At 62.0% G+C, this 56,405-nt stretch carries 56 protein-coding genes and 3 pseudogenes (2 of these 59 only partly in view); 19 read left to right on the top strand and 40 right to left on the bottom strand.

The features are described from left to right. The 5 genes from AC5P60_RS02555 to AC5P60_RS02575 all read right to left on the bottom strand — a co-directional run. Positions 1 to 121: the beginning of a hypothetical protein gene (locus tag AC5P60_RS02555; RefSeq protein ID WP_224119380.1), read on the bottom strand. 248 nt of this gene lie to the left of the window's left edge; the window shows 121 of its 369 coding nt (coding positions 1–121); it begins with the start codon at positions 119 to 121; its stop codon lies beyond the left edge, outside the window. Continuing rightward, a complete protein-coding gene (locus tag AC5P60_RS02560) occupies positions 118 to 342 on the bottom strand; it encodes a hypothetical protein (RefSeq protein WP_224119379.1) in 225 nt (74 codons plus the stop codon). The genes AC5P60_RS02555 and AC5P60_RS02560 overlap by 4 nt, the downstream gene beginning before the upstream one ends. A gap of 777 nt (positions 343 to 1,119) precedes the next feature. Then, on the bottom strand, positions 1,120 to 1,506 hold the full coding sequence (locus AC5P60_RS02565; RefSeq protein WP_099470344.1) for an H-NS family nucleoid-associated regulatory protein: 387 nt from the start codon (positions 1,504 to 1,506) through the stop codon (positions 1,120 to 1,122). Between the two features lie 256 nt (positions 1,507 to 1,762). Further along, a complete protein-coding gene (locus tag AC5P60_RS02570; RefSeq protein WP_099470345.1) occupies positions 1,763 to 2,470 on the bottom strand; it encodes a hypothetical protein in 708 nt (235 codons plus the stop codon). Between the two features lie 132 nt (positions 2,471 to 2,602). Then, positions 2,603 to 2,845: a hypothetical protein gene (locus AC5P60_RS02575; RefSeq protein WP_130519095.1), complete on the bottom strand. Its 243-nt coding sequence runs from the start codon at positions 2,843 to 2,845 to the stop codon at positions 2,603 to 2,605. A 337-nt stretch (positions 2,846 to 3,182) separates the two neighbouring features. Between AC5P60_RS02575 and AC5P60_RS02580 the strand changes: the two are divergent. The 9 genes and pseudogenes from AC5P60_RS02580 to AC5P60_RS02620 all read left to right on the top strand — a co-directional run. After that, positions 3,183 to 3,284, top strand: a pseudogene (locus AC5P60_RS02580) (transposase); the annotation flags it as partial. A gap of 490 nt (positions 3,285 to 3,774) precedes the next feature. After that, a complete protein-coding gene (locus AC5P60_RS02585; RefSeq protein ID WP_070470375.1) occupies positions 3,775 to 4,866 on the top strand; it encodes a catalase family protein in 1,092 nt (363 codons plus the stop codon). Positions 4,867 to 4,890: 24 nt separating this feature from the next. Further along, a complete protein-coding gene (locus AC5P60_RS02590) occupies positions 4,891 to 5,586 on the top strand; it encodes a hypothetical protein (protein WP_049452914.1) in 696 nt (231 codons plus the stop codon). 1 nt (position 5,587) lies between these two features. After that, positions 5,588 to 6,964: a Dyp-type peroxidase gene (locus AC5P60_RS02595; RefSeq protein WP_049452916.1), complete on the top strand. Its 1,377-nt coding sequence runs from the start codon at positions 5,588 to 5,590 to the stop codon at positions 6,962 to 6,964. Between the two features lie 90 nt (positions 6,965 to 7,054). Further along, positions 7,055 to 7,198, top strand: a pseudogene (locus tag AC5P60_RS02600) (UBP-type zinc finger domain-containing protein); the annotation flags it as partial. Positions 7,199 to 7,267: 69 nt separating this feature from the next. Then, positions 7,268 to 8,247 (top strand): IS5 family transposase gene (locus AC5P60_RS02605; protein WP_143565989.1). Its coding sequence is split into 2 segments (ribosomal slippage): positions 7,268 to 7,538 and positions 7,538 to 8,247, totalling 981 coding nucleotides; the frame shifts between segments, so codons are not numbered across the junction. 520 nt (positions 8,248 to 8,767) lie between these two features. Next, positions 8,768 to 8,911: pseudogene (locus AC5P60_RS02610) on the top strand (integrase core domain-containing protein); the annotation flags it as partial. Then, entirely contained in the window at positions 8,844 to 9,413 is a 570-nt protein-coding gene (locus AC5P60_RS02615; RefSeq protein WP_099470349.1) for a LysR substrate-binding domain-containing protein, read from the top strand. The pseudogene AC5P60_RS02610 and the gene AC5P60_RS02615, both read left to right, overlap by 68 nt. Then, positions 9,401 to 9,928 carry a hypothetical protein gene (locus tag AC5P60_RS02620; protein WP_143565990.1) on the top strand — a complete coding sequence of 176 codons (528 nt, stop codon included), beginning with the start codon at positions 9,401 to 9,403 and terminating at the stop codon, positions 9,926 to 9,928. Before AC5P60_RS02615 ends, AC5P60_RS02620 begins: the two co-directional genes overlap by 13 nt. Positions 9,929 to 10,309: 381 nt before the next feature. On the opposite strand, the gene AC5P60_RS02625 is transcribed toward AC5P60_RS02620, so the two are convergent. Together AC5P60_RS02625 and AC5P60_RS02630 are read right to left on the bottom strand one after the other, a co-directional pair. Then, positions 10,310 to 10,936, bottom strand: a complete 627-nt coding sequence (locus AC5P60_RS02625) for a TetR/AcrR family transcriptional regulator (RefSeq protein WP_080353445.1) — start codon at positions 10,934 to 10,936, stop codon at positions 10,310 to 10,312. Positions 10,937 to 11,142: 206 nt separating this feature from the next. Continuing rightward, positions 11,143 to 12,561 (bottom strand): aldehyde dehydrogenase family protein, encoded by a 1,419-nt coding sequence (locus tag AC5P60_RS02630; protein WP_224119378.1) that lies wholly within the window; start codon positions 12,559 to 12,561, stop codon positions 11,143 to 11,145. A gap of 857 nt (positions 12,562 to 13,418) precedes the next feature. Here AC5P60_RS02630 and AC5P60_RS02635 point away from each other — a divergent pair. Together AC5P60_RS02635 and AC5P60_RS02640 are read left to right on the top strand one after the other, a co-directional pair. Continuing rightward, positions 13,419 to 13,661 carry a cyclase gene (locus tag AC5P60_RS02635; RefSeq protein WP_224119377.1) on the top strand — a complete coding sequence of 81 codons (243 nt, stop codon included), beginning with the start codon at positions 13,419 to 13,421 and terminating at the stop codon, positions 13,659 to 13,661. A gap of 6 nt (positions 13,662 to 13,667) precedes the next feature. Next, complete coding sequence (locus AC5P60_RS02640) at positions 13,668 to 13,946, top strand: membrane protein (protein WP_024957542.1); 279 nt, start codon at positions 13,668 to 13,670, stop codon at positions 13,944 to 13,946. Between the two features lie 654 nt (positions 13,947 to 14,600). On the opposite strand, the gene AC5P60_RS02645 is transcribed toward AC5P60_RS02640, so the two are convergent. The 5 genes from AC5P60_RS02645 to AC5P60_RS02665 form a co-directional block, all read right to left on the bottom strand. Continuing rightward, positions 14,601 to 15,170 carry a DUF488 domain-containing protein gene (locus AC5P60_RS02645; protein WP_224119376.1) on the bottom strand — a complete coding sequence of 190 codons (570 nt, stop codon included), beginning with the start codon at positions 15,168 to 15,170 and terminating at the stop codon, positions 14,601 to 14,603. 106 nt (positions 15,171 to 15,276) lie between these two features. After that, on the bottom strand, positions 15,277 to 17,820 hold the full coding sequence (ligD, locus tag AC5P60_RS02650; protein ID WP_224119375.1) for a DNA ligase D: 2,544 nt from the start codon (positions 17,818 to 17,820) through the stop codon (positions 15,277 to 15,279). 12 nt (positions 17,821 to 17,832) lie between these two features. Beyond that, positions 17,833 to 18,009: a DUF3606 domain-containing protein gene (locus AC5P60_RS02655; protein WP_064485349.1), complete on the bottom strand. Its 177-nt coding sequence runs from the start codon at positions 18,007 to 18,009 to the stop codon at positions 17,833 to 17,835. A gap of 18 nt (positions 18,010 to 18,027) precedes the next feature. Beyond that, entirely contained in the window at positions 18,028 to 18,972 is a 945-nt protein-coding gene (gene ku / locus AC5P60_RS02660) for a non-homologous end joining protein Ku (RefSeq protein WP_024957538.1), read from the bottom strand. A gap of 84 nt (positions 18,973 to 19,056) precedes the next feature. Continuing rightward, positions 19,057 to 19,566, bottom strand: coding sequence for a ferritin-like domain-containing protein (locus AC5P60_RS02665; protein ID WP_111007977.1), 510 nt, complete (start codon positions 19,564 to 19,566; stop codon positions 19,057 to 19,059). Here AC5P60_RS02665 and AC5P60_RS02670 point away from each other — a divergent pair. Beyond that, positions 19,565 to 21,562 (top strand): YbhB/YbcL family Raf kinase inhibitor-like protein, encoded by a 1,998-nt coding sequence (locus AC5P60_RS02670; protein WP_224119374.1) that lies wholly within the window; start codon positions 19,565 to 19,567, stop codon positions 21,560 to 21,562. The two genes, AC5P60_RS02665 and AC5P60_RS02670, sit on opposite strands and share 2 nt — an antisense overlap. Before the next feature lie 45 nt (positions 21,563 to 21,607). On the opposite strand, the gene AC5P60_RS02675 is transcribed toward AC5P60_RS02670, so the two are convergent. Further along, on the bottom strand, positions 21,608 to 21,985 hold the full coding sequence (locus AC5P60_RS02675) for a response regulator (RefSeq protein WP_033833396.1): 378 nt from the start codon (positions 21,983 to 21,985) through the stop codon (positions 21,608 to 21,610). 161 nt (positions 21,986 to 22,146) lie between these two features. Here AC5P60_RS02675 and AC5P60_RS02680 point away from each other — a divergent pair, with 161 nt between their 5' ends. Together AC5P60_RS02680 and AC5P60_RS02685 are read left to right on the top strand one after the other, a co-directional pair. Next, entirely contained in the window at positions 22,147 to 23,289 is a 1,143-nt protein-coding gene (locus AC5P60_RS02680; RefSeq protein ID WP_224119373.1) for a two-component system sensor histidine kinase NtrB, read from the top strand. Position 23,290: 1 nt separating this feature from the next. After that, complete coding sequence (locus AC5P60_RS02685; protein ID WP_224119372.1) at positions 23,291 to 23,653, top strand: response regulator; 363 nt, start codon at positions 23,291 to 23,293, stop codon at positions 23,651 to 23,653. Between the two features lie 39 nt (positions 23,654 to 23,692). Here the strand turns inward: AC5P60_RS02685 and AC5P60_RS02690 are convergent, their stop codons facing one another. From AC5P60_RS02690 to AC5P60_RS02705, 4 genes are all read right to left on the bottom strand, one after another. After that, positions 23,693 to 24,145, bottom strand: a complete 453-nt coding sequence (locus tag AC5P60_RS02690; protein ID WP_224119371.1) for a BLUF domain-containing protein — start codon at positions 24,143 to 24,145, stop codon at positions 23,693 to 23,695. Positions 24,146 to 24,310: 165 nt separating this feature from the next. Beyond that, positions 24,311 to 26,428: a fimbria/pilus outer membrane usher protein gene (locus AC5P60_RS02695; protein ID WP_224119370.1), complete on the bottom strand. Its 2,118-nt coding sequence runs from the start codon at positions 26,426 to 26,428 to the stop codon at positions 24,311 to 24,313. Between the two features lie 93 nt (positions 26,429 to 26,521). After that, positions 26,522 to 27,178, bottom strand: coding sequence for a fimbrial biogenesis chaperone (locus AC5P60_RS02700; protein WP_024957530.1), 657 nt, complete (start codon positions 27,176 to 27,178; stop codon positions 26,522 to 26,524). 116 nt (positions 27,179 to 27,294) lie between these two features. Then, positions 27,295 to 27,792, bottom strand: a complete 498-nt coding sequence (locus AC5P60_RS02705; RefSeq protein WP_077684466.1) for a Csu type fimbrial protein — start codon at positions 27,790 to 27,792, stop codon at positions 27,295 to 27,297. 350 nt (positions 27,793 to 28,142) lie between these two features. Between AC5P60_RS02705 and AC5P60_RS02710 the strand changes: the two genes are divergently transcribed. Beyond that, positions 28,143 to 28,415, top strand: coding sequence for an HNH endonuclease (locus AC5P60_RS02710; protein ID WP_322888679.1), 273 nt, complete (start codon positions 28,143 to 28,145; stop codon positions 28,413 to 28,415). Positions 28,416 to 28,796: 381 nt separating this feature from the next. Here the strand turns inward: AC5P60_RS02710 and AC5P60_RS02715 are convergent, their stop codons facing one another. After that, positions 28,797 to 29,300: an H-NS family nucleoid-associated regulatory protein gene (locus tag AC5P60_RS02715; protein ID WP_024957527.1), complete on the bottom strand. Its 504-nt coding sequence runs from the start codon at positions 29,298 to 29,300 to the stop codon at positions 28,797 to 28,799. Between the two features lie 510 nt (positions 29,301 to 29,810). Here AC5P60_RS02715 and AC5P60_RS02720 point away from each other — a divergent pair. After that, on the top strand, positions 29,811 to 30,539 hold the full coding sequence (locus AC5P60_RS02720; RefSeq protein ID WP_024957526.1) for a VRR-NUC domain-containing protein: 729 nt from the start codon (positions 29,811 to 29,813) through the stop codon (positions 30,537 to 30,539). Positions 30,540 to 30,739: 200 nt separating this feature from the next. After that, positions 30,740 to 31,468: a hypothetical protein gene (locus AC5P60_RS02725; protein ID WP_024957525.1), complete on the top strand. Its 729-nt coding sequence runs from the start codon at positions 30,740 to 30,742 to the stop codon at positions 31,466 to 31,468. Between the two features lie 107 nt (positions 31,469 to 31,575). Here the strand turns inward: AC5P60_RS02725 and AC5P60_RS02730 are convergent, their stop codons facing one another. From AC5P60_RS02730 to AC5P60_RS02835, 22 genes are all read right to left on the bottom strand, one after another. Continuing rightward, entirely contained in the window at positions 31,576 to 33,327 is a 1,752-nt protein-coding gene (locus tag AC5P60_RS02730; RefSeq protein ID WP_024957524.1) for an ATP-dependent nuclease, read from the bottom strand. 21 nt (positions 33,328 to 33,348) lie between these two features. After that, positions 33,349 to 35,994: a DEAD/DEAH box helicase gene (locus tag AC5P60_RS02735; protein ID WP_224119369.1), complete on the bottom strand. Its 2,646-nt coding sequence runs from the start codon at positions 35,992 to 35,994 to the stop codon at positions 33,349 to 33,351. Between the two features lie 2 nt (positions 35,995 to 35,996). Next, positions 35,997 to 37,562: a site-specific DNA-methyltransferase gene (locus AC5P60_RS02740; RefSeq protein WP_224119368.1), complete on the bottom strand. Its 1,566-nt coding sequence runs from the start codon at positions 37,560 to 37,562 to the stop codon at positions 35,997 to 35,999. A gap of 127 nt (positions 37,563 to 37,689) precedes the next feature. Continuing rightward, positions 37,690 to 38,172, bottom strand: coding sequence for a hypothetical protein (locus tag AC5P60_RS02745; protein WP_224119367.1), 483 nt, complete (start codon positions 38,170 to 38,172; stop codon positions 37,690 to 37,692). Continuing rightward, complete coding sequence (locus AC5P60_RS02750) at positions 38,169 to 39,212, bottom strand: hypothetical protein (protein WP_224119366.1); 1,044 nt, start codon at positions 39,210 to 39,212, stop codon at positions 38,169 to 38,171. Before AC5P60_RS02750 ends, AC5P60_RS02745 begins: the two co-directional genes overlap by 4 nt. 68 nt (positions 39,213 to 39,280) lie before the next feature. Continuing rightward, positions 39,281 to 39,595, bottom strand: a complete 315-nt coding sequence (locus AC5P60_RS02755; RefSeq protein WP_224119365.1) for a hypothetical protein — start codon at positions 39,593 to 39,595, stop codon at positions 39,281 to 39,283. Next, entirely contained in the window at positions 39,592 to 39,912 is a 321-nt protein-coding gene (locus tag AC5P60_RS02760) for a hypothetical protein (protein WP_224119364.1), read from the bottom strand. The genes AC5P60_RS02755 and AC5P60_RS02760 overlap by 4 nt, the downstream gene beginning before the upstream one ends. 187 nt (positions 39,913 to 40,099) lie before the next feature. Then, complete coding sequence (locus tag AC5P60_RS02765) at positions 40,100 to 40,309, bottom strand: hypothetical protein (protein WP_224119363.1); 210 nt, start codon at positions 40,307 to 40,309, stop codon at positions 40,100 to 40,102. Next, positions 40,309 to 40,893 (bottom strand): hypothetical protein, encoded by a 585-nt coding sequence (locus AC5P60_RS02770; RefSeq protein WP_224119362.1) that lies wholly within the window; start codon positions 40,891 to 40,893, stop codon positions 40,309 to 40,311. Before AC5P60_RS02770 ends, AC5P60_RS02765 begins: the two co-directional genes overlap by 1 nt. A 106-nt stretch (positions 40,894 to 40,999) precedes the next feature. Beyond that, positions 41,000 to 41,575: a hypothetical protein gene (locus AC5P60_RS02775; protein ID WP_111007983.1), complete on the bottom strand. Its 576-nt coding sequence runs from the start codon at positions 41,573 to 41,575 to the stop codon at positions 41,000 to 41,002. Positions 41,576 to 41,741: 166 nt separating this feature from the next. Then, positions 41,742 to 42,755 carry an ArdC family protein gene (locus AC5P60_RS02780; protein ID WP_224119361.1) on the bottom strand — a complete coding sequence of 338 codons (1,014 nt, stop codon included), beginning with the start codon at positions 42,753 to 42,755 and terminating at the stop codon, positions 41,742 to 41,744. A gap of 66 nt (positions 42,756 to 42,821) precedes the next feature. Beyond that, positions 42,822 to 43,067 (bottom strand): hypothetical protein, encoded by a 246-nt coding sequence (locus AC5P60_RS02785; protein WP_099595987.1) that lies wholly within the window; start codon positions 43,065 to 43,067, stop codon positions 42,822 to 42,824. A gap of 62 nt (positions 43,068 to 43,129) precedes the next feature. After that, positions 43,130 to 44,779, bottom strand: coding sequence for a DNA primase family protein (locus tag AC5P60_RS02790; protein ID WP_224119360.1), 1,650 nt, complete (start codon positions 44,777 to 44,779; stop codon positions 43,130 to 43,132). Between the two features lie 46 nt (positions 44,780 to 44,825). After that, complete coding sequence (locus AC5P60_RS02795) at positions 44,826 to 44,996, bottom strand: ribbon-helix-helix protein, CopG family (RefSeq protein WP_140222693.1); 171 nt, start codon at positions 44,994 to 44,996, stop codon at positions 44,826 to 44,828. Positions 44,997 to 45,496: 500 nt separating this feature from the next. Continuing rightward, the gene (locus AC5P60_RS02800) at positions 45,497 to 46,159 is read right to left on the bottom strand and encodes an N-6 DNA methylase (protein ID WP_031421652.1); all 663 of its coding nucleotides are present in this window, start codon (positions 46,157 to 46,159) and stop codon (positions 45,497 to 45,499) included. Further along, positions 46,152 to 46,940 carry a DNA methyltransferase family protein gene (locus AC5P60_RS02805; protein WP_197581593.1) on the bottom strand — a complete coding sequence of 263 codons (789 nt, stop codon included), beginning with the start codon at positions 46,938 to 46,940 and terminating at the stop codon, positions 46,152 to 46,154. Before AC5P60_RS02805 ends, AC5P60_RS02800 begins: the two co-directional genes overlap by 8 nt. Continuing rightward, entirely contained in the window at positions 46,933 to 47,622 is a 690-nt protein-coding gene (locus tag AC5P60_RS02810) for a phage N-6-adenine-methyltransferase (RefSeq protein WP_224119359.1), read from the bottom strand. The genes AC5P60_RS02805 and AC5P60_RS02810 overlap by 8 nt, the downstream gene beginning before the upstream one ends. A 110-nt stretch (positions 47,623 to 47,732) precedes the next feature. Continuing rightward, complete coding sequence (locus tag AC5P60_RS02815; RefSeq protein WP_224119358.1) at positions 47,733 to 48,269, bottom strand: hypothetical protein; 537 nt, start codon at positions 48,267 to 48,269, stop codon at positions 47,733 to 47,735. 113 nt (positions 48,270 to 48,382) lie between these two features. Beyond that, entirely contained in the window at positions 48,383 to 48,631 is a 249-nt protein-coding gene (locus AC5P60_RS02820) for a hypothetical protein (RefSeq protein ID WP_224119357.1), read from the bottom strand. 210 nt (positions 48,632 to 48,841) lie between these two features. Next, a complete protein-coding gene (locus tag AC5P60_RS02825) occupies positions 48,842 to 49,813 on the bottom strand; it encodes a hypothetical protein (RefSeq protein ID WP_224119356.1) in 972 nt (323 codons plus the stop codon). A 38-nt stretch (positions 49,814 to 49,851) separates the two neighbouring features. Continuing rightward, complete coding sequence (locus AC5P60_RS02830; RefSeq protein WP_224119355.1) at positions 49,852 to 50,508, bottom strand: nucleotide-binding protein; 657 nt, start codon at positions 50,506 to 50,508, stop codon at positions 49,852 to 49,854. A gap of 91 nt (positions 50,509 to 50,599) precedes the next feature. Further along, positions 50,600 to 52,456 (bottom strand): integrase arm-type DNA-binding domain-containing protein, encoded by a 1,857-nt coding sequence (locus tag AC5P60_RS02835; RefSeq protein ID WP_224119354.1) that lies wholly within the window; start codon positions 52,454 to 52,456, stop codon positions 50,600 to 50,602. A 294-nt stretch (positions 52,457 to 52,750) separates the two neighbouring features. Here AC5P60_RS02835 and mutS point away from each other — a divergent pair, with 294 nt between their 5' ends. After that, positions 52,751 to 55,306, top strand: a complete 2,556-nt coding sequence (mutS, locus tag AC5P60_RS02840) for a DNA mismatch repair protein MutS (RefSeq protein WP_495201680.1) — start codon at positions 52,751 to 52,753, stop codon at positions 55,304 to 55,306. Between the two features lie 199 nt (positions 55,307 to 55,505). After that, a protein-coding gene (locus tag AC5P60_RS02845; protein WP_033833382.1) for a hypothetical protein crosses the window boundary here: on the top strand, positions 55,506 to 56,405 show its 5' portion. 858 nt of this gene lie beyond the right edge of the window; the window shows 900 of its 1,758 coding nt (coding positions 1–900); its start codon is at positions 55,506 to 55,508; the stop codon falls past the right edge of the window.

The following is a 56,405-nucleotide window of genomic DNA, read 5'->3' on the forward strand; positions in this document are numbered from 1 at the left end:
TGCTCAGGCCTTGCGCGGCGGCCAGGGCTTGAAACGCGGCTTTGCTAGGCGCGTCAATCCACGTCTCGTGGATGGTTTCGACCAAGCGTTCTGGGGGGCGGAGAATGTAGCGTTTGGTCATGCAGGGCTCCCGTGCGGCTTGGCCATCCATCCTTGGGCGGCCGCTTCTTCAGCGGTCAGCAACGCGGAAGTGCCCAGGAAGCGCGTGAGCTGGTAATGGCCGATGGTGTGGGGATACCGCTGGAGGTGGGCGTGCATGTTCTTATCGAAGTAGCACTGACCACCCGAGCGGCGCTCGTAGGCAAAGTAGCGGCGACGGCGACTCGTTGTCGGGATTTTCATGCCGAACACCCGCAATCATCGCAACGCTGCATCGCTGCCGGATACGTTGAGAAGGGGTAGGCCCCTTTCTGCCCCACTTCCCCGCAGCACCCACACTGCATGAGCCCGCGAGCGGTTTGGTGAATCGCGGCCTCCGGGCCTTGCCAAACCACGCCGACAACGACGGCTTCCCAGGAGCTGCCGCTCCCGGCAACCACAGTGAGCCTTTCGCCGTTCCGAACGTTCGGGGCGGGCACCCGGGCGCCCCACTCGCCCGTCTTGAGTTGAATGGGGCTGGCGTGGTGGTGAGCCATTAGAAGACCCCCCGATAACCAAGGGCAACAAAGCCTGACTGGTCAATAACGCAAGCAATCATGCGAAAACCTTTGAAGAGGGGGCATCCCTCGCTACCCACTCAAACTAAGCTGCCTCCAAAAAATCGCAATACTTTCACCCTACGTTTTATCGACTAAATATCAAAACTGCCGGAAGGGCCGCGAATCGTTGAAAAACCCTGAAACGCCTGACATTTTCCAGCCAAGCACCGGGCCCGGCGGAAGCCGAGGCCCCACCTGCCTTTTTCCCGGAGCGCTCTTGCTCCATGCTGCTTTTGCCGTTGCTTTTTGTCTTCAAGAGCTCCAAAGAACGCGGCCAGGGCCGCGCCTGAAGAGCCCCCTTCGGGGAAGAAAGGCTCGGGGCCGGGGCTTGCGCCCCAGCCTGAGCGTGGCTGTCTTTGGTTCAACGCCCCAAAAAAAAGCCCCGGTTTCCCAGGGCTCTGTCTGCAACGCTCAATGGCAATCAGGCCTTGAACGGGTGCGCCGGCCATTCCTGGTCTGGGTGTTTCTTTTTCCACGCCTTGCCTTCAGCGGTTTCGGCCCACGCAAGGAATGCCTTCGGCTGACGTCCAGTGCCAGCCCACGTGGTCCCGTCCGGGATCTGGAACTTCGGGGCGCGACTGATGCCGGCGCTCGCGGAAACCACCTTGCGTGGCTCAAGCAGCGCCTTCAGATCGTTCCTCTGCTTCGTCGTGTAATGCTGCCCAAACTGCTGCAAGGTCTCGTAGACTCCTGCAAAGCTGGCCCCGGCTTCGGCGGCCACAGCTTCTTGCTCTGCCTTTTCCAGCGCGGCCACTTGGGCCTCAGCGTCAGCCTTCTTTTTCCTGATTTCTTCGAGCGACAATGCCACGTTATTTCCCTATGGTTAACAAACCCCGATCGTGCCGATTCACAAGGCTGCTGTAAACCCTCAACGACCAGGCCTTGCTTTTATTGAGTTTTTGACAGGCGTCTAAGGGCTTCGCCTTGGAAGTCACTAATCCCCCGTCCGTGTCCGCGGTGATCAACCGCGGGCAGCACTGCGTATGGCCTATTTCGGGCGCGGGCTAGGGCCGGATCATGTCTCCATAGCTGCCATTGCCTCGCCAAGCCCGGGATGGGGATCCTTAAGACCCATCTCGACCATCGCCAACTTCAAGGGCCTTTCGTTCTCCTTCCTCATGGTATCCGAGTGCCAGCGACACCAAGTCCAACAGGTTGTCAGTCCACATTTGAAAGCCCTCGGCGTTCTGCACCTCAATGACTGTAAATGCCCACTCCGACGCGATTTCGGCGTAGCTGGGCCCCACTTTGAGCCGGAGGTAAGCGAGGTGCTTGGGGTAGCGAAGCGCCAACGTCTCATGGGTGACCAAGGCGTAGTGCCCGTTGCCCATGCGCAGCTCCCCCGTCCAGTTCGCCTCGTTCACCAGGGTCTCCGCATCCCGCGCCGTGGTGGGCCAAGAAGCGCCCGACACTTCGGTGACAGTGCAGCCTTCGATGCAATAGCCGTGCAACTCAGTGAAGTCGTCCAGTGCCTCGTACTCCATCTCCTCATCATCAAACTCAGCGCAGTCTTCGACCGTGACTTCCCCCGAGCGCGGAAGCCTCTCCACCACCTCCTCATCGGTGTCCCAATCAATGTTGTCAAAGCGGAACGTGCGAGGCGGCAGAATCGGATCGATCCCCGCATCGGTGAGCACCTCGCACACGATGGACGTGTGTACCTCCAACCCAGCAGCGATGGCCCGAGCGTGGGTGCCATGGCAGGCCAAGCCAAGGATGGCCAGGTCCCGGTGTTCGGGGGACAGGGGGAACATCGGCGTTGCGTTCGTCATGAGTTGTTGCCTCGGCAGTTGGTGACTGAAAGGCTACGGACCACCAGAGGCGGACTCTACGCGCTAAGAGGGAGCCCCCTCTTAGGCCTGAACGGCGCTTCAGAAATACCCCCCCATGCTCGCCCAACGGCTTCAGCAGTTGCCGGTCTCGTGCCTTACCCGGAACCCTTTAGAAATCGGCGTGTCATCGGGCGCAGCGTCCTGCTGCGTGGCGCGATTGGTCTTCATGGCCATCGTCTCGGCCCACACCCGCAATCCGATGTCCTGCAGCAGGATATCTTCCCTCTTTCGCGCGGTCGATTCGATGATCCAGTGGCGGCCATACGCGCCATGCAACAACGGCCCCTCAGGCCATCCTTTCCGGGCGACGGTCATGGCCAGTCCGGCGATCAACCGAACGTCAAAGCATCGCCTCGTTTCTTCCTCGGATAGTTCCAAGCGCGGAGCAAGCAATGCTTCTCGGGCCTTCGTATCGGCCTGTATGACCCGCTCAAGCTCTGCTGGGGTTGGAGCCTCCATGCGCGTCCACACTTGCGCTGGCAAGCATGCCTTGACCCAGTTCCAAGCGCTTGCGGTGTCGTCAGACGGATCAGCCGGGTGCAGGATGAGCCGACTTTCAAACAACGCCTGGAGGGTTTCCGGATGCTGACCTGCCCCCACTGAGCCGTACCAGCCGAAACTAGGTAGAGTCCGTCATCCAGAGAGGACGGACATGCGCAAGAGTCGCTTCACCACGGAACAGATCATTGGCTTCATCAAGCAGGCCGAGGCCGGCATGGCGGTATCGGAGTTGGGCCGGCAGCACGGCTTCAGCCCGTCCTGCCCCTCCCCCCCGAGGAAAGCCATGCGCCCGCGCTGCACGCATGAAGACCAGATTGTCGATGTCACGCCAAGCGCGCTGGGCTACGAGTAATGCTCGGCCATCCGATCATCGAAGGCTACGAGCCGCCCGAAGGCTGGGGCTAGTGCTATGTCGACGAAGTGGAAGTCGAATGCCGGACCAGACCCCGCAGCTGATCCCGCGCTACTTCTCAGCTTCGTGCCGTCCTTGACCCGGCGGGTCATCGGTTGAGCAGACCAACGCTTCCCACCGGAAAGTCTCGGCACGCACCGCTCATGCGTGGACCGACGCGGCGAGGCCAGGGCGTGCCGAAAGCGAGCCAACCTTCTGCAACCCGAGGCCATGAAGCGAGCGGCTTCATGGCCTCATCACGCTTGCATGTCCAGTATCGTAATCCCCAATACCCTGTCGTATGGCGGCGTGCCGGACAACCGCATGCCATGCCTATCGACGCAGGAGATCCATGGTCGATCAACCCGTTCTTTACAGCGAAGCACTGGAAAACGTCGACGAAGACGAGGATCGTCTGATCGAGGAGATCGTCACGCAGATGGCCGAAGGTAACCGTGCTGCCTATGAGCGCCATCGGCATGCCATTCGCGATGCGCATGCAAAATCGCACGCGGTCCTCAAAGGGGAGTTGTCCGTCCATTCGGACCTCCCGCCAGCACTTGCGCAGGGGATATTCCGCAGGCCCGCGACCTACGGCGTGGTGGCGCGCCTGTCCTCGGCGCCCGGCGATATCCACTCCGATGCGATCCCGGCGCCGCGCGGGTTCGCAATCAAGCTGATCGGTGTGGACGGCGAACGTCTGTCACCGCAGATCGGAGGCCGCAATCAGGATTTCCTGATGGTGAACTTCCCCGTGCTCGCCTTTGGCACCATCCCCAAGTACAAGACACTGCTGGGCGTGCTGGAGAAGAACGCACACGCGCCGGACATCTTCCAGCGGATCGTCGCCGGGCTCGCACGCGGTACCAAGGAAGCAGTCGAAGCGCTGGGCGGGACGCCCGGTGCGACGCTCGAGGGCCTGGGGCGCGACAACCACAACCCGCTGGGAGAGTCCTACCACACGCAGGGCGCCCTGCGTTTCGGCGACTACGTGGCCAAGCTTTCGCTGGTGCCAGCGTCCAACGATGTGCGCGCACTGACCGGGGTGGCCGTGGAGGATGTCGGCTTCTCGACGATGCGGGATGTGATCGAGCAGCATTTCGCGCGTCATGGCGCCGAGTACACGCTGCGGGCGCAGTTGTGCACCGACGTAGCGAAGATGCCTGTGGAGGATGCAGCCGTGCGCTGGGACGAGGATGCCTCGCCGCACATGCCGCTTGCGACGCTGCGCTTTGCCCCGCAGGCGCCCTATACGCCCGCACGCCGGGTCTACGGCGACGACGTGTTGTCGTTCAATCCCTGGAATGGCGTGCAGGCCCATCGTCCGTTGGGCGGGATCATGCGCATCCGCCGCGCCGCGTATGAGCGTTCCAGCAGTTTCCGCCATGCCATGAACACCCAACCGCGGGTCGAGCCGGAGCATCTGGCCGATATCCCGGATTGAGCCTTCCCACGACAAGGACCCCCGATGACCACGTCGAATGATCCACGCCTCGCCGATGAGACCAAGCCGGAGGAGATCCGGCGCCGTGCTGGCGAACTGGCGCAGGACTTGCCAAAGCTTGCCAGGATCGCGCTCGAAGCCTTGATCAAGCAACACAACGATGCCTACAAGGGCAGCTCCCAAAGCGCCGGTCGCGCCGGTCGGCAGTCGGGAAATGTCTCCGAGTTGTCGGCCATCGCCACGCTCAAGCCCGGTGGCGCGGATCGGCTCAAGCGCATCTTCGGCCTGACCGGGGGCAATTTCGACGGCGCGCAACGCGTGTCCACGCTTCATGACATGCGGTTTGTGTTGTTCGATGACGACACGCGGATCCTGTTCGCCACGGCCTACGATGGTGACTGGGATACCTACATCAACGATTTCGCCACCAAGATTCCAGGCTTGATGGACCTGTTGTTCGCCAACGTGGAGGGCTGGCCTGGCATCGACAGTCCGCAGGTCAAGGATTTCATCGCCGATCACCAGATCGACGCGGCCGGTTGGTTTGTCGCCAATCCCCAGGTCACGGTAGTGGACGTGCGCCGTTACCAACGCATGGACAAGGCGTTGCAGGCCTTCTTGGATACGATGTCCGAAAATACGCAGATGGATGCGACCACGCGTGCAGCGCTGGAGACGCTGGAGCAGGCCATCTCCGTCCCGCAGGGGGTGGATTACTGACATGGGCCTGCTCGCTGACCTTGCTGCCCGTTTCCGTCGTGACCGGGTGACCCTGAACCTCGATGACATCCAGGCGCTCATCCTGCGATCGCGTCCTGAGCCTTACGTCGGGATTCATGCTTTGCTGCACGTGGAACAGGCGGCCGGTGGGCGCGATCTGCTGCGCCGGCTCGCCCCGCATGTCCCCACTGCTTCCGGCTGGACCGAGGAGCTTGATACCTGGATCGGCGTGGCCATCAGTCACGAAGGGCTCAAGGCGCTTGGATTGCCGCCGTCCTCGCTGGAGAGCTTCCCCCTGTCGTTCCGGCAGGGAATGGCAGCACGCGCCGAACAGCTGCGTGACTTCGGGGAAAACGCTCCAGAGACTTGGGAGGAAGTGTTCACACCGGGCAATTGCCATATTGCCCTGACCATCTATGCGCGCGATGAAGTACATCTGGATGTTGCGGTGGACAAAGCCATGGGCGAGCTAAATGCCTGCAGTGGCGTGACCTTGCTGGCAACGCACCGTTTCGGCGCCGACGCCGATGCCCAGAATCCATTCGGCTTCCGCGATTCGATTTCGCAGCCAACAGTGGCTGGCGCTGGCGTGGAACCACAGCCCGGGCAGCAGCGTGCGATCGCTGCGGGAGAGTTCATCCTTGGGGAAAACAGCGAAGCCGGTGCGCCGTTGCGCATGCCCCAGCCGGACGTATTGGGGCGCAACGGCTCGTTCGTGGTGATGCGCAAGTACGAAAGCCGGGTGGGTGCGTTCAACGATTTCATGCGCATACATGCAGGCGAGGACAAGCAGGCCCAGCATGCTCTTGCCGCGAAGATGTTCGGACGCTGGCGCTCCGGCGCGCCGCTACCGCTAGCGCCGGAACGAGACGATCCCGAGCTCGGCGCCGACCCGCAACGCAACAACGATTTCGACTACCAGCATGATGCCCTTGGTCGGATGTGCCCGCATTCGGCACATATGCGCCGCCTCAATCCGCGGGGGAGCCAGCTGACGATTCTCAGCGACGAGCACATTCATCGCATCATTCGGCGTTCGTCCACGTTTGGACCAAAGTGGAGCGATGACGTGACCGGCACCGACGATGCCAAGGCGGATCGCGGGATCTTCTTCATCTTCATCAGCGCCCGGGCCTACGACACGATCGAATTCCTGCAGCAGGAATGGATCAATCGCGGCAACTTCATCGACCTGGGTTCTGAACGCGACCCGATCGTCGGCCTGCACGAGGAGCCCGGCAGCTTCACGATTCCCCAGTCGCCAGTGCGTCGACGCGTGGCCGATGTGAGTACCTTCAATCGCCTGCGCGGCGGCGAGTACATGTTCATGCCGTCATTGAGCGCGCTGCGCTGGATCGGCGAGGGGAAGTTCGATTGAGCCGGCGCGGGCGCGCTGGGCGCTATGCGTGCTCGCGGGCCCTGCACTGAGAGGCCACCGTGCCCAGGCGGCACGGTGGCCTAAGCCTTGCGCCACGCCCGCGCGCACTGGCACGCCAGCGGCCATCCGATCATCGAAGGCTACGACCTGCCCGAAGGCTGGGGCCGGTGTTACGCCGATGACGTGGAAGTGGACCTGCCGGATCAAACGCCGCAGCGCGGCTCGATCTCTCGCCAGGGAAGCTCTGCTGAACAACTCCCGCCGTATCGCCGACAATGGCCTTCAACTTCGAGAGGCAGGCAGATGCGGCTGACGTTCGGTGATGCCGAGGATCTTGGCCAGCGCAAGCAGACCCGGCGCGAGGTGTTCTTGGGTCAGATGGATCAAGTGGTGCCGTGGAAGGCGTTGTTGTCGCTGATTGAGCCGCACTATCCCAAGTCAGGCCAGCCGGGGCGTCAGCCGTATGCGCTGGAGACGATGCTGCGCATCCACTTGCTGCAGCAGTGGTATGCATTGAGTGATCCGGGCATGGAAGAGGCGCTGTACGACATGCCGGTGATGCGTCGCTTTGCCAGTTGGGTGGGCTGGACGGGATCCCGGACGAGACCACGATCCTCAACTTCCGACGTCTGTTGGAGATCCATGATCTGGCGAGCAAGCTGCTGGGCCGGGTCAACATGCACTTGTCGAACAAGGGATTGAGTCTGCGCGGCGGGACGATCGTCGATGCCACGATCATCGCCGCGCCAAGCTCGACCAGAAACGCCCAAGGCAAGCGTGACCCGGACATGCATCAGACCAGGAAGGGCAACCAGTGGTATTTCGGGATGAAGGCGCACATCGGCGTGGACGATGCCTCCGGCCTGGTGCACCACGTGCAATGCACGGCGGCCAAAGTGGCTGACATCACCCAGACCCATAAGCTGCTGCATGGCGATGAGGACACGGTGTGTGGCGACAGCGGCTATACCGGTGCGGACAAGCGCATCGAACTGAGCCAGAGCAAGGCCGGGTTTCTGATCGCGGCCAAGCCTTCGAAGGTGCGGGCCATCAGGAACCAGCGCAAACGTGCGGTTGTTGAGGACTGGGAACATTTCATCGCCCGGCTCAGGGCCAAGGTCGAGCATCCGTTCCGGGTGATCAAGCGTCAGTTTGGCTACACCAAGGTGCGCTATCGCGGCCTGGCCAAGAACACCGCGCAGGTGATGACGCTGTTTGTGCTGTCCAAACTGTGGATGGTGCGCCGGCAGTTGATGCCGGCCGCAGGGCCAGTGCGCCTGTAAGGCGGGGAAATCCCGCACACCTGTGCCAATTGGGCGCAATGAAAGCGTTGTTTCAATGAAATCCACGCCGACCGGATGGGGCTCAAACGCAGATGAGTGTTGTTCAGACCTTACTTAGGGTTGACGATGGTGCGATCCTGCCCTGCCCATCGTCCGCGTTCTCGTCTAACGTGCAGGCCACCACAGACCCGCGCCAGATATGGAGCGGCCTTCACAGCCCTCTGTCGTCTTTTCAAGCCCTATCCCGCTGCTTTCGCAGTGATCCAAGCTCGCGTTTCACGAAGAATTTCGTCCGATAGCACCTCTTCATGGGCCATGCGGGCCAGGATCAAGGCTCCTACCATCGCCGCCCAAGTGCCGATGGCCGTTCGGCGTTTGCCAGCCTCATCCGTGCCGTCAGTCATCTCACTAAGGTGCTGAAGCTGGCGCTTGAGCCCGTCCGTCATCTCGGCCCGGGCCACTCCGGGTTGGCGAATGGTATCTGACGCGAGCGCAGCAACTGGGCACCCGCACGAGCAGCGTCATCGCCGAGTGGCGCCGCGACTACAACCAGGTGCGACCACACAGCAGCTGCGGACGCATCCCGCCGGCCCAGTTTGCTGCCAACCACCGAACCCAAACCCATCCCGCCGCAGTACCCTTCAACCCCGGGCTCCACCAGTAATGGGTGGTACGGCTACTGGGGGCAGGTCAATGACGCAAAGATTAACCTCGCGATCGCGCATGTGAGTGAGGATACCGGACGCCTGCGCCGTGAAATGCTCTATTGCGAACAGTTCGTTTGCTGCTTCCACCCATCGCAGCTGGCCTACGCAACCCCTATCGCCTCCGAAGACTACTTTTCCTCCGTGCACGGCCTCGTGTCGGACAGCGAAAATTTGCCTGGATTTTTGGAACATCTGTTGCGGCACGCCCCGATGCAGCTGGAGGCCCCCCACTTGTCGCACGACGGCATCACCTTGCTTGCGATGGCTTCTCGCGCCCCACTCATCGCTTCCTTGCAAGCCGGTGTCGCCAGACGCTACGCCGCGGCATTTGGCCTCGTTGTTAGCGACCTGCCATTCGAGGTTGACGAATTGCAAATCGACGTGATCTGGCATCCGCGAAGTGAAAACGACCCAGGCATCTCGTGGCTGCGAAGGCTATGCCAGTCGTGCGTCGACTGAAGGAGTGGTGGCGACTGTCAGCCCAGCGTTCGCCTGCGACCGAGCAAGTCATCGTATTTGATATTGAGAACACCGTGATAAACAGACAGTTCACATTCAATCGCGGCAGTTGGCATGCCGGCCACAATGTGGTGGGGCCGTTGGACGGCGAAAACGACATGGCCGGCTTAACGCGGGCCGGGTATTCACCCAACGGTGCTTACTATGGCGGTGAGCACGGCCTGCGGCTGGAAATATTTGAGAACTCAGTAGATGGCTCGTTCTTCGCCTTCATTTCGCCCACCGGAAGGACGACGGTGGAGGTGCTCATCCCCGACTTCGAGAGCTTCATGCTCTTCATTAAGGATTACGGAGGCTCATTTGCCGCAGCGGGTTCCGAGGCGACCCAAAAAGTGGTTATGGAAACGCTTGCGAAGCTCTTCGGCGCGCTCCATGGCCACGACTGGAGTGAAGCCTGCCAGCTTTGTGACCCTGTAGGATGGCGACGCTGGAACGGTATGCAGGACAGCGGTTAAGGCTCCCTCGACCGCTTTGACCCAGCGGCGTCGCGACCGACCATCTAGCGAAGCGCTGGGGGCCAAGCAGCGCTCAGAGCGCCGTCGCAAAACCCAGCGCAGACGGAGTGCCTGGGTTCGCAAGGCATCTATCCTGGCCTCAAAGGTCGCCTGCACTCGAGCGCATTTTATAGACCGCCCAACGCCTCAAGCACCGGCATACGGCCTGTGCAGGCACACACCTATCGCCGGGGCGGTCATCGCCGTCGCCATCCCGGGCGGCGACTGCGCCTTGTCGAGCGTCAACTTGGTCGGGGTGCTGGAGTCGGCTGCAGAGCGGCTTCCACACAAGTCGCCAAGGCGCCTAAACCGGGCTCTTGCGCTGCTGTAATGAGGTTTCCCTCACTGAGCCACGTGAAGGGCGTCCGCGAATTGGCGGTAATACTTGTCTATTAGCTCTTCACCATCGTCCGGGGAGAACAGATACAACCTCATGATTCCCTCAAAGACAAGCGAGAGGCGATCGGCAACGACCTCTGAGTCCAGGGCGCTGGCTATTTGCCCCCTTTCCTGAGCCTGTCGAACTCTTTCCCGCAACATTTCCATCAAGCCCAATTCGTGGCTTCTAAGAAGTCCGGCCACATGGGCATTGCGTGCACCTTCGCTCGCGATTTCGGCGCGCAGAACTGCTATCGCATGTCCCTCGGGCTTCAGGAAGAGGTCTGCCAAAAGCTCCTCGACGGCCTGTCGACTAAAATCGGAGCTCCAAAACCGTGCAATCAGGGCCTGATGGCGCTGCAGATCGAGCTCGATCAGGGCGGTGATAAGGGCTTCTTTGCACGAAAAATACTGGTAGATGTTAGCAACACTTACCTTAGCATTGGCGCTTATGTCGGAAAGGGAGGAAGCGTGGAAGCCCTTGCGTATGAAAGACTCCCGCGCTCCATCCAAAATTTGCGTCAAGCGTTTTTCTCGCGCCCCCTCATTCACAGGGCGACCGAGCTGCGGCCTGCCTTTCCCTCCATTCATTCAACACCTCTACAGATTGGTCGTGTCTAAAGCAAGAACACTACTTCGACTGGGGTCACGGCTCAACAGGCAGCATTCGCTTGCGCGATTGCTGCCCAGCCTGAAGCAAACCATCGCAACGCTTAACTCTTCCTTGCAATGAAGTTCAGTCCCTGCATTGGCTGTCCCGAAGGTGCTCTGCCGACGTCCGGTTCAAGGCAGGTCGGTCAAGAACCGGACGACAGGGCGGCGGTGGCGTATACCTTGATTTCCTGGAACTGCTCAATCGCGCGCGGCCCGCAAAGCACACCGATGCCGCTTTGCTTGAACCCGCTCTGTTCAAACTGCTCGGACATGACGCCCCAACAATTCATCCAAATATGGCCAGCCCGAATGGCCTTGCCAACTCGTCGGCAACGCGATGCGTCTTCCGAGAACACCGACGCGGCGAGGCCAAACTCGGTGGCATTTGCGCGCGCAATGGCGTCGGCTTCGTCCTCAAAAATCTCGAACGTCTGGACAGGTCCAAACACCTCGTTCTGAACGACGTAAGCGTTCAAGTCTTCGACCTCGATCAAACTTGGACGGTAGAACGCGCCGGCAGCCAACGGTCCCTCTTCGATTGGGCCGCCGCGAACGAGAACGTTCGCATAAGACGCTGCTTCGGCAACCACCGCGTCCACGCGTGCGACGCTGGCCTTGTCAATCAACGGACCGAGTTGTGCCTGTGGATCCTCGCTCTCGCCGAGCCGAACGTTGCCATAGGCCTCAACCAGGGCAGCTCGCAGCCGGTCTGCCACCGTCCGCTGAACCAAGACACGGGAACCTGTGCAACAGAACTGGCCATTCATCGCGACGAGGGCCATGACGATTTGTGGGACAACGGCCGCAAGGTTGGCATCGTCGAACACCACCAACGGTGCTTTTCCGCCAAGCTCCAGGTTCAGCCGCTTCAGCGTCTTCGCGCCGTTGGCGGCGATGGTCCGTCCAACGTTTGTGCTCCCGGTATAGCTGATCATGTCCACTTGAGGAGAGTCCACCAGCATGGCTGCGCCAATGCTTCCTGTCTCGGTGATGACATTGAGCACGCCAGGCGGCAGCGATGGAACGGCTGCGACCGCCTCGGCGAACAGCGCGTTGGTGAGTGCCGTCTGATGAGGCAGCTTGAGCACCACCGTGCACCCCGCCGCCAACGCCGGAGCGATCGCTCGCACGGAGAGAATGATCGGGGAGTTCCAAGGCGAAATGACGCCAACAACGCCAAGCGGCTCAGGATCGGAGAAGAAGTGCACCCCTGGCGCCGCTTCAAGAGCTCGGCCACCGGTTTGGAGCAGCGCGGTTGCCGCGCCATACCGGAGCCACTCCGACGCCAATGAGAGCTCCCACTCGGTCTGAGCCAACAGCTTGCCGCCTTCCTGAGAGAGGCGGACCGCCATTGTTTTTGCGCGCTTGGCGACCTCGTCGGCTAACTCATGCAAGGCGCGGGAACGCAATGATCGCTCCGTTGGCCAGTTGGATGTATCAAAGGCCGTGCGTGCAGCCTCGATGGCAAGCCGAGCTTCGTCCTGGCCGGTATCCAAATAGCTCCCGAGCGGCTGGCCCGTCGAAGGACTGACCGCTTGCCTGATCGCCCCCCTTCGTTCCAACTGCCATTGATCCAGTTCTTTACTGCTTCAGTCGCACGCGAGTCTGTCATGGCGTTTTCCTTTCATCGTATGGAGCTAGGGAGAATCAGGTCAGGGGCCTTCCGCTTCCTCACCTTCGACACCGAGTGAGCGAGCTGCGTCGCCCCGGCCATTAGAAGAGTGAACGCTCACATATGTATATGTCAAGCGTTTTTTTTGAGTCACGGGTAAAGCGCATCGCCAGCAGGCTCCGGGCACCCAAGGTTCTCCCTTAGGAGTGACGGGTAACGTCTTCTGATTCTCCAAAGCCTTGTGAGCAAAAAGACGCCTCAAATCCATCTGCACTCCACGCCCAGTCCGGCCGTTGCTATCACCGCGGCCTGCCGATGTGGCAAGCCTCGCCGTCCGACCTTGGGTTGCAGGTGAGTAAGGCGCGGAGCGTCTAATGCACCCAAGAACGCTTGGCGGCGGGGCGAGATGGCGCAAGGACCTCCTAAGCAACATGGTGGCGGCATGCTGCTTCTGCAAACTAAGGCGTTTCCAGCCGTCAGCGGGGAATGCACGCGCACTGGATCAATGCGCCCCGCGCCGTCCGTGCTCAACACGGACGGCACCAGGTCCTTGCCGGCAACTTATCCCTACGGCTCCCAAAATTCGCGCAAGTGAACTTCAACGCTTCACCGGTTGGCCCCAGTCCTCGCATTCGCGAGTCATCGTGATACGTTGACCTAGGAAGATCGGGTGACCGCCCTACTTCAGTAGCACCGAGCCGAAGTATCCTTGGGAGGTCGCGCCACGATCGGCGAGTAGCTTCTAGGTACCGCAAGGGCCTACCCATGGATCCTGCCTAAGAATGAGAGGGCAACATAGATAAGCGGGTGTGCTTTGATTTCGAGATTGACTTCAGCAACGGGGGCGGGATTCAGGGCCAAGGCTTCCGGCTGGACATCGCCGGTGATGACATCACCGATGAGGCGTTGGCCGACTACATCGTGCGCGACATGCGCCTGCTGATGGTGGGCGAGGTTCGCATCCTCAACAAGGAAATCATTGAGGAGCCTCATAAGCGCCCGGCGCACGGCCAAGACGGTTCAACTGTCCACGACCCAAAGGACGGGTGAGCGGCCATGCATCCTGATGTTCTTGGCTGGACTGCAACCGCCGTGTTGATAGCCACGTTGGTCCGGCAAATGATCAAACAGTGGCAGTCTCCCCATCCGGAAACGGTCTCCAAATGGCTGTTTGTCGGTCAGATGACCGCGTCGACCCTGTTCACCGCCTACAGTGCACTTTTGGGGTCAACGGTGTTTGTGGTGACCAATGCCCTGCTGCTGCTCACGGCCGTGGTGGGACAGGTCCTGGCTTGGCGTCGACGTCGGCGAACCGGCGCGCCGCCTCCCTGCTGACCCAGTATTGGCTGCACCAAGGAAGGCCGTCGTAGGCGTTTAGCAGCCACTCTTCGTCAGATCCGAAACGGACGTCGCCTGACATGCTCGACCCGGCCTCCGACCGTGACCAGCGTCGAGATGGCCCAGTCGCTGGAAGCGGACACGGGCGGAAGCAACAAGATCTCAACGCCGGCCCCCATCGCCGCGCCTTTCCATACCTCCACTGTGCCATCCTCGCTGGGACTGCGGTGGAGGCCCCAATCCGAGGCGAAATCCGTCAGCGCTTGCCGTCCATGTATCCTATCGAGCGCGCTGCAAAGCGAATCATACTGAGCACTCCTCACTCCCCTCCCCCTTGCATCGTTTTCTAACCTGCGCTTCACCATCCATCCCAGACTACTTCATGGCAGACATGAAGATCGAAAGCCAGTCTGAATCCCTCAGGAGAACGCCAACTTTCTGACGGGGCAGCCTCCGATCCATTACCTGAAGCTGGGACCAGGGACGACCGCCTAAGCCGATTCAGGCAGGGTTGCGCGGCTGCCCGTCGTCTATCAACAACACCGTGCGGCAAGCGCGCGCCAACTGCAAGGCAGCCGACATGTCCGCATAGCTTCGATAGGGAGAAAATGCGCCGGGCGGGCCCGACACGCGATCGCCCTACTGGTTGGTTCAGAACAGCTCCGTCTGAGCCGGTGGGTAGACAAGCGCTGGCCCGGCGGCCTGCGCCATCGGGTTCAGCGGATGCGGCTTGGGTTCGGCGTGGGACACGATGTGCAGCACCTCATGGCCCCGGTGCGTCAGCAGGTCGGAGATGAGACGTCGGTGGCAGCGCCACCAGGGTGCCTCCGCGCACATCAGCGCGGTCCGATGTTTGCCCCCCAGTGCAAGCACCTTCGATAGCCCGCCGGCGAACTCGGCGGTCGCCATGTGATCTGCGTAGCCCTGAAACGCGGCGTTGTCCCACGCACCATTGGGCGAATCCGGCTGCACCTTGCGCCGCCCGCCCAGTTCAGGAATCCAGAGATACTCCACGCCGTGCGCTGGCAACGTTTCAGCCATCTGCTCGGACGAAAACCAAGGGTAACGACGCGATCCTGGGAAGCGACGCACGTCCGCGATCGCCGAGATGCCTTGTGCGGACAGCAGTTGTAAGAACTCGTCCCAAGGTCGAGTGGAATGCCCGATGGTCCAGACGGTCACCGGGGTCGGAGCGGGAGCATCGCATTGCATGAGGCTCATTGGACAGGAGCCGGCATCAAGCCCGCGTGCTCATCACGTGCTCGGCAGCTGCCAACGACGCTCGCGTCTGCCCGTCTAGGCTCGGACACGACCGCGGGGATAGCGGTTAGTCGTTTCGGGCCCATTTCGACAAGTTCTGCTTCAACGCATCGATGCCGTCCCAGGGATCCTTGCGGCGACGTTTCAGCTTGCCCGGCACGTCCTTGATCGTGAACGCGTCAGCCCGTTTGAGGTTTGGCAGCTCGCTCCACGCCAGAGGCATCGCGACAGGCGCGCCCGGTCTACCCCGCAGGGAATACGACGCCACTGCGGTGGCACCTCGACCGTTACGCAGGTAGTCGACAAAGATCCGCTTGTTTCGAAGGGCTTTGGTGGCGGTGGCCAGGAAGCGCTGCGGTTCGGACTGCGCCAACGCGTCGGCGAAGCCTTTGGCGAAGCGCTTGGTCAGGTCCCAGTCGCACCCGGGATTCAAGGGCACCACGACATGAAGGCCCTTGCCTCCGGATACCCGCAGGAAGGACTCCAGCTCTAGTTGGGCCAGAAGCTTCCGGATATCAGTGGCAGCCTTTTTTACCTCCGCGAAAGGCACATCTGGGCCGGGGTCTAGATCGAATACCACCCGGTCGGCACGGTCAGGCTCCTCCGCGTGGCTTCCCCACGGATGGAACTCCAGGGCATTGAACTGGACCAGCTCCAGCAAGCTGGCCGCGTCGCGCACTACGAGGTAGTGGGCGTTGATGCCGCTGTCCTCCTTCAGCTTGACCGAGTCCACCAGCTCCAGCCCGGCGGTGTGGTGCTTTTGGAAGAAGCAAGGCTTGCCAGTGCCGGCGGGACAGCGAATGATCGACAAGGGCCGGTTGATCACCTCGGGCAGCAGGTGATCCATCACTGCCGAGTAGTAATCCCAAACGTCTTGCTTCGTATAGCCGTCGCCAGGGAAAAGGACCTTGCTCGGGGAGGACAGCTTGGGCGGCATGCGATCGGCTTGAGGCGTTGGGGCGGTCTTGCGGGCAGAAGACACCGCCGATGCCCGCTTCCCGCGGCCGCCCTTTACCGGGGCGCGGTCTGAGTCGGTCAGATCGGCCACGTCCTTGTCGGCCCTCACGGCTTTCAAGGAAGCCTGGCGCAGCAGTTGCTGTCCGCCGATTCCGCGATAGAACACCTCCACCACAAAGCGCGGCTCGAACCAAGTAGCGGCCCGGAGATCGGTGTCCTCCGTGGGCACGTAGGCCGTCGGCTTCTTGCCTCCCCCTTGGATCCTCTTGCTCACGTCCTTGACCAAGGCGTCGGAGAACCCGGTGCCCACCCGGCCCACGTAGAGCCAACCGTGTTCGGGATCAGGTTTGGCCAGAAGGAGCGAGCCAAAGCCGCTGCGGCTTCTTTTGGGGGCCGTATAGCCCACCACGGCGAACTCATCGCTGGCCAGCTGCTTCGTCTTGCGCCAGTCGTCGCTGCGGCCGGTGTGGTAGCCGCGATCGGCGCGCTTGGAAATGATGCCTTCGAAGTGCTGTTCGCCAGCTAGGCGGTAGGCCTCGTTGCCGTCGCCTTGGACGTGAGAGCTGAAGGCCAAATGGCCGGCTTGGCCCTCCAGCAGCTCCTGCAGGAGCGCCTTGCGCTCCAACAGAGGTGCTGCGGCCACGTCCACGCCATCGAGGTGCAGCAGGTCGAAGAGCGCGTAGGCCAGCGCGCCTTGCCGCTCCCCGGACAATGTCGCCTGGAGCAGGTTGAAGTCCTCCTTGGTGCCCGATCCGGCGATGAGTTCGCCATCCAACGCCGCAGAGGTAAGGCCCAACGCCGCCACGGCGTCGCGTATCTCGGGGATCTTGTCGGTCCACTCCAACGCGTTGCGGGACCAGAGCCGGACGGCCCCATCGGCGACCGTTGCGAGGATCCGATACCCGTCCCACTTGATCTCATGGACCCATTGGTCGCCCTGCGGCGGGGCCTCCCCCAGCTTGGCCAACTGGGGCTCGAAGGGGCCGGAAGGCGGAGCCGCCTCTTTCGCTTTGGGCAGGGCCAAGGCCTTCTTGGCCCAGTTCTTCCGTCGCGCACGCTTTGCAGGGAGGGCTTTGAGCTTCTTCTTGTCGGCTTTACCGCCGCCGGCCCTCCTGATGTCTGCCGTTGGGGCCGCCGACACATCGGCGAGCAGATCGTCCGCTTCCAGATCGCTCGCATACGCATCGTCGTCCTTGAACAACAGCCACTGCGGCTGACGGGCCGGTTTGCCGGACCGGACCAAGTGCCACCCGCCTTTGAGCTTGGTGCCGAACAGCTCGAATCGCAGGTGACCCTTGGCAAGTTGTGCCTCTGGGTCTCCTTGGGTGGCCCAAACGCCGTGATCAAACTGGGCCACGTGCCCACCGCCGTATTGCCCCTTGGGGATCTCGCCTTCGAAGCTAGCGTAGTCGACGGGATGGTCTTCCACTTCGACCGCCATCCGTTTGACCTTGGGGTCGTAGCTAGGGCCCTTGGGGACGGCCCAACTCTTCAGGGCGTCGCCGATTTGCAGCCGGAAGTCGTAGTGCCGGCGGCTGGCGTGGTGAAGTTGGACCACGAAAATGGCGCGCTGCCCTTGCGGCAGCGCTTTGCCAGGCTCGGGCTCGTTGGTCTGGTCAAAGCGGCGCTTGCGACGGTATTCGACCAAGGACATGACGGCGCCACGTTACTTGCCCAAGTGCTTGCGAACGGCCGCAGCGGTGGGGCCAACGGCTTTGACAGCGGCCCGGACCTGATCGACCGACACGCCCAGCGCCTTGGTCCAATACTGCAGCTCGTAGTCTTCGTTGACGTTGATGCGGTCGCGGTCCGGGCTGCCGGTGTTCTTCTTGTCGTCGCTCATGGGATTCTCCTTGGGTGATCAGGCGCTCTTTAGCGCCTTCTTGGCGGGGGCTTTCTTTGCGGCTTTCTTTGCTGGGGCCTTCTTTATGGCGGCCTTCTTGGCAGGCTTGCTGTCTTTGGTGGAGGACTTGGAGGCGGTCTTCACCGGCGTTGCTTTCGCCGGGGTGCGCTTGTTGGTTTCCAAGCTCTTCTGGAGCAGCGCCATGAAGTCCACCACGTTGGTCGCCGAGTCCTCGCGATGTTCCGGTTCCTCGAAGGTGGTCGTGGCTCCGGCCTGCTTCACCCGCTTCTTGATGATGTCGGACAGGCGCTCGCGGAACTCGTCCTGGTAGCTGTCCGGCTCCCACTCAGAGGTCATGCTCTCAATCAGCTGCTTGGCCATTTCGAGCTCTTTGGGCGCAACCCGGTAGTCCGACGCCCCCCCCTGCGGCAGTTTGTATTCGTCCGGAGCCACCAACTCCTGCGGGTAGCGAAGCAGGATCATGATCAACGCATCGCCTTCGGGCATCACCGCGCAAATGTATTCGCGCGTGCGGATGACCACCCTGGCGATGCCCACCTTGCCGGTTTCCTTCAGGGTCTCTCGGAGCAGGACATAGCCTTTTTCGGCCTTCTTGCCGGGCACCAAAATGTAGGGTTTTTCGAAGAACCTCAGCCCGATGCTCTCGGCGTCGACAAACGCCTCCACGTCGATGGATTCGTGCGTCTCGGGGGCGGCCGCGGCGATGTCTTCTTTCTCTATGACGACGTAGCTGCCCTTGTCGTATTCGAAGGCTTTGACGATGTCCTTCCAAGGCACTTCTTCGCCGGTTTCGGCGTTGACCCGCTCGTAGCGAATGGGCTTTTTGTTTCGTGCGTCCAACATGCGAAAGCTCAGATCCATGCGACGCTCGCCGGACATGAGGGACACAGGAACGTTGAGCAGCCCGAAGGACAACGAACCACTCCAGATGGGCCTGGGCATGCCAGCCGCCTCCAATCCTAGGGCCTTTCGTTGTAGGCCCGCCCGCGTCGGCCGGGCGTGAACCCGGCCGGCGCGGCGCAGCGGTTACTTTTTGGCTTCGACGCCCGGGGTGGCATCGCGCACCATGAACTCCTCGGTCACCTCGGGCAGGTGGGCCGCCAGCCAGTCGGCCATCGCCTCTTCCTGCACGAGGATTTCTTCGCAGATCCGGGCCGTTTCTGTATCGCCCACCGTCTTCGCTGCGGCGATCAGGGCCGTGTAGGAGGCGATCTCGAAATGCTCGAAGACGTAACCGGCCATCGCGCCTTTGACGATCTCGTCGGAGGCCGTCATGCCGCCGACGGCCTGACCGAAGGCTGCCATCTTGCCCATCACGTCCTTGAGGGTCGACGGCGAGCCGCCCAAGCGCTTGATGCACCCTTCCAGCCGTTCGCGCTGGCCAATGGTTTCCTGAATGTGCTCTTCAATGCGCGCCTTCAGCACTGGGTAGTGCTCGATCCGCGAAGCCTGCCCCTTCAGCATGGTTTCGGCTTGCTGTTCCATCGCGTGTGCGTCGCGCAGCCAGTCCAACAGGTTCTCTTTGAGCTCTGCCATGGATGTCCTCCTCTCGTGTCGGGCGAAGCCTTACCGTATCGAGGCTGGGATGCGGATCAAGCGATCCCCGAGTGAAGGCTTGGCGAACGCCGGAGCGTCCGAGACCGGCGATGTGTGGGCCTGGCGATCGATGGCCTTCGTGGTGAACGGCGCGCATGCAACGCATTCGCAGCCCATTGACCGCTCCCGCCCGATGCTGAACGCTCCTCAGCGCCAGGCCATCCTCATGACCCGTTCCGCGCTTTTGCTCGTCTTCTTGGCCCCCTCCCTCGCCTTGGCTCAGCAGGGGGACGGAACCGACGTCCAAGCCAACGTCCATACGTTCAAACCCGCCAAGGTAGATGCGACGCCCGAGCGCGTTCAGGCCCTGAAGGTGCCCAGCGGCTTCCAAGTGCGTCCCCTTGCGCAAGGCCTTCAGAATCCCCGGATCATCGCCGTGGCACCAGACGGGCGGATTTATGTCTCACGTCGAGATCAAGGCGACGTGCTGTTGCTGGAGGATGCCAATGAAGACGGAGCCTTGGACGCCGAACCGAAGGTGGTCTTCTCACGTCCAGGAGCGCACGGGCTGGCCATCGCCAACGGGCAGCTGTATGTCGCCACGGCCAACGACGTGTATCGCGCCCCCATACACCCGGACGGCACGTTGGGTCCCGAGGGACGGATCATCAACGACCTGCCCGATGGCGGTCAGCACCCCAACCGCACGCTGGCCTTTGGCCCCGATGGGATGCTCTACATCAGCGTGGGCTCGTCCTGTAACGCGTGCAACGAGACCAATCCCGAGCATGCGGCGCTGCTGAGGTCCTCGCCGGATGGCAAGAGCCGGTCCATCTTTGCCAGCGGCCTGCGGAACACCATCGGCTTTGCTTGGGACTCCAAAACGGGGGAGCTGTGGGGGATGGATCACGGCATCGACTACTTGGGCAACGATGAGCAGCCCGAGGAGCTCAACCGCATTCAGAAAGGAAAGAAGTATGGTTGGCCCCACATCTGGGGCAAGGACGGGGTGAATCCCCAGAGCACACCGCCAGGGCAGATCAGCAAACAGCAATGGGCGGCGACAAGCGAGCCCATGGTGCTCGGCTACACAGCCCACGCGGCCCCCATGCAGATGCTGTTCTACACCGGCCAGCAGTTTCCGGCAGCTTACCGGGGGGACGCCTTCGTGACGATGCGCGGTTCCTGGAACCGCAAGCCTGCGTCGGGCTACGAGGTGGTGCGGGTTCGTTTCAACGCCGGCAAGCCGGTCGGGTTTGAGCCCTTCTTGACCGGCTTCCTGGTCGACAACGGCCAGGCGCATATCGCAAGGCCCGTCGGTCTGGCGATGACGAAGGGCGGTGCACTTTTGGTCGGCGACGATGCCAACGGCGTCATCTACAGAGTGACTTACGGCCCAGGCCAAGCGTCCGCCTCCCCCGCGACCGCAGTGCCTAGCGGGCCCTTGATGGCCCAAGTCAATCAAGGCTCGGGCGTGCCGTTGGCCAAGGATCGGATCGGCAAAGCCGCCACGTTCGAGTTCCGCTCCCCGGCGTTTTCCTCGGGCCAAGCATTGCCTCCCCGCTTCAGCGCGTATCACGACGATGCATCGCCCGCTCTTTCTTGGAGCCCGATGCCTGGTGCCAAGTCCTATGCGCTGATCATGGAGGATCCGGATGCAGCCAACGTCAAACCCTTCGTTCACTGGGTCGCTTACAACATCCCAGCCACCGAGCAATCGCTGCCCGAGGGCCTGCCGGTCGATCCGCGGCTTCTGAAACCGGAGGGAATGCTGCAGGGGGCGAACAGCCGAGGATCGGTGGGCTATTTCGGCCCCAAACCGCCTGTGGGCGATCCACCGCACCATTACCACTTCCAGCTGTTGGCCTTGGACACCGTGCTTGATCTGAAGGCCGGCGCGACGCGGGACGAAGTGCTAAAGGCCGCGAAGGGCCACATTCTGGGCATGAGCAAGACTGTGGGAACCTACCAGCAGGTCGAGGCCCCGCTGAAATAAAAAAAGGGACCCGAAGGTCCCGACCGGCGCCCAAGGCCCGGAAACTCAGTGAACCTCCAGTTCGTGGCAAAGGGACTGGAGGGCGGCGGCGATCTCTTTCAGGCGGAACGGCTTTTCAAGGAAGGGCGTGCCTTTGAAGCGTTCGGGCAGCCGGCTGGCCCCAAGGCCGGTCGTAAACAGGAACGGCACCCCCAACTCGACCAAGCGATCGGCCACGGGGTAAGACTCGACCCCGTTTAAGTTGACGTCCAGCACCGCAACATCGAAGGCGGCTTCCTTGGCGCACGCCAAGGCTGTGGGCAAGTCTTCCGCCGTCTTGGAGACGTCGTAGCCGACTTGGGCAATGGCCTGCTCCAAGACCATCATGAGGGTGGGTTCGTCCTCTACAAGAAGAACCCTTACTGCTTTGCCGTCCAATCCCATGACTTTCTCCCTACAAGCGCTCTGAGTGGATGTGCCACGATTGAACAGTGTGGCCCGAGGGCTCGCCCGATTTGTGAAGAGGGCGTAAAAGGATGACGGCCGTCGCTCTTCTACACTGCGCACTCTGTCGCCCTTCGGTGGCCCTGCCGAGAGGATGACCTATGAACCAACCTGCGAAAGCGAAAATCGATTTGAGGGACGAGAGCCGGCAGTTTGCCCTGCTGGTGAACTCCGTCACCGACTACGCCCTTTACATGCTCGACCCCAGCGGGGTGATCCAGACCTGGAACCCGGGTGGGCAACGAATCAAGGGCTACCAGGCTGCCGACGTGGTCGGCACCAACTTTTCCCGCTTCTACCTGCCCGAGGAGGCCCAAGCCGGCCTACCAGAGCGAAACCTGCGGACCGCGGCCTTGGAGGGGCGCTATGTCGCCGAAGGCTGGCGGTTGCGCCAAGACGGAACGCGCTTTCGCGCCAGTGTGGTGATAGACCCCATCTGGGAAGACGGGGAACTGGTGGGGTTTGCCAAAATCACCCGCGACATCACCGAGCGCCACGAAGCGCAGGAGCAGCTGCTCCAAGCCCAGCGCGATCTCCTGCAGGCGCAGAAGATGGAGGCCATCGGTAAGTTCACGCTGGGCTTGGCCCATGATTTCAACAACCTGTTGACGATCGTGGCCAACTGCCTGGACCTCATCAGCCTGCGGGTCAAAGACGGGGGCGTGGCCAAGCTCATTGACACGGCGCAGCGAGCCGCTGAGCGCGGGGCCCTTCTGACTCGGCAGTTGCTGACCTTTGGCAAGGGCCAAACCCTGGTGCCAGAGGCCGTCGATTTGGCCGCCTTGATGGCCGAATGCGAAGCGCTGCTGCGCCGCTCTGCCGGCGACGCGATCGCATTGACGGTCGAGGTTTCTCGAGGCCTTCCGACCTTGTCGCTGGACAAAGCACAGCTGGAGGCCGCAATCCTTAACCTGGTGTGCAACAGCCGCGATGCCATGCCGAAGGGCGGAACGATCCTCATCACGGCCTCTGCGCGGCAAACCCGCGATCCTACGTTGCCCAACGCCAGTGAAAGCCCTTACATCTGCTTGAGCGTCCGAGACGACGGTGCAGGGATTGAGGCGGACCAGCAGGCCAGGGTATTTGAACCGTTTTTCACTACCAAACCCATTGGAAGGGGCAGCGGGCTGGGCTTGAGCCAAGTGTTTGGCTTCACGGCCCAGTCCGGCGGGTTCACCGAGCTCCAGAGCGAGCTTGGGAAGGGAACCCGCGTCAGCCTTTGCTTCCCCGCACCAGAGCATTGAGATGCCGATCCACGTGTTGTTTGTTGAAGACGAAGACGATCTCCGCAGCGTCGTCGTCGAGGCCCTGACCTCTCAGGGCTTCCAAGTCACTCCCGCCAACAACGGGGACGAGGCCCTCGTCCTCCTGCGCGGCAGCGCCAAGTTCGCGGTGGTAGTGACCGACTTCAACATGCCGGACAGCGCCGACGGGCTGGAGGTCGCGGCGGAAGCCGCGGTTGCTCAACCCCAGGCCCGCGTCATGCTCGCGTCTGGCCTTCAACGCTCGCAGCTGCCCCCGCTGCCCGAGAAGGTTCGATTTCTCCCGAAGCCTTACCGCTTCCGACAGCTTGTTACGGCGATCCACGAAGACTTGGGCTGCACGTAGAGGTCGGAGTCCTTGCGCGGCCTGGCGGTCGCCAACAACTCACTTCCCCACCAGTGCGCGCCTGCTCACCAGAAACATCAAACGGTCGATCGCGGTTGCGTTCAATGCTTCTCCGTCGCCCCGCACCTTGAAGCCGGCCCAATCGCCCACCGCGACCTCGCTCAGCTCCTTGACTTCCACTGGCAACCAGCGCATGGGCCAGTAAGGCAAGCGGCGATCCGTGATCGTCCCTCTTTGCAGCTCGATCAGATCGTGATGGCTCGAGGCTCCGAGCACCCTAGAGAACGCCACGTCCAACCCGTCCGGGGGGCCCTCCAAGTATTGGACGAAGCGCGTCCCGTCGAACAAGAGCACCCCACTGACACCTGCGTCCCGGTTAAATCGAGTTGCGTCGTCGACCAGCTCCTGGAGCTTGCCGCTCCGGAGGCCAAGCAGATCGCCGCGCAACGCGTCGGATGCCTCGCTGACATACACCACGGCCCTGATGGGCATTGGGCGCTCCTTCTCAACTGGTCTGGCCGTCCCCCCTTCCACGGAATGTAGTCGTGCCTCGGCGTTTAGGCAATGGCGCAGACTAGAGGTCGAAGGTTTTCCAAGTGATTGCTGGTAAGGACGGGGATCGTCTGGTCCGCCCACCCGCGAAGGGGATCCGGACGCTTAGTCGCACCTCACCTCCGCCACAACCCCAATGCCCGGCAGTGGCGACGGCAACACGGCTTTGCACACGCCGGACACCTCGACGGCCATCCCCGGCTCGGGGTGCTCCAAGTAGAGCGCTCCGTCGTAGCCCACCATGGCTTGTTCGTTCAGCGTAGATGCCAGGGTGCCCGGCGCGATGCGGGCCCCTGTCAGGGTGAAGGCCCGGGCGTTCTGCGTCAGCACGGGGAAGGTCACCCGCACACCGCCTTGGCGGGGCGCCACGGATTGCTTTTCGGTCTCCCCGATCTCCACGCCCACCGGCAGCTCCTTGTCCTTGAGGCTGACGGTGGTGGGTAGCAGGGAGGGAACGTCGGTCACCAACACGCGGCCTTGCTTGTTGGTCTGGCCGACCGGCGCTCCGTTGACCCGCACCGGCAAGCCCGCCTGGCCCGGCACATCCACCACGGCGAAGCTGGCGTAGGCGGGTCGCCCGAAGGCCACGCCGCGGTGGTCCAGGAACACGGCGCCGGAGAAGTTGGCCGCCACCTGGGTTTGCCCGTCGTAGTGGTCCACCATGATCCGGGCGTCGCCGTAACGCGTCATGGCATCCGCCGTGGCCCGGGTGCTGCCCTGATCGCCCTCGGTGTGCTCTGCCGCCAAGCGAAGGCCGCCCTCGGTGCGGTAGGTCGCTCGGGTGGTCAGGGCATCCTGGCCTGGGGCCTGGCGGGCCCGAACGCCCACGCTGGCCTTGCTGCCGAAGCGGTAGGTGTAGCTGGCGGACACTTGAAGATCGTCGCCTTGGAGGTCTCGGAGCACGTTGGCGGACACCTGGCCTGCAGTGCCCAGGTTCGCGCTCACGCCCAAGGAAGCGAAGGCCAGGCTGGAGCGCCCCGTGTCGATGGCACTGTAGATGCCACGCACAGTGAAGCGGCGATCCGGGCGGTAGAACACGGAGGCTTGGGTGCGCGAGGCAATGGGTGTGGCGTAGGTGCTCTGCAGGCGCCAGAAGCCTTCGTTCTCTTCGTGTTCCAATCGAACGCCCAGCTTGGGGCCGCGGTAGTCGTAGCTGGCCGCCCAGCGCGTTCCACCTTGGCTTGAGCGGCCCACCTCGCCATCGAAAACGCCCCAAGTGCCCGGGGCCCAGGTGGAACCCACGGTGACGTTGCCCTTGCCGTTCTCGTCCACCTGACCACCGGCTCGGATGGTCCAGCGGTCGTTGACGCCCTTGGCCCACGACGCGCTGACGCCGGCCGTGCCGTAGCGGTTTTCGTCTTCGCGGACTTGTCCCGCCGCGATTTCCCACGCGGAGAGCCCGGGACGCAGCAGGGTTGGGGCCACGTAGAGCCGTGCAGTGGAAACGGCGGTTTCCCGGCCGTAGGCGTCACGCACCACTACATCCGTTTGGCTGGCCCCCAGGGCCACGTTTCGACCGTCCACGGTGAAGGGGCCGGCCTTGACGTCTTGGCGTGTGATTTCGGCCTGGTTGGACAGGACCTTGACCTGCCCCGGATCCAACGCGATGCCCCCCAAGGTCGGGACGGGCCACGTCGGCGTGAGCGGATCCAGTGCTGCCGGGTCCTTCGCGAGTCGAATGCCGCCCAGCGCCACGGGGCCGATGCGGGGCGTGGCGTAGACATCGCCGGCTTGCCAAGTCCGTTGGCGCGGCAGGTCGTCTTTCTGCCAAGCGGTCATGCCGCGGCGCATGCCAAACCCGTTGGGGGATTGGTTGAGCTGCCCGGTGGTGGAGACCGCGCCCCAACGCCCTCCGGTGCGCGCGTCCAGTGCCAACGACGTGGCTTGTCGGCCGCCTGCAATCTGGGTGGCGATGTTGTAGTTGACCAGCACGCCCCCGATGGCGGGCGACACCTGAGAAACCGGGGGGCCGTGCTGGCTGAGCTGCTGGGCTGGCTTGCGATCGGCGGGAATGGTGAGCTGGACGGTCGCGTTCTCGGGGTTATAAACCACGGTCACGCCCAAGGCTTGGTCGGTCAAGTCCTGCCCCTCCTCGCCCGGGCGCAGGGTCACGCCGAGCTGCTGCCAAGTCGTGGATTCGGCCACCCAAGCCCCGTTCTGCTGCCAGAGCACCACGGGGTCCTTGGCGGGCTGGCCGTTGGCCAGGATGGGCGCTGCAAGCACGGGTTCCACCCCGTCTGGGATGGCCGCGTGCGCGGTGCCGATGGACAGGGCCAGCGCGAGGCCCAGGACGCTTCCCCGCCGCACGTGTCGCCCTCAGTTCACGGGGACGACGACGGGAGCCCCGTTGACCGTGATTGAGAGCGTGGACGCCTTGAGACCAGGCTTGAGCTCCACGTGCTTGCTCTGCCCCGGCAATACCCATCCCAACGCCCCTTCGCGCCATGCCGGCATGCCTTGAGGACCGACGGCGATCAGGCGCGCGGCGGTCGAACCGGTGTTGGTCAGCAGAAGGCCGTCGGCGGTGAAGCGGGCCGTGAGCACCGGAGGACCGGCCTTGGCGTCTTCAAACCCCACCGGCAGGTTCTGGTGGATCAACAACTGCACCTGGCCCGCCGTGGACGGCTGGGGCAACTGGCGCAGCAGCACGCGGTAGTAGCCCGGCGTGCCGATGCCTTGGGTGCGCACCAACCGCACGGCCCGGCGGGACCCAGGCGGGATTTCGACAATGGACGGTGCCGCGATCACCGCCTTGGCGGGGCCGGTCACGTCCTGCCCGCTGGGATCTTGGGACCAGTCCAGCACCGTCACCTGAAAGCGCTCGGGGGTTTCCCCATGGTTTTCCAAGGTCAACGCCCCTGCCTTTTCTCCAGCCGGGGCCACGATGCTTGTGGGAAATAGCGACACGTTGCCCGCCCACGCAGGCACGGCGAACAATGAGCACAACGAAACGGCCAACAAACGCTTCAACATCACTCCTCCAAACCGATCACCTCCTTTGATCCAACCAAAACATTCAAAGTTGTCAACCCACCCCCAAAAGAAAACCCCCGAGGATTTCCGGGGGCTTTAAGGGAAACGGTTGAGGATCAATAAGTCAGGGTTACGGCGATGGTGTCGGAGAAGGTTCCACCGGGCACCTTGTTCAAATCGTAGAAGGCATAACCGATGCCGATCATCTGCTGCTCACCGGTTCCCACGCCCTCCCAAGCATCGGCCCCACTGCCCCACACTTGGCTGGCACCGGGATCTTTGAAGAGGCCGTAGGCGACGAAGTTTCCGGCCCCATCGGACACGGCGCGGTGATTGGGACGAGCAATCGCGGCGCCGTAGTTCAACCCGTCGCCGGGCACGATGCTGAAGGCGGTGCCTTGGTTGCAGCGAACCAGCAACGCGCCGTTGGAATAACCCTGCGTGCCGGACGCCAAACCGTTGTATTCACCGCCGCCCAGCTGGGTCACGAGCAGGCTGCACTCGTTGTTCACGGTCGCAGAAATCATCAAGTCTTCGGTGACGTCGGCGGCGGAGGCCGAAGCGGCAGAAAACGCGGCCATCAAGGCCAGAGAAAAAGAAAGGGTCTTGCGCATGAAAAATCCTCCTCGGATTTAGGGAAAGGGAAAGTGGCCCGGATTGGGCTTGCTTCACCAATACTCGATAAATCTATTTCCGCAAGAGGATCGGGCAACAAGAGTTGCAGGGGCCAACCCAAGCGCTTGCACCGAGGGCACGAGTGAGCTAAAAAGCAATCGCCGGTCGCAGAAGCGTCGGTGTTGTGCCCGCATAGCCAATAGGCTCCGGGTGCCCGAGGTCCACCCAATGGGGGCGCGGGAATCTTTTTTCGATTCCGGAGCCATCCATGACGACCAAACGCCGCAAATCCCTCCGCACGTCTGCCTTCCATGCCCAGTTCGGCCGCTGCTACTACTGCGGCCTGCCGATGTGGCTCGCAGCTCCTTCAGAGCTCGGGCTGAAGCCCAGCAAGGCTCGAGCCTTTCAATGCACCGCGGAGCACCTGGTCGCCCAGCAGGATGGGGGCCGAGACGTATCCGGGAATGTGGTGGCCGCGCATGCCCGATGCAACCAGTGCAGGCACAAGCGAACGGGACCAGCTCCCTCCCCTGAAGCGTTCCGGGCCTTGGTTCAGAAGCGGCTGGCAGTGGGAAGATGGTGGTCCAGACTGCCGCCAGGGATTGCGCATGCTCCTGTATGACCTCATCAAGCTCTACGAACCCTCGTTTGAGCCGGCTCGCACCTCTTGAAGGCGCAGGGACAGCTTGCTGGCAGACACCTTCCCTCAACCACTCCCTCGCGCCTCGCGGACAACCGCCAGGGCCATGACCACGGCTTGGAGGAGATCCGATTTCGTCCGCCCCTGCTCGCTCCCATCGCTCGGAAGGGCGGTCAATGCAGCGACCGCGTCCTTCCCTGACAAGTATTGGACGCACGTCAAGGCGGACCAGTGAAGCCCAAACTCGGTGCGCAGTCGCGTTCCAGCCTCCCCTTGCAAGAGCGTCCCGTCGGCCATTTCGAGCAACACGTGTGCAGCGGCCAACGCCTTGGCACGGGCATTCGCAGGGTCTTTGTGCAGGGATTAAGCTGCCGGCTTCGCCTTGGCCTTCTTGGCAGGTTTCCGAATCGGCTTTGCCTTCTTGGCGACCTTGCCCACCTTCGCAGCTCCCTTAGCCGCGGCCTTCTTCACCTTGCCAGCGGCGGGCGGGAACTTGGCCCCAGGGTTGGCCTGCGCCCACGCCTTGCCTTCGGCCGACTTGGCCCATGCCGTGAAAGCCTTGGGTGCCAGCCCTCGGCCTGCCCAGGTCTCTCCCGTCGGGAGTCGATACTTGGGGGCGACTTTGCCGAGCTTTCGGCCCTTCAGCGGCCCCACAGAAGGTTTCGGGGAACGCGCCGGCTTGACGTCAATGGCCTCGCCAATGAGCTTGGCAACCTGGCGACGCTGGGCGGGGCTGAGAACCTTCGCATACTTCTGAAGCACCGCAATCGCCTTGGGCACCTCACCATCGCGCTTTTCAACCAGCCGCTTTTGGGCTTCGAGGTGCTTGATTTCTGCGTTGATCGACTGAAGAGTGGTCAAGGCCAAGGCAAATACTCCGTTGAGGGCAGGCAAGGGTTATAGCCCATCGGCGGAGCCAGGGCCAACGCAGGACGCGCCCTTCGGCCAACTTCCATCCACCGAAACCAGCCTCGTGCGGCAGATCAGCGTGCGTCCGGCCTCGACGCTCTTGGTCAAAAAGCTTTAGAAGAAGACCCCTAGCGGTCGGGTGGACTGGATTCAGGCGTGTTAGCTGGTCATCGAAACGGCCATCGAGCCCCTCCCGTAGCGCTGGGCGATCGCCAGGCTGCCTGCCTTGCATTCGAGACTCGTCGAGTTGCCCCGCGGCGTCGCGGTGCCGACTTGGACGGATGCCTTATTCACCTCCTCATATTTGGCGATAACGGGTGGGCATACGGCGAATAGTGCAGCGACGAGCCAAAACTTCTTTCAATCTCATGATCAATCCCCCTGCTAACCGTCGCCCGGCGGCGCTCACACCTTCAGCGCTGGTCGGGATAGGCATTTCCAATCGTCACCCCTGAGCTAAGATGAGACATGATCACGGTCCGACAGCGAAATGCCGAAAAGGCGGGGTTTGGATACGAGAAGGTCCGCCTGAAATGCGGCCCCGGCCCGAAACAGTGGATGTGCCCACAAATGAGCCAGCCGCTTTCGGTCGAAAAGGCGGCCCTGTCCCACTTCGCCCAGCAAGGATGGCGAGGGTTCAGCGGCGAAGGCGGCCTTTTGCTGACCCTCATCAAAGCCATGTCGTTCCAGAACCTTGGATACGACGAGCGCACGCGCTACGTCGAGGCGCTCTATACGCTGGCCGCAGAACCATCCTACGGACGATCCTACACCGTTGCCGAGTTGCTCACGAATCTGGCCCGCGCAACCGCCGGTCAAGTGGCGGCTAACTTTGACCAAATGGCGTCTCGGGGTCCACACATAGAGCAAACGGCGTGGGGGCATTCGTCCGACACCTCGTCAGTTCTCGATGTGTTTCCCGGCCTGGAGCGCTGGATGCTATTGGAACTGTTTGAAGTTGCCGGCTCTGATTTGCTTCACCGCATTGCCACCATTTTCGCCTCTAACCCCTACGAATACCGCCGCGGCTGGCCGGACATCACGATGTGGAGGGAACGGCAGCTCCGCTTCGTGGAGGTCAAAGCTCCTGGCGACTCGCTGGGCAAGAGTCAGAAAGTCATTGCCCAAACCTTCGCCGTCCCATTGGGCCTGGACTTCACGCTCCTTGATGTCGTGGTGCCACCAGCGGTGCCCTAGCCCACAGCATTGACGCTCGCGCGCGAAACCAGGCCGCAGCACTCTCCCGCCGACTTTGGCTCGCCAAGGAAGAGTTCGCGGGCGCGGCATGGCGGCCAAAGGGCAAGCAAGCCCATCCGGAAACCGGCTTGGTCGGTCAAGCAGGATGCATTGTGTCCGGCATAAACTACGAGGTGTGACCAGCTAGTTAGGGTGAATGGATGAACCAGGTTAGGAAGCGATGGAATAACGACGAAACGCGTGGACAGGTCGAACGAATCTTTGGCCGCGATCAGTTAGAGAAGGTGCGTTCTTGCCTACAGGCACTCAATGAGCGCATTTACTTCAGCGAATACCACTACAGGCAAGCCAACTATTTCATCAAGAAGCCGATGGAAGGCCGAACCAGCGATGAGGCCATGTTGGTTTTTTTGGGCGTATTTGACGAAGACGACGAGCCCGGGGCCTGGGAACACTTTCGCTTTTCCCACGCCCATGCATTTGCTTGCGTCCAGAACCTTCACTCTCTCCCCGACCACTTGGCCTACTTCGCCTACTGGGCATTAGGAATGGACTTGGATGAAAAAACTCGTATCCAGCGCTTGCGAGACATCACCCGAAAGGAGGTGAACAGACGCCTTCCTGAGCCACTGAAAGAGGTCTACAGCCAACTCGTTGCGGACGAAAGTTTCGTCTACATCGATGACCTCAACAACCATTCCAAGCATCGATCCTTGATCAAAGTTTCCTATCAAACGAAGTTTGAGATAGATCAGGTAAAGGAACATGGCTTGCAGTTCGGCGAGTTCACCTTCGGAGACAGATCCTATCCCGCCCGCTGGGTGCTGGAGACGCTGCGAAAAGAACATAACCGTCAAAGCAAGTTCATCGTGGCGTTCGGCAACGAACTGAACGCCACGCTCCAAGCCATGCCGGCACGGGTTGGCTAAACTCACATTCGCCCTGCCAGACTAACGATGGTCATGCCGCCCAGCGCGCTTGCGAGAAGCTCCGCGAGCGCTCCGGGCCGGTGGACTAGCCAACGTGCTAGCGGACGTTAGCGAGCCAGCCACTCCACGAGTTCTCGCACGCTTGCTGCGTCCGCACATGCTGCATCCACCCCATCGCTTTCGACCTTCACTTGGAACGCCAGCCAGGCGTGCTCCTTCTTTTCGGTCAGCCCAACATGAGGCTCGATGGCACCCCGGCTCCATAGCCAGATCGATTTGTCCCGAAGCTTTCGGACGAGTGCCTGGATGTGCGGCAATGCTTCTACTCTTTCCGCTAGAAGCTCGAAAGCCTTCGAGGCCGGGCCCTGGGGGCCCTTCTTAGGGAGTCCCCCTTCGTCCAAGGTGATCTGACCCTCGTCCGCCATCGTTCTTAGCATCGAGCGGCATGTAGCGATATCAGTGTCGCTCGGGTCAAGGAAACCGTGCTTGGTGGCCTGCCGAAACGCGTAATCAAGGTCCACAATCGCGCATGCTGGAAGGCCCAGCGCCTCCAGGATCTCCATGGACTTCTGGGTATCCGAGACGCCGCTCATCGCGACAATCGCGAGCGAAGACTGCCCCATGGTCTTGCCGGAGACTGCATTGAAGAGGCTGGGGAGCAACCGGAGCTCTGTCTTTCCCTCGGTCAAGACCACCTTGTCAGCGAAGAGCATCTGGGAAGAGTTGGTCAAACTGAAGATCTGGTGGAGCTGATGCGTAGGCTCGGCAACCAACTGCTCGACCACCGACTGAAGCCTGGGCCTTGCTTGGGTCCCCTGCGGATGCTTCTTCGTCATCAACAAAGCATTTTTAGCGTCGCGCGCGAGGATCATTTGAGCAGAGTGGGTCGAAAAGACCACCTGATAGCCCGACGCGGAAAGTGCCCTCAGTGCTTCGCGAACCTGCTCTACAGCAAAGGGATGCATGAACAGCTCGGGCTCATCAATCAGCAGCAGCGTCACTCCACCGGCTATGGCAACGCCTCGCTTGAGGTCAGCCAGGTGGCGCACCATTGCCATCTGAATAGCGCGCTGGGCACCATGCCCGTATGAACCAAATCCCCTGCCCTTTCCGTCTCCCTCATAGACCTTGACGGTTCCCGCCTTGATGAGGTCGTTCAACACAGGGACGGGGAAATCCAGCTTGATGCTCACCCCAGGGAACAGATCGGCGATTTTTTGATTGATGGAGGCGTCAATCCTCCCCAGCTCTTCAAATCGTTCTGCACCCTCAGCGGAAAGCATTCCAACGATTGCCAAAAGGTGCGGCGATAGATCCGCCTGATGCCTTTCTTGAATAGCTGCGACCATGTCTATTAAAAGCTTACCAATCGTCGTACTGGTCTTTGCCTTACTGGCATCCTCTTCCGCATCCTCCATAGCCCCGATCCGTATTGGATCCGGGAAAAGAGCTGAGATGGCCTGATCAATGCCAGTCGGATTTGGATCCCACTCGTTCGTGTCTAAGTTCAACACGGTCAGTGAAACGCCACTGCCAGCCCCTTGCTGATGCTTTCGGATGCGAAGCACGCCATCACGCACATGCGGCTCGATCCTTGTTCGATGCTTCAAGTCCAGCATGGCAAGGTCTTCTTCGACGATGCCATAGAGACGGCCAGATACCTCAATAGGCAGAAGTGGATCGTGGAAGTCTTCCTCCTTCCAGCGCCCCCCTTTTACCAACCATTGAAGTGCAGTGAGGCAGTTGCTTTTACCGCAGTTGTTCAACCCAACGAGTGGCGTGAACTCGGTCAGCTGCAACTGCGTAGAAACGCACGACCGAAAGTTGCGAATATCGAGATCTGAAATATAGACAGCCATTCCCTTCCCCCTGTTATGAAGTCACTCCCCGATGGCTGCCTTCAGCTGCTCGGTCACGCTGTTGCCCTTCTCATCCTTCAACTGGGCCATGAGGTAGACCCCTCGGCCGTTGCTCTTAGCGGCCCATAGCTCACCGATCATTCGCTTCTCCTTCTCGGAGTCCGCCGTGTATCGGTCGCCGCCCTTGTATTCAACGACCAGCAGGCGACCGTCCTTGAGCTTGGCAACGAAGTCCGGGTAGGTCCGCTGCTTGGACGTCGGCATCCAGAACTGGCTCTTGTCCACCAGGTTGCGGACCCAAAACGCCACCTCATCCAGCTGATCGATGGCCTGGGCGCAGAGAAACTCCTCCCCCACCTTGCCCCCGGCGGTCTTCCATTGAAGATCGCCCACGAAGGGGTAGTAGTGCTTGCGGAAGCGATACGTGCCGCCTTGGTAGTAGGAGTGCGCCGGATACTGGGTCATGTCCGCGGGGTAGGTGAACATGGCATCGGGCTCATCGCTGACCACGATCTCAGCGTCGGCACCAAACAAGGCCTGCTGGAAGCCATCCTTGAGCGCCTCCGCCTTGGCGATCTGAAGCTGCTCGCCGAGCTTCCGTCGGAGCACGAACTGGCCATTGAGCAGTTGGGAGAGAGAGAAGCCCCGATCTTCGGACAGCCCGCTGATGGACCGGCGCAACCACTCCCGCAGCACGGGCTGCTTGACCGCTGGATCGCGGATCTTCTGGTCCAGCCAGCCCACCAGGTCCGCCTGTGTGCGGTCCTTGGCGAAGCCTGGCAAGTAGGTGTTCACGTCGTCATCAATCGGCGTGTAGCTGACCTTCTCGTCCACCAAATCAACTTCAAAGGTCTTGCTATCTGCGTTGAACTTGAGGCTTGTTAAGTCCGGGGGATAGGCCAGCAAGTCCCAGGTGAAGCCCGGCGGCGTGGCGCCGCTCTCCACGAACTCCAGCTCGCCCTGCTCCATGACCCCAAGCCGCGGCACGCTGAACACCGCGCCGTTCTGGCTAGGGGCTTTGACGGCCTTGGCGGCGATCTGATGCCGCTGGATTGTAGCCGCCGCTTCCTCGCGCTCCTTGGTTGGCACAGCCTTGGTGATCGCTTCCACGGTGGACTCGTCCACCTCGCCCGTGATCTCCACCGAGCCGCCCTTGCCTTCCTCGTTCGGAGTGAACACAACGCTGGTCTGGTCCCGAGCAGGGATACCAGTAAGATCCGGTTGTTTGCTCACGGCAATGGTGGTCTTGGGCGTCACGGGAACCGGATTGACCTTGCCGCCTTGCAAGTCCAAGCCGGGGCCAGGTGTGGGATCCGGCAGCACCGCACCCACGGCCTCAAGAGGGTTGAACCCGATGTCGATGAGCGACTTGGTGAGCTCTGCAGCAGCCAGATTGAACGCCGCAGTGGTGACGTGCGCGTAGGCCTTGTTCATGGCCTCCTGCTTGCGGCGGGTCGCATACGGCATGCGCAGCACGCGCCCCAGCAGCTGCTGGATGTCCTTGTCGCTCTTGACCTGGGCAACCGAGCAGAAGACGTAGGCAAAGGAGCAATCCCACCCTTCTTTGAGCGCTTGCTTGGTGATGATGACCTCGATGGGGCAGTTCTTGGCGAACAGGTCCACCCCATCGATCTCGCGCTGATCGCCCGTGGCGATGGCGATGGCTTTTTCGGGCACCTTCTCGTTGTCGATGAGGTGCTTCTTGACCTCCTCGACCGTGGCAGTGCCCTTGGCGTTCTCAGCCTGAATCAGCAGGATGGGACGGATATAGTCCGGCTCGCCCAGCGCGGTCTTGCCCAACTCGTTGCGGCGGGCCACGGCGCTGCCCACGGCCACCTCCCATTGCCCGACGTGCTCCTTGAGCACGACCGGGAACTTGATCATGTTCGCGTTCTTCAGCTCAAACGCGCTGACGCTCACCAGCACGTTGCTCTTGCTGGCCTCGGGCGTGGCGGTGAGTTCCACCACCACCTTGGCGCCCAGGCGCTCGTAGACCTGGTAAGACAACGGCGTGTTGGCGTTGTGGGCTTCGTCGGTGATGACCAACGGGCCGTGGAGCTTGAGCAGGTTGGCAAAGGACGCAATGGCCTTGCCGGCTTTGTTCTGCTCCAGGTAGGCCAGATCGGACACGCTGCCGGCGAAGTGCGCTTCCAGGTCCTCGTGGTGCTCGTAGACCTTCCGGCCTTCCTGGTTCTCCACGCGCAACGCGGCCATGGTGGTAATGACCACGCACACCTTGGTGCCCAGATCGGCGGGGCGGATGTGGGTGAAGTCTTCCACGTCGAACACCGCGACCTTGCCCCCGAACGCCTCGTCCAGTTCCTGGCGGTAGGGATGGCGGGGATTCTTGAAGGCCTCCAGCGTCTGGGTCTTGATCTGGGTGGTGGGGACCATCCACATGACCAGCGGAAACTCGCGCTCGAGGTAGGCGTCGCCTGCCGCCTGGATGATGTGCGCGCCCATGACGGTCTTTCCGCCGCCCGTGGGGATGCGTAGGCACACGTAGGGCGAGGCCTCCAGATGAGGCATGGGTTTGTATTGGGTGACCAGACCGGCATCCGCGTTCTTCTCAAACGCGGATGCGGGGCCGGTCAGCCGGGCGTCTTCGAGGAACTGGGCCAGGCTGGACAACGCCCGCTGCTGATACACCTTGAGGGAAAGAGCCATGCTTAGCGTGCCTTGATGTCGTAGGGGGTTTGCTTGAAGGTGATCTGGAGCTCCTCCAGCCGCTCTTTAGGCAAATCGCAGGATTCGCCGTAGATCACCTTGGGACCCTCGAAGGTCTGCAAGCCTTTCAACACCCGCTTGGTCAGCACGTTGCCGCCGGTCTTGCTCTCATCGCCCAAAATACCGTTGAACAGCAGGTAGTAGCCGACCCCGTGGTGCTCGCCCAGGAACGGCTGCTTCGGTGCTCGAGTGGAGCGTGCGGCGCCAGTCTCGGCGAACCAGACGTGGGCGGCCAGGTGCTCGAACTTGATGCCCTCGCGGATGTGGCCCGCATCATCGAACACGGGCACACCGAGCTTGTAGAAGCGGAAGCCGCCACCGCCCCTCCAGTCGGCACTTTTTGAGATGCCTCCTTGCTCACCATCAACAACCTTTTTCATCCTGGGTTGACCAAGCAACCGAGCGTGCTCACCGACTTCTATCCCAATCCATTTCCGGCGCATCTTGTGAGCAACCGCAGAAGTAGTCGCAGAGCCTAGGAAGCTATCCAAAACAAGATCCCCCTCTTCAGACGCTATGTGAATGACACGTTGAAGGAGACGTTCAGGCTTCGGCGTCATGAAGTTTTCACTACCAAAAAGTGCGACGACCTCTTTTTTCGCTTCCTGCGTATTTCCGACATCTGAGTTCATCCAGATCGTCTGAGGAACTACACCTTGCTTGACTTCCGAAAGAAATCTTTTTATTCGAGGAGCGTTGTTCCCTGCAGCGCCCCACCAGATCCGCCCATCGGAATCCATTTCCTGAAACTTCTCCTTCGACACACGCCAATACATTCCGTTTGGAGGGCCAGGTATTACCCTGCCACTGGGACAAGTAATCGGATATGTTCCAGCGCCATAGAAGTTGCGCGCTGAAAGGTCGCCTGAGGTCCACGGACCACGCGGATCTTCATCGGGGTTCTTGTATGTGGCAGTTTGCCTCTCAGACCGAGGCATGTCGTTCGGGCGCCAAATATCTGCGTCTTTTGCATAGACAAACAGATGATCATGGTCGACGGAAAGATGTCGAGCACTGTTCTTCGGAGAGAAGACCTTCTGCCAAATCGCGTTTGCAATGAAGTTCTTACGGCCGAACACCTCATCTGCAATGACTTTGAAGTAATGGGCCTCATTGTCATCCAGGGTTATCCAAATCGATCCATCTTCAGCCAACAGATCTCGCAACAGCTCTAGGCGCGGATACATCATCGACAGCCACTTGGCGTGCTCAAGGTTGTCGTCGTAATGATCAAAGGCGCTGCGAGTGTTGTAAGGCGGATCGATGAAGATGCACTTCACCTGCCCTGCGTAGTAAGGCAGCAGGGCCTTCAGAGCGTCCAAGTTGTCGCCTTCGATCAGCATGTTCGGAGAGTCGACCTCCCCATAGGACAAGCTGGCCACCGGCTCCAGAAGGCGGTAGGGCGTCAGGGCGGAACGGGTCAGGTCTTCATCACGGTTAGACCAGTTGAGCAGCGGCATCGAATACATCCCCTCGAACAGGCTCCAAGTATCGTTCAGCGGGTGCATTTCGGCCAATACTCCAAAGCCTAACGGCGGCTAAGCCTTTGATCGAAATGACCTTCCCGTGATCGGAGCCTGATCGCGAACTATATGCTGGGCCACTTAACGACCGCCGGGCCAAGAGGCAACTAGGCTACGGAGGGCTGAGGCCCACCTTCCCGCAGTAGCGATAGACAGCCGAGCTGCTCACCCCGAGCTCCCGCGCCAACTGAGCCCGGCTGACCTCCTTTAAGCGAGCCCGAACCTGGTCCAGGGCCAGCCCCCGCAAGGTGCGGTGCTCCGGCCCTTTCAGGACGCGCCCCAACCAAAGGGCTTGGCGGTCCAGGCCGATGGTGGCCGGCGACACGCCCAAGCGCTGGGCCACCTCGACCGAGGTCAGCCCGGCTCGGACCAGCCGCTGCACCTGCTGGCGACGCTCAGCGAGCTCGCGGGCTTGGCGGTCCCGGAACGCCTGCCGTCCGGAGCCCGCCAGGCGGTGCCGCCGGACAAAGCGGTTCACGGCTTGGTGGGTGACGCCCAGGCGTTGGGCCAAGGCGCGCTGAGTCCCCCCTTCGTCCAGCAAGGATTGAACCTGGGCCGGGGAGCGGCCGCCGAGGAAGCCTTTGCGTGGAATCATGATGGAGCGGCCTGACGACGTCGCCCATCGCGCGGCGCTTTGAGACCTGCTCTTTTCATGTAAACAGATATAGACGACGCGCTGACCCCAAGATGCAGAGCCACAGCGTTGGCCGTCTGGAATCGGACGAGCAGGATCTCGACCTCTGCTCGACTCAAGCCCGAGAGGGTCATTTTCTCCGCCGGTTTACGCATGCCCGGAAGCTTCAGCGGTTTGCGGTCGGTCGATGGTGTGTTGGCCTGGCGGCATCGCCCGTCCCGTGGCGCTTTGAGGCCGGCTCTCTTCATGTAAGAGGACACATGCGCCCCACTGGTTCCGAGATGCAACGCCACTGCCTTGATGGTCTGGAATCGAGCAAGAAGGGCCTCGATCTCTGCTCGACTCAAGCCCAAGAGGGTCATTTTCTCTGCCGGCAGACGCACACGCGGCAGCTTCAGCGCTTTGCGGTCGGCCGTTATGCACGCGTATGGCACGGCCAACTGTTGCGCCATTTCAGACACCGATAGGCCGGCCTCGCTCAACCGGCGCACCTCTTTGCGCCGAGCCAGAACAACCGCCTTCTTTCCGTTTTGCGGCATGTCCAGTTCGTATTTCTTGCAAAACAGGCTAACCGCTTGCTGCGTGACGCCGATCCGAGCCGCCACACGGGTGCGGGTGCCCAGTTCGTGGAGCAGGCTCAGCACTTCCTCAACCGAGTGCCCTGCAATGCTCCTCGGTTGTCGTTGGCAGACCGGCAACCGCAGTCCAAGGGCTTGAGCATCTTTCTGCAAGGTGTAAACAGCCACCCCGAGGAACCTTGCGATGTCCTTTCGTGCCATGCCGGCCTGAATGCAGGCGCGGACCGCATAGCGGCGTTGGCTCACATAAGCCCGGTAGCGCTCCGAGGGCATGGCATCCGCAGGATCCACACGCTGAGCGTGCTCGATTTGCTCCGCTTCGCCGTGTGCGTTGCGGTGCGCGGCCAGGGCGTCGTCCACGTCCTTGCTGAAAGGCGTGTTGCGTTGGGCTGCGTCGTAGATGGCCCGGATGTCTGCGGGCATCGGCAACAGCTCGATGCCATCCGGCCCGGGAAGAACGTCTGGGGCAAACAAGGTGGACGGCTCGCGTGTCATCGGCCCACCCAGTAGCCCAGTCCCGCGCTAAGCAAGGTGGCCGCGTATAGAGCGGCGTCCTCAGCGCTGGAAATGTTGAGGGCCATTATCACCGCCACGAATGCAAGCGTGAGGACGCAGCCCGTGAAGATCCCCCCATAAATGGCGAAACCAATGTAAAGCGACGCGCTCCGCTCGCCGCTCCGGAGGAAGGTCAGCGATTGCTTCACCGTCGGGTAAGTCAGCGCGGCCACAAAAGAGATAACCGCCGCCGAGCAAAGAAACACTGCAAAGACCAGAATGGAAAGGAAAAGCATCGTCAACGCACTCATCCGCGCGACCTCCCCTTGCTCCAGAAAAAGGCCAGCAGGCAGAGCACCGCGACCGTGCCGAGGACAAACAGGCCTCCCCCGGTGGCGAGCTGGTGCCAGACGCTGAAGGTGGCTTGGGCCAAGAACGCGGCGATGACCACCATCCCAACTCCAAACAGCCCGCCATGGATCACGACGCGGCCGTGCGTGCGAGCGTCTCGCTCACCGCCTCTTACCCGTTGCCAGGCTGCCTTAGCGTCGCCAAAGCGCTTGAACGTCCAGAGCGGGACCAGGACCATGAGGCCAAGCAGGGTCAGCAGAAGGATCGCGCTCACCATGGGCGGCCTCCCGCGCGACTCCTCAGCGGGCGCGCCTGGAAAGTGAGAGGTTGGCCCCACTGGCTGGGCTTGAGATTCCATGCCATTGGCAGGTGGTGCAGCTCGCGAGGTTGCGCAGGGGAGCAGTCCATGCCGTCTAGAATGAGGTGACCGTAATGGTGGGCAATGCTTTTGAATGTGGCTCCCATTAGCGCCGCCCTTTGCCGGTCGTTGCCGCGTTGGCAGAGCGCACGCCCCAGCCCTTGGCTTGGCGCAACCGATCGATCGGGGCTGCTGCTTCGTGAGAAAGGCCCAGGTATCCGCTTTCGTCCATCAAAACGTGGCCTGGAGATTGCTTGAAGTCCTCGATGCTCAGCGCGGCATCGGGGCGCTTGCGGAAAAATGCGAGCCATTTCATCAGCGCTGCCCTCCAACGGCTACATTTTCTCTGCCCGCACCGATGACTACGGATACGGAAGCTGCCTCAAGCTCTGTAATCACTGGCTGCGCGGTCCCTTCGGAGCGGAGAAAAACTTGATCCCCCACCTCAAAAGCCCCCTGCTCGTCGCCCTGCATGTAGAACGGCAGAATGCGGCCAGCGATGCGCAGCGCACATACGCTGTCATCCACACCGTTGTTTCGCGTGTCGCGGCATGGGACGCGCTCATACGTCACTCGGAGCGTGTAGTAGCGCTGCGCCTCGTCAATCACCCACAGCGTGACGCTTTCGCGTGTTGCGGGGTTCTTCTTCAAGATTGAGTTGTAAGCCGCGTATGGGCCACGGCCCGGCGCTTCCATGGGTTCGAAGGACTGAACCCCGGTGGCGGTTTCCGTGGGGGACGCCTCCCAGGCGTGTGTGACCCTTACTGCGATGGTGTGCGGCGTGATCACGGTGGCATTCACCCCGACGGCAACGGCGACCGAATCGCTACGGGGCTCGGCGGCGCTGGCGGCAAGGGCGAGCAGGCTGGCAAGGGCCAGAGAAAGAATCAACGCGCGCATGAGGCCTCCTTTTTTGAATGGGTTGCACTACCCATAACAAACGGTTTGGTTTGCGCAAGGGGATCGGGAAAAGAAAAGGCGGCTTTCGCCGCCCTTTCCCTTGGCCTTAGAAGCGCGCTCGCAAGCGAGGGGCTTCCAGGGTTTGGCCGTCCTGCCCATGGGCCTTCATGGCCGCACCGACCTGCCGTTGGGCGTCGGCCCCAAACCCGCCTTCCGGTGGCTTCCAAGCGTTGGCAGGCGGAAGTATACTGTCGAGGAGCTTGGCTCGGTTGTGGGCACGGATGACCTGATCCGATTGATCATTCCCGTGCCGCCCCAACAAATCTGTCGGGGTCGTTCCCTCCGAGTCCGCGTCCTGGGGCGTGCGTCCCGACTTGAGCAGGTCACCAGCCCATTCGGCATCGCCGGATGCGACGGCGAAGTGGAGCGGATACTCGGTGGCAGCGGTCAGGAAGGCCACGTAGTCCTTGTAGCTGGTTACCCAGGTCTCTTCCTTCCACTCTTCTTCATCGGTCTTGCCGTCGTAGTAATGGTCGAAGGCCGCTTGCCGCAGCTCGTCGTAAAGCTCGTCTACTGACCAATCGTTCTTCACCGCTTGGATGAGCAGGTCGCGCTCTTGTTCGCAGAGCTTCAGACCAAGGGCTTCGCGTGCGCTGATGGGTTGGGTGGAATCGTGTTGCATGGGGTCCTCCATTGGTTGGTGTTGAGTAGGTCACGGCTCACCAGCACCGCAGGAATGCGGTGGAAGCCGTTCTTCGTTTTCAACCCCGATGGGGAACCTGACAGGGGCATGGATGCCCACTTCCCAGTTCTAGCAAAAACTCGGGGAAGGTCAAGCCCTACCAGCGTTAGGCTACTTGGCGTTCCTTGCGTTGCGACGGCGACCTTCGACCGGCTTCCGCCTTCCGCCCCTGCTCGGTGTCCTGCTCCTTCTTGACCTGCGGCAGCGGCTCGCGTTCAAACGTCGGGATGTCGAGGAAGGTCATGACCTTCTCCGCTTGGCTGGCTGCGCGGAACAGGGTCCTAGGGTCATCGGCCAGGGCTTTCATCCAAGACTGCAGGTAGCCGGCGTGCTGTTCTTCGTGTTCTTTCCCCAGCCCGATCCCGAGGCGCTCGGAAATGAAAAGGCTGGACAGCTCTGCCACCAGTTCCTCCTTGGCATACCCCTCCGTCCCGAATCGCCCGGTTAGATCGCGGCCGAGCCGGTGCTTGGCCCCGGTCCAATGGGCCAGTTCGTGGAGCACGGTTGACGCATAACTAATCGGGTCTTGAAAGCTGCCCGCTTTCGGAACGTGGATGCTGTCGGTAGCAACGGAGTAGAAGGCCCTGTTCCCGCCATCGTGATGAAGTTTTGGCTGGTGCTTGTCCAACAACTCCCGCAGACGCAAGTTGCGGATCGACTCGGGCATGATGAAGGGCGGCGGGGGCTCGGGCATGCCGTCCATTTGGCTGGCATTGAACACCGTGGCGACGAACACCGATGGCCCTTGGTATCCGCCCTTCTCTTCGCCTTCGGTCAACGGCTCGGCACCGTCTTTGGCTTTGCCCGTCTTGCTGAAGTCCCAGTAGGCGATCTGCTGCCCCTTCTCGCCGCGCCTGACTTGGGCCCCGATGCTTTCTGCCTGCCGATAGGTCAGCCAGCGATTGTCGTTGTAGCCGTGGGCCATCTGCGCCCCGAGAAGGATCAGTGTGTTCGAGCCCCTATAGGACTTGCCCGAGGTTGGATTCCACGGCCCGTTGATCGAGCCGTTCTGCGGGGCGTCGGGGTCGTTCCAGGGTCGGCGCCAGGGGATGGTGCCCTGCTGCATGAGTTGGAGCATTCGCTCGGCGGTGGTTTGGATGAGATCCGAATACTTGGACATGGGTGGTTGCCTCAAATCTTTTTCAACCTCCTGCGCCTCTCAACAGGTGGTTGTGGGTGGATGGGGTCAGAACTCGATATGAAGGGTCAGACTCTTGCGGTGATACAACGCTCGCCGCACCAGCTCGGCGATTTCGTCCTCGCTGCGCAATCCCTGGTCGCCGTCTTTTCCCAGACGGACGTGGAGACCAAACCCGCTTTGCACGAGCAAGTATTGCGGGTCCGCTTCCGGCGTCTCTGGACTCTCCAGATCGGCCGGGCCGATGGCCGATTCGGGGAACGCGTCGTCGGGGATGTGGTTGGGCGATGGCATGGGGGCTCCGTTTTGGTTTGGATACCCCTTTGCAATAGCGCAACGTCGCCGGTTGTAAAGGCCTACGCGGCTTCAGCCATCGGTGCGCCCGACAGGAGGTCGATGGCTTCCATGGCCTCTTTGCTCAGAGGGTCACCCAACGGAACCTCCTCGTCCGGGATGGACTGGGGAGCCCCGCCCTCCAGGCGCGGCTTCAATCCCCCCACGCGCAGGTTGACCCAGCGCTCGGCCTTCGATCCCTTCGTCGCCTTCTTCTGCTTCTGCTGGAGCCCCGGCATCCGTTCGCGCACCCGCTTCCAAAGCTCTTCAGCACCCACCGGCTTGCGGCCCAGCTCATCCAGAACGTAGTTTCGGTAGTCTGCATAGATGTCGTTCTTGTCGGTCCACGTGCCTTCTTCTTCGATGACCATGCGCTCAGCGAAGTAGGACGCCGTGGTGTCCGTCTCTTGCCGGGTCTGCTCGGCCAGCGCCTTGACGGCTTCGGGCATTTCCTCGGGCAGGCCGCCTCGCTCAATGAGGCGCATGGCTCCCTCCAGCAGCCAGTCGATGATCACGGCCATTTCCGCCGGGTCCTCGGTCAGCTTCTTGTGGAAGTCCGGATCGCGGTCCTTGTCGTTCTCGGCCAGGCGCACATTGAAGGGGATCATGCAGATCTTTCGCCAAAAGCCGTGCTCATGACTCGTCACGGAGAACATGGCGTTCAGGGCAAGAAAGAGCGTGCCCCGAGGAACCGTGGTGTAAGCGTCCTTGCCTTTGTTCTCGGCGGACATGGGGTCGCGTGAGATGAGCGCCTTCAGGACCTGCTGGATGGGATCGGAGAGGACCTTGGGCGCCTCTGTCGCCAGATAAAGAGTCTTGGAAGCGAGAGGTGCCATGGCGAACTGCCCATCCAGCTTGTCGATGCGGACCGCAGTGTTCTTGGGGTGGATGGCTCGCAGGACGTGAAGCAAGGTGCTCTTGCCGTTGCTGCCGCTTCCCAGCAACAGGAAGGCTTTTTCCAGGCACATCGGCATGACCGACGACGCCATGGCTTCTTGAAGCAACCCTCGCACGGCCATGTCAGGCATGAAGCGATCCAGATATTTGGCCCACCGCGACTTGGGGTCCAACGGCTTGGGGGTGTAACGACCCGACTTCACCTGGTCCAGGTTGAGCTTCGCTGGAACAAGAGATGTGATCCCGTGTTTGGGGTCGGCCGGCAGGTATTCGATGTAGGCCTTCTTGTTAGCGTCCTTGAGGATCTCCAGGTAACCGCCCTTCAGCGGCACGATGGCCCGATGCTGGCTTTCAGGCAACTTCATGCCAGGCAAGCGGATCATTTCGAGCATGGCCGTCTTGACGCAGCTGGTTGCGCTGCTCTGCTTGGCGTCCTCCGGGGCGTGCTTGCGCATCCAGTCCAACGCGTGGGCTTCTACTTCCCGGGTGGCTTGCAGGGCCCAGATGCCTTCGGACTCATCCCACTGATACAGGGAAACGTCGATCTCGCCGTTGTCCATCTTGCCGCCGATGCGAAACTGGTTGCCGCGGCGCATATCGTCGGCATAGGCCAGCTCAAACGAGAGGTCTTCCCCGATCACACCCAGGTCATCCGTGGCGTCGTTGGGATTGGCTTCGGCCCCAAAGGCCTTGCCCTTTTTCTTCGGAGCCTGATCAACGGCGTCGCCATTGGCCTCCCCGCCCTTGACAGGGCCAGTCTTCGACTTACTCTTCATGTTGTAATCCCTAGTTGTAAACGCCCCGGTTCGCACCCGGGGTTTTTTATGCCGCTTGACTGGGGCGATGCACCCACTCTTGAAGCGCCTGACGCATGGCCTCGGAAGGGGTTTGCCCACGGGCCACCGCCGTCTCCTCCACCAACGCCTTAAAACTTTTGCTGACCCGGGCCTTCAACAACTCATCCCGTGCGGTCTTTTCGCGTTTCGTCTTCACTGCCTGCTCCGTTTCTTGATTTGTGGTCCTGTTGTGGCCACAAATCCATCTAAGCAGGCTTTACGGAACTGGCAAGGGCTCGCGCCAACGGATGTTCGTTTCTGCTTTTGATGCTCCAGAAACACTTGAAAGTGTGAAATACCTCAAGCATCAGCCCTGGAGGTAACAAGTGCTTGTTACCCACTTGTTACCCTTCAAACCCTTATGTTTACTGGGGGGTAACAGGTGGTAACAAGGTAACAAGTGGTTTAAGAGATCCACGCAAGAAAAATCCACTCACCGCTCACAACATCCATGCATACATCCATCGGGAGCTCGCGATCCACCCGTTACCCTGTTACCCCATGTTACCTCCTTATGGGACAAGGCTTTCACGGGTAACAAGGGGGTAACAGGTGCTTGTTACCTGTTAGGAAAAACAAGAGCAAAAGCGGCTTGAAGCAAGAGCCGGCGGCTGCTCGCCGCCGAGTCTTGAAGAGGGAAAGGCGGGCCTCCGGCCTCTACTCGTAGAGGTGGAAGTGAGACCAAAACCCGGGGCGCCTGGGACCGATCAGTTCGTTCCCCACCGTGACTTTGACCGCCCCAAGCGGCAAGAAATGAAACGTTTGATTCGCGTGGATCTGCAAAGCCGTCATCGCTGCGCACAACGGATCGATGTCCCCCGCCAGCACCAGGATTTTTTCGCTTGGAAGGTGTTTCAGTTGACTCCTGATCGCGGCAAGGGCAAGCGAACCCGCGCCGCAACAGCTGTCGTAGACCTTGGCTCCGCTCCCACCAGGCCGATGCCTGGTGGCAAGGGCTTGAACCAGATCGAGAAGATCGCCGGGAGTGAAAGACTGACCCAGCCCTTCTCCACCCTTCCTGGCCAGCAGCTCGGCATGGACCCGTCCCAGGACATCGTCAAACGGCCTGCTTGCGAAGACCGCTTTGATGTAAGCGTTGATGGCTGCTACCACTTCAGGCGCTTCTTCGACATTTTTTTTCAAGGGTCCAAAAGCAAGGACTTTGGTGTCGAGGTGACCCTTGGTGTCTGCGTGGATATGTGCCATCGACATCAGTGCGTGCTGAACGAACGTTTCGAATGCAACCCGCGGATTCCACGGCTTGCCAGGAGTGGAAGGAATGGCGCGGATGGCCTTCACAAGCGCAGTGACCTCATTCATTGTTGGCCGCCCCCATGTCAGCGCCCGTCATCCGGTTGGCCTTCTCGAGCCGGATCTCCTCATCCATGGCGATGAACCGATCTCGCGTGAGAGACCAAAACACCACCCGCATTTCCATGTATTCGGTGATGATGTCTTTGCACTCGATTACCACGCGCCCGATGGGCATCCGCCAGATCAACTGGTTTGACAGCAACTGAAGTGCGGTCATCGCAGCGCACAACGGATCGCGGTCGTTCGCTTTCACGGTAAGCCCCCGAAGGGCCTTCGAATCCTTCCCGGCCAGTTCGTGAAGCTTCACAAGCAACAGCGTGCCGGCTCCGCAGGTGGGGTCACCCATGGGCCACTCGTCTTTTTGAGGCGCTTGAGCAAAGGCGTTCAAAGCCATCGCCAAGCCCCAGGGGGTGAAATGTTGAGCGTCGTTCTTTTTCCCTGACCACACCAACTCATTAAACAGCCGGCCCAGGATGCATTCGAACGGCTCGAAGGTTTCCACTGCGCCGCCGTATGCCTGGCCCGCTTCGAGGCACCAATCCTCGGACCCATCCACATCGGTCCCAAGCAGCGTCAAGTCACACCAGGCGACCAAGGGCCCATATCCCCAGGTGAACAACTCCTCGGCCTGCTTGAGAACGCAAACCTTCAGCGCAAGCGCGGTGAACTTGCGCATCTTTTCCCGGGGCGAATCCCCGGGGATGGTTTGAACGGCCTTCAGCAACCGCTGGTAAGCCGCATCGCGGGGTGAGGTCGGCTTTGCCTTCTTCGAAGTGCGCTTACTCATCGTTGGCCGCCCCCACGTCAGCGCCCACCCCAGAACTCAACCGGGCAAAGTCCAGCTCCAGGAAACATCCGCGGATCTGCCCCTCCCTGACCGCCCGCTTCAAGCGACGGGCGCCCTCCTCGCCGTAGGCAATCCACGCAGGGCCAGCAGGGGGCGCGTCACCTACGTCTCCGTTGGCCCGGTGGAACTTCAAGCGGCCCTCTTGGAAGACCACCGCGCTGACATTGGGGTGGTTCAGCACGAAACGTTGGAACCAGCGGGTCTCGGTTCGCGCAAACACCAGGGCGATGCCGCCCCCCGGGTGGTTGGCCATCTTCTCCATCCAGGCCTCTTGCCCCCGGCCGAACGGCGGGTTCATGAAAACGAAGGCATCCGCCGGCCATTCCGACGCCAGGCCGTCATCGCTGGGCTTGAGCATCCGAGCCGCGGTGGGCCACGGCATCCCGTTCTCGGGCGTTGCCGGATCCAGGTCGAAGGGCCCGAGGCCCGTGTAGCCCTCCTTCGGGCTTCCCCAGATGAGCTCCGGCGAGGTGAGCCAGGTGTCCGTGGTCTGGGCCGCAGGCAGGCGGTCGTAACCGACCGTGGCGGACGCGAGCTTGGTGGCGCGAGGGGAGGAGGTGATCTTGCGCTGCTTCAGCATGGACAGCGCGCCGGTTTTGAGCGGGTGAGCAACAGTGTTCATGGGGAATCTCCAGGTTTGGGTTTTTTGGGCAAAGCTCCGCCGGCACGGCTAAGAAAAGCCGTGTTTCGCAAACGGGGTTTGACGGGTTGGTCCAGGCTTGGCGCTGGTTACTACAGCTCAAGCTCGATGTGATCAGCGATCTTATCGATCTTCTCTTCGCTCACGTTCAGGGCAAACAACTGCCCCTGCACGGTGAACTCCATTGCGTCGTAGAAGGCCACGCCCCACACCTGCCAAGGGACCGCATTGAGCTGCTCGGCACTGAAGAAACGGAATCGTGACAGGGCTTCCTCCTGCGTCGCCGCCTGGATGGCAAAGCTCCTTGTCGCCAGTCCATCGCCGCTAAGCTCGGCGAAACCCTCTTTCGTATCGGCCGGATAGGTCTCGGGGAAATCCATGAGACCCGCACGATGGCAAGGAAAACTGACTCGCGGCAGCACTTCAGCAATCCCTTCATCAACTGAGCACGAAATGGCCTTCTCAATGCGATTGATGCTGAAAAACGTCACCAACGCCTCTGCCAACTTTTTTGCTGACTTCCGGCGCACCTCGCGCTCGGCGCCCTTGTGGCTTCGTCCAGGCATTGGCAACAGAGCGACGATGTCAATCGCTGCGGTGATGTGGAAGGTGAAAGTTTGCTGTTTCATGAGCAGTTCCAGATGGTGGGCAAGGCTCCGCCAGCACGGTTGGTCAGCCGCGTTTCGCGAACGTTTTTTTGGGGTTCGGCCAGACTGACCAGGTGTACTGCTGCGCTGCTGGCTTAGCCGTTGGCGGCGTCTTCGATGTCCAGGAAGCTGTTCAGCGTTGCCAGCTGCAAGGTGAGCCCCTGGTCGGGGGGTACGCCCCGCAGGTCGCGGTTGGGCACGATGACCGACGTGCTGGTGTCGGCGGCAAGCAGGCCCAATGCGTGGGGCAGAACGTCGGCCAAGGCGTCGGCGAGGACCTGCGGGGTTACGTTAGAGAACTGGTTAGAGAGCGAGGGGTCGAGCGAGAGGATGAGCGGCTGCATGAATGTCTCCGTGCTGGTGTGGCTCCATTTTCCAGTCACGGTCCGAGCGCTTCGATGCCCTAAGAGGGGTCCCCCTCTTGGACCTGAATCTTCATTCATCCAGCCACGCTGGGGCGGCGGCGGAAGCCGCTGCTTCCCCGCTTTTATCTCTCCACGACCGAGCCGGCGGGCAGCCGGCGAGACAGGGGCGTTGCGCCCCTGAAGGACCGTCTAGAAGGGCGTTCCCTTTCTGCTCGGGGCAGGGGCCGGAAGCGAGAAGTCCAGCAGCTCCGCCCTTGCTTCGTTGCGGGCCGTCAGCGCCATCTTCGCGTCCTTTAGTCGCTCTGCTTCGCGCGCTTTCAGCGCCATGGCTGGCGCGGCCTGCGGGTCCTCTTCGGCATCGAATGCAGTCTGGGCTTCCGATGCGTCCTTGATGGCCAGGGATTCCTCCCACGCCATGAAGTCGGAAACGGCACCCAGCCAGTCCTTGTGGCATTGGAGCAACGCGTCTTTCAGTGCGGGCTGTGCCCAAGGCATGCCGAACGCTTCGGCCAGTCCGCACTTCTCGACCTCGAGTTTGAAGTAGTTGTGTTGATCAACCTCAGCGATGCTCTTGCTTCGGAAGAACATACGAACATGGTCCTTCGCGCCCCGTGTTTCGATTGGCCTTACCGACGCCACCACACGCTCGCCTCGCTCATCGACCCCAATCGTGAGCAGGAGGTCGCCATTGAGCTGCTCTCGAAACGTCGCCAAGCCTTCGGGCAGCGTTCGCGTGGCCCCCAAGAGATGGCCTGCCTCCCTCGCTTCCCGCCACGGGCGGCCGCCCGGACGGTTTTTCTCGTCCTCAGCGGCGTCAATAAGATCCACCAGCGATATGGCGGCATGGGTGCGTGCCTGCTCCGGTTTGTCCACGACCACGCCCACCTTGCGAGCCCACGCGTTGAAGGCTTCGTAAGTCATGTTCAGCAGGCCCGCGGCCTCGGCGGCGGTCCATGTGTCCATCCACACCGCCTCCCGCTTGCCAGCCGCCAGTTCCTGGCGTTGCTTCTTCTCATCGGCCAGCTCTTTGTCGAGAGCGCGCAGCAACTTTCCCCAGGTTACCCCCCACCCGCCCGCGAACGTGTCGTCCACGTGCCCGTAGCGGTCGGCATAGCGACGGATCAGCGCCGCTTCGGTCTTTGCTTTCGAATCAAACGACATACGGGGCAACCACTAGGATCGGTGGGGACTGTAGATGCTTAGAAGCGGAACGGCGTGCGAGTGATTGGGTCCGCCGCGGGCGGCAGACCGTCGTCCAAGCCTTGAGCACGGGCTTGGTTGCGGACCTCCCTCCACGCCGCCTGGAACGCGGATTGTGCCGCCTCCATCGCGTCATCGAATGGCTCGCGCGCCGCAACGCTGGTCCAAGGCTCCAGCAGCGCCTCGGCCAGGGGGGCCTCCCAGATTTCGCCCTCTGCCAGGGCGCGATCCAGGGTGTCCTCGTCCACGGTGAGCACGTGCCCGGCAATCAGCCCTCCCACCACCGCCCATGGGTGGGGAATGGCCCAACCTTCATGGGACGTGATCAACGCAGCAAAGCGCCCGGCGTTCTTGCGCAGCTTTTCCAATGCCACCTTGGCCTCGTGGATCTGCCGCTCCAGCTCCAGCTCTCGCTGCTGTTGGCTCAAGCGCTCCAGCTCAGCGCTCAGCCGACGCTCTTTCGCTGACCTGCCCTGACGCCCATCCTTCCAAGCCACCAGTTCGTCGTAGTCGTATTTCACACGCTGGTTGGGGCCATTGACGGCGCTGCCGGTGGCCTTCTGAAAGCGGGGCCCGGTGGGCGGGGTGCGTCGCCTCCACTCGCCCAGCGTGTCGGCATGGATGCCCAAAAACCACGCGGCGGCCTTGGCGGACACCAACCCGCCTCCAGCGCTCTTCGCCCGGGCCAACTCTGCGTTCCAAGAGGCTTCCGCTTTGGCTTGGAACGCCTCTTCTGTGCGAACGGGCTCAATCCTCGTCATCGAGCGCCACCTTCTGGTTGCGTGCTGCAAAAATCGTCACTGGCGGGTCGTTGACCTCATCCAGCCGCGGCTTGTCCGTGCCCTTCCAGCGGTTCCAGACCCGGGGACTGCTCGCCATCATGTGCTCTTCCACCACGGCAAACGCTTGACGCAGGACCGACCACTCCTGCTCGGTGTAGATCGCGTCGGTGGCCGCGGAATCCTTGTCCTTGATCCGGTGGTGAAGCATCTGCGACACGACCCGGGCCTTGGTGCCGTGAATCCGTTCGGCATAGCGCCCCAGAGTGCGACGCAAATCGTGGGGGGTCAGGCCGATGTCCACCTCCTCGCGCAAATCGATCAGCCCAGCGTCGCGACGCACGTTGGCGATGATGGATTTGCTGTCGGAGTAATGACCCGTTTTGCTGCGCCCGGACCTTGCCGGAAAGACGAACCGGGTTCGATCCAACGCGTGCTCAGCGTCGGCCACCGCCGCCTCCAAGGCGTCGATCAGTCCCCGTTGCCCACCCCGTTTGCTCGCGGCGCTCAGCGCGGCCTTGGCGGCCTCCAATCCCTGCTTGGCCCCTGTATCGTCTGCGCGCTCGTTGAAGCGCCGCTGCAGGACGCGCTCGGCGAAGTAGGTGACGGGCAAGAACCGCTGCTCCTTGTTCTTGGTCTCGAAAAGGTAGACCTGGCTGCCCGCCCGCTTGGTGGTCGGGTTGATGTCCTCTGGCCCCGCCAGCCAGACCCAGGACACCATTTCCTGCGACAACTCTCCGGGCGTGCAGCGGTCATACCAGCGCAACGGAGCAGCCTCGCTGCGCCGTGTTCCCCAAAGCAAGGTCAGCAGCAGGTAGTCCGCCCCGGCCGCATTGCGCCCGCCTTGTTCGTCCCGCCGTGCTGCAATGGCTTTGAGGACCTTGGGCAGCGTTTTGTCGTCCAGGGGATTGCGAACCTCTGCCCGGCTGTAATGGTTTCGCAGCTCGTGCGCTTCCCGGAGCATGTCGCGGGTATGGATCACCACCAGCGGGTTGTAGAACTGGCGCTGGGGACGGCCAAACCGATGATCGCGGGCTCTTTCCTCGTCGATGAGGAAATCCACCGCTCGCCTGGCGTCCGAAAACGTGTGTTCCGTTGAACTCAACCCTGCAGCTCGCACCCGCTGGATGTATTTGCCGGTGATGCCCAACGCTTCCAGCTGGGAAACGGTGAGCTTGGCCCAATCCGCCACCTCCGCCAGCTTTCTGCTCATGTCCCGCGGAATGCGATTGGACAGTTGCATGGAACTGATCCGGCAAGCATCAAAGGCCTGCTGGATGACCTCCAAATGGAGCTCGTTCAAGGTTTTGTCCGCCAACCCAACCGTGGGGCGTGAAAGGCGGGCCAAACTGTCCCTCACCGCGTCCACGCTGGCCGGCTTGATCTTCTTGTTCTTTGCGCGGGCGTCCAAGTGGGCGATGTAACGCTCCAATGCCTCGCGCAGGGTCAGATCCCCGAACTCTTTTTCCGATTCCCTTTCCAGCGTTTCCAGCAACTGCTGGCGCTTGACGTGGACGGGGTTCTTCCCCGTTTCCTTCAACAGCGCCAGGTGCTCCCTGCACGCCTCCCTGGCCTCGTCCAGCCCCATGTCGCTCACGTTGCCCAAGGTGAAGCGGATCGGCGTGCCCGTGGGCCCTCGTTTCTGGCCAACGTAGGTGGTCATCGTGGAGCCGACCCGGAAGCCAAACCCCGTGGGAGCCCCCGGCCCGCCGTCCAGCACCACGTAAGCCTTCCCGTCCGGGCGCGGGACCAGCCGAACCTTTCCTTGCGCATCCAAGGCCGGGCCTTTGTGGACCGACAGCGCCAGCACCTGGGCGTAGGTCAAACTAAACTTGAGCGAACCCGCCCTACTGCTTGACGCTGGACTCTTCATCGCATGCCCCTCCGGGTGCCGGTGTTGCTACTGTAACGCACGCCCGCGGTCATTGCTACACGGCGTTGCTACACCCCACCCCACCCCATCCCGCGCCCGTCGCTACATCGTCACTACAGAAAACACCGTCACTCGCCTTCATTCGCCTCGAATCACCGTCACTCCACTCAAAGCCCTTCAACTCAAGTGATTGATATTAAAGAAAACAACAGCGCCAGCAAGGGCTCGAAGGAACACACGCCTGCGATGAAGCAGTTCTTCGCAGCCAAGTCCGACTACCCGGACCTGCTGCTGTTCTTCCGCATGGGCGACTTCTACGAGCTGTTCTACGACGACGCGCGCAAGGCCGCGCGGCTGCTCGACATCACCCTGACCCAGCGTGGCAGCTCCGGCGGCGCGCCGATCCCGATGGCCGGCGTGCCGGTGCATGCCTACGAAGGCTACCTGGCACGGCTGGTGGCGCTGGGCGAGTCGGTGGCGATCTGCGAGCAGATCGGCGACCCGGCGCTCGCCAAGGGCCTGGTCGAACGCAAGGTGGTGCGCATCGTCACCCCCGGCACGGTCACCGACGAAGCGCTGCTGGACGAGCGCCGCGACACCCTGCTGATGGCGCTGTCGCGCAGCAAGCAGGGCTACGGCCTGGCCTGGGCCGACCTGGCCGGTGGTCGCTTCCTGGTCAACGAGGTGGAAACCGACGACGCCCTGGAAGCCGAGCTGGCACGGCTGGAGCCGGCCGAGCTGCTGGTGCCCGACGAGGAGAACTGGCCGGAGTTCCTGCGCCAGCGCACCGGCGTGCGCCGCCGTGCGCCGTGGCTGTTCGACGCGGACAGCGGCCGCCGCCAGCTGCTGAACTTCTTCAAGCTGCACGATCTGAGCGGCTTCGGTATCGATGACAAGCCCCGTGCCACCGCCGCCGCCGGCGCCCTGCTCGGGTATGTCGAGGAAACCCAGAAGCAGCGCCTGCCGCACCTGACTTCGATCGCGATGGAAACCGCCGGCGAGGCGATCGCGATGAACGCCGCCACCCGCCGCCACCTGGAATTGGACACGCGTGTCGACGGTGATACCCGCAATACCCTACTGGGCGTGCTCGACAGCACGGTGACACCCATGGGTGGGCGCCTGCTGCGCCGCTGGCTGCACCGCCCGCTGCGCCTGCGCGAGGTGCTGGTGCAGCGCCACCACGCGGTGGAAACCCTGATCGATCGCGGTGCGGACGCCGACATCCGCGAGCAGTTCCGCCGCCTCGGCGATCTGGAACGCATCCTCACCCGCGTCGCGCTGCGCTCGGCGCGCCCCCGCGATTTCTCAACCCTGCGTGACGGCCTGGGCCTGCTGCCGGCGGTGCGCGAAGTGCTGGCCCCGCTGGACTCGCCGCGCCTGCAGGCCCTGCATGCGGCGCTGGGCGAACACGACGCGTGCGCGCAGCTGCTGGCCAGCGCCATCGCCGAGATGCCGCCGCTGAAGCTGAGCGACGGCGGCGTGCTGGCCGATGGCTTCGATGAAGAGCTGGACGAGCTGCGCCGGCTGTCCACCCATGCCGACCAGTTCCTGGTCGACCTGGAACTTCGCGAGCGCGAGAGCAGCGGTATTCCCACCCTGAAGGTGGGCTACAACCGCGTTCACGGTTACTACATCGAAATCAGCAAGGGCCAGTCCGATCGTGCGCCGGTGCACTACACCCGCCGCCAGACGCTGACCAATGCCGAGCGCTACATCACCGAAGAACTGAAGGCATTCGAGGACAAGGTGCTGTCCGCGCGCGACCGTTCGCTGTCGCGCGAGAAGTACCTGTACGAGCAGCTGCTGGACACCCTTGGCGGGCAGTTGGAACCGCTGAAGCAGTGTGCCGCTGCGCTGAGCGAACTGGACGTGCTGGCCGCCTTCGCCGAACGCGCGCAGGCGCTGGACTGGGCGCGCCCGGAGCTGGAGGCCGAGCCGTGCCTGAAGATCGAACGCGGCCGCCATCCAGTAGTCGAAGCGGTACGCGAACAGCCGTTCGAACCCAATGACCTGGACCTGTATCCGGACCGTCGCATGCTGGTCATCACCGGCCCGAACATGGGCGGTAAATCGACCTACATGCGGCAGAACGCGCTGATCGTGCTGCTGGCCCACATCGGCAGCTTCGTGCCGGCCAGCCGGGCGGTGATCGGCCCGATCGACCGCATCCTGACCCGCATCGGCGCCGGCGACGACCTCGCCCGCGGGCAGTCGACCTTCATGGTCGAGATGGCCGAGACCAGCTACATCCTGCACCACGCCACCGCCCATTCGCTGGTGCTGATGGACGAGATCGGCCGTGGCACCTCCACCTACGATGGCCTGGCGCTGGCCGACGCGGTGGCCCGCCACCTGGCCTACCAGAACCGCTGCTACACGCTGTTCGCCACCCACTACTTCGAGCTGACCGCGCTGGCCGACGAACAGCATGAGGGCGGCCGCAGCGGCATCGCCAACGTGCACCTGGACGCGGTCGAGCACGGCGAAGCGCTGGTGTTCATGCACGCAGTGAAGGACGGCCCGGCCAACCGCAGCTTTGGCCTGCAGGTGGCCGCACTGGCCGGCCTGCCGCGCGCCACCGTGGCGCAGGCACGGCGTCGACTGGCCGAGCTGGAACAGCGCGGCGCTGAAAGCCACGCCGCCGAGCTGGCGCCGCAGGCGCTGGATGCCCCGCAGCAGTTCGGGCTGTTCGCGGTACCGTCCAGCAAGGCGCAGGAAGCGCTGGCGGCGATCGATCCGGACGAACTGACGCCGAAGCAGGCGCTGGAAGCGCTGTACCGGCTGAAGGCACTGCTGTAAGTGCGCCTGGCCAGGGGGCACCATGCCCCCCTGGAAGCCGCCGCGGAGAATCCTGCATACTCGGCCACGCAGACCGCCACAGGGGAGCTGGGGCGCCGTTCCGCACAGTCACTGAAACTGCGATCCCAGCGGCATGCAATGGGGCCGGGCAACATGCCGCGGCATCGAAGCGAGGGGATTCGATCACGAGGGAACGAACATGCGGCGTACGGTTCTAGCGTTGTTGCTGGTGTGTGGCGTGGCCGATGCACAGGAATTCGTAAGCAGCGAGCGTACCTACGACGAACGCCTGCGGGGTGCGCGGGTCGCGGCGCTCGGCGATGATCTGTTTGGTGATTCCCTAAACAGGAAGGATGGCACGCTGCAGTTCTCGCAGACCGATGTCGTGGTGCCGACCAGCAGTGGAATGCGGGTCGCATTCACCCGCACAACGCCGAAGCAGAAACAGGGACTGGATCGCGCTGCCGCCCCGCTGGGGGCGTCCTGGGAGATCGATGCCCCCTACATGATGGGCTCCTACGATCAACGCCGGGGCTGGAATGCGGCGGGCGGCGGCCGCTGCAGCGGCAGCAACCTGTCCCCGACCGAGTGGGTGGGCCCGTCACCGGACTTCAACACCCGGGTCATCCCGAAGCACACCTATTGGAGCGGCATCTTCATCAACCTCCCTGCGGTCGGTTATGAATCCCTGTTGCTGAAGGAAGCAGGGGCAAGCCTGCCCCAGGATGGGGCAACCTACATTGGTACCTCGGCCAGCCAGTGGCGCGTCAGCTGCCTGCCAGCCATCAGGAATGGAACCGGCGAAGGTTTTGTGGTGCGGACCACCGATGGCACCCGTTACTTCTTCGATTGGATGGCGGTCCGCGACCAGCACGACGTGCTGGCCAACGAGTACTATCGTGATGGCAATGGCAATGGCACATCGCAGCCCTACCTGCTGGTTCCGGTCGTCGATGTCTTCCTCTACGCGACACGTGTCGAGGACCGCCACGGCAACTGGGTCAGTTACAGCTACGACGGTGCCAACCCGACCCGCCTGCTGGCGATCATTTCCAATGACGGAGCCCGGATCGATATCGACTATGACGCGCAGGGCAAG

The sequence above is a fragment of the Stenotrophomonas sp. YJH_SMC_120 genome (assembly GCF_059368675.1).

Coding starts and splice junctions, on each gene's coding strand:
- AC5P60_RS02800 (WP_031421652.1), bottom strand. CDS start 46,159: ATGAATGAGGTCACTGCGCTTGTGAAGGCCATCCGCGCCATTCCTTCC.
- AC5P60_RS02655 (WP_064485349.1), bottom strand. CDS start 18,009: ATGAGCGACGACAAGAAGAACACCGGCAGCCCGGACCGCGACCGCATC.
- AC5P60_RS02735 (WP_224119369.1), bottom strand. CDS start 35,994: ATGGCTCTTTCCCTCAAGGTGTATCAGCAGCGGGCGTTGTCCAGCCTG.
- AC5P60_RS02780 (WP_224119361.1), bottom strand. CDS start 42,755: ATGTCCAAGTATTCGGATCTCATCCAAACCACCGCCGAGCGAATGCTC.
- mutS (WP_495201680.1), top strand. CDS start 52,751: ATGAAGCAGTTCTTCGCAGCCAAGTCCGACTACCCGGACCTGCTGCTG.
- AC5P60_RS02665 (WP_111007977.1), bottom strand. CDS start 19,566: ATGGCAGAGCTCAAAGAGAACCTGTTGGACTGGCTGCGCGACGCACAC.
- AC5P60_RS02575 (WP_130519095.1), bottom strand. CDS start 2,845: ATGACCGTCGCCCGGAAAGGATGGCCTGAGGGGCCGTTGTTGCATGGC.
- AC5P60_RS02700 (WP_024957530.1), bottom strand. CDS start 27,178: ATGTTGAAGCGTTTGTTGGCCGTTTCGTTGTGCTCATTGTTCGCCGTG.
- AC5P60_RS02750 (WP_224119366.1), bottom strand. CDS start 39,212: ATGCCCGCAGACATCCGGGCCATCTACGACGCAGCCCAACGCAACACG.
- AC5P60_RS02585 (WP_070470375.1), top strand. CDS start 3,775: ATGGTCGATCAACCCGTTCTTTACAGCGAAGCACTGGAAAACGTCGAC.
- AC5P60_RS02730 (WP_024957524.1), bottom strand. CDS start 33,327: ATGGCTGTCTATATTTCAGATCTCGATATTCGCAACTTTCGGTCGTGC.
- AC5P60_RS02760 (WP_224119364.1), bottom strand. CDS start 39,912: ATGGTGAGCGCGATCCTTCTGCTGACCCTGCTTGGCCTCATGGTCCTG.
- AC5P60_RS02685 (WP_224119372.1), top strand. CDS start 23,291: ATGCCGATCCACGTGTTGTTTGTTGAAGACGAAGACGATCTCCGCAGC.
- ligD (WP_224119375.1), bottom strand. CDS start 17,820: ATGTCCTTGGTCGAATACCGTCGCAAGCGCCGCTTTGACCAGACCAAC.
- AC5P60_RS02725 (WP_024957525.1), top strand. CDS start 30,740: ATGAACCAGGTTAGGAAGCGATGGAATAACGACGAAACGCGTGGACAG.
- AC5P60_RS02645 (WP_224119376.1), bottom strand. CDS start 15,170: ATGAGCCTCATGCAATGCGATGCTCCCGCTCCGACCCCGGTGACCGTC.
- AC5P60_RS02755 (WP_224119365.1), bottom strand. CDS start 39,595: ATGAGTGCGTTGACGATGCTTTTCCTTTCCATTCTGGTCTTTGCAGTG.
- AC5P60_RS02595 (WP_049452916.1), top strand. CDS start 5,588: ATGGGCCTGCTCGCTGACCTTGCTGCCCGTTTCCGTCGTGACCGGGTG.
- AC5P60_RS02640 (WP_024957542.1), top strand. CDS start 13,668: ATGCATCCTGATGTTCTTGGCTGGACTGCAACCGCCGTGTTGATAGCC.
- AC5P60_RS02810 (WP_224119359.1), bottom strand. CDS start 47,622: ATGAACACTGTTGCTCACCCGCTCAAAACCGGCGCGCTGTCCATGCTG.
- AC5P60_RS02705 (WP_077684466.1), bottom strand. CDS start 27,792: ATGCGCAAGACCCTTTCTTTTTCTCTGGCCTTGATGGCCGCGTTTTCT.
- AC5P60_RS02765 (WP_224119363.1), bottom strand. CDS start 40,309: ATGAAATGGCTCGCATTTTTCCGCAAGCGCCCCGATGCCGCGCTGAGC.
- AC5P60_RS02820 (WP_224119357.1), bottom strand. CDS start 48,631: ATGCAGCCGCTCATCCTCTCGCTCGACCCCTCGCTCTCTAACCAGTTC.
- AC5P60_RS02590 (WP_049452914.1), top strand. CDS start 4,891: ATGACCACGTCGAATGATCCACGCCTCGCCGATGAGACCAAGCCGGAG.
- AC5P60_RS02805 (WP_197581593.1), bottom strand. CDS start 46,940: ATGAGTAAGCGCACTTCGAAGAAGGCAAAGCCGACCTCACCCCGCGAT.
- AC5P60_RS02625 (WP_080353445.1), bottom strand. CDS start 10,936: ATGAATGGAGGGAAAGGCAGGCCGCAGCTCGGTCGCCCTGTGAATGAG.
- AC5P60_RS02670 (WP_224119374.1), top strand. CDS start 19,565: ATGGATGTCCTCCTCTCGTGTCGGGCGAAGCCTTACCGTATCGAGGCT.
- AC5P60_RS02675 (WP_033833396.1), bottom strand. CDS start 21,985: ATGGGATTGGACGGCAAAGCAGTAAGGGTTCTTCTTGTAGAGGACGAA.
- AC5P60_RS02740 (WP_224119368.1), bottom strand. CDS start 37,562: ATGCACCCGCTGAACGATACTTGGAGCCTGTTCGAGGGGATGTATTCG.
- ku (WP_024957538.1), bottom strand. CDS start 18,972: ATGCCCAGGCCCATCTGGAGTGGTTCGTTGTCCTTCGGGCTGCTCAAC.
- AC5P60_RS02720 (WP_024957526.1), top strand. CDS start 29,811: ATGATCACGGTCCGACAGCGAAATGCCGAAAAGGCGGGGTTTGGATAC.
- AC5P60_RS02815 (WP_224119358.1), bottom strand. CDS start 48,269: ATGAAACAGCAAACTTTCACCTTCCACATCACCGCAGCGATTGACATC.
- AC5P60_RS02745 (WP_224119367.1), bottom strand. CDS start 38,172: ATGATTCCACGCAAAGGCTTCCTCGGCGGCCGCTCCCCGGCCCAGGTT.
- AC5P60_RS02785 (WP_099595987.1), bottom strand. CDS start 43,067: ATGCCATCGCCCAACCACATCCCCGACGACGCGTTCCCCGAATCGGCC.
- AC5P60_RS02680 (WP_224119373.1), top strand. CDS start 22,147: ATGAACCAACCTGCGAAAGCGAAAATCGATTTGAGGGACGAGAGCCGG.
- AC5P60_RS02690 (WP_224119371.1), bottom strand. CDS start 24,145: ATGCCCATCAGGGCCGTGGTGTATGTCAGCGAGGCATCCGACGCGTTG.
- AC5P60_RS02775 (WP_111007983.1), bottom strand. CDS start 41,575: ATGCAACACGATTCCACCCAACCCATCAGCGCACGCGAAGCCCTTGGT.
- AC5P60_RS02770 (WP_224119362.1), bottom strand. CDS start 40,893: ATGCGCGCGTTGATTCTTTCTCTGGCCCTTGCCAGCCTGCTCGCCCTT.
- AC5P60_RS02825 (WP_224119356.1), bottom strand. CDS start 49,813: ATGTCGTTTGATTCGAAAGCAAAGACCGAAGCGGCGCTGATCCGTCGC.
- AC5P60_RS02560 (WP_224119379.1), bottom strand. CDS start 342: ATGAAAATCCCGACAACGAGTCGCCGTCGCCGCTACTTTGCCTACGAG.
- AC5P60_RS02710 (WP_322888679.1), top strand. CDS start 28,143: ATGTGGCTCGCAGCTCCTTCAGAGCTCGGGCTGAAGCCCAGCAAGGCT.
- AC5P60_RS02570 (WP_099470345.1), bottom strand. CDS start 2,470: ATGACGAACGCAACGCCGATGTTCCCCCTGTCCCCCGAACACCGGGAC.
- AC5P60_RS02790 (WP_224119360.1), bottom strand. CDS start 44,779: ATGAAGAGTAAGTCGAAGACTGGCCCTGTCAAGGGCGGGGAGGCCAAT.